General features: G+C 62.9%; 49 protein-coding genes (1 of these 49 running past the window's edge). 20 read left to right on the forward strand and 29 right to left on the reverse strand.

The genetic code is table 11. From position 1 onward, the window contains the following. The first annotated feature begins 376 nt into the window (after positions 1-376). Positions 377-679 (forward strand): DUF4193 domain-containing protein, encoded by a 303-nt coding sequence (locus ACFRJ9_RS12245; RefSeq protein ID WP_377668070.1) that lies wholly within the window; start codon positions 377-379, stop codon positions 677-679. Between the two features lie 103 nt (positions 680-782). Continuing rightward, positions 783-1,310, forward strand: coding sequence for a DUF427 domain-containing protein (locus ACFRJ9_RS12250; protein ID WP_377668073.1), 528 nt, complete (start codon positions 783-785; stop codon positions 1,308-1,310). Positions 1,311-1,333: 23 nt separating this feature from the next. Here the strand turns inward: ACFRJ9_RS12250 and ACFRJ9_RS12255 are convergent, their stop codons facing one another. After that, positions 1,334-2,320 (reverse strand): ornithine cyclodeaminase family protein, encoded by a 987-nt coding sequence (locus ACFRJ9_RS12255; RefSeq protein ID WP_377668076.1) that lies wholly within the window; start codon positions 2,318-2,320, stop codon positions 1,334-1,336. Between the two features lie 421 nt (positions 2,321-2,741). On the opposite strand from ACFRJ9_RS12255, the gene ACFRJ9_RS12260 reads away from it, so the two are divergent. The 5 genes from ACFRJ9_RS12260 to ACFRJ9_RS12280 all read left to right on the forward strand — a co-directional run bounded on the left by ACFRJ9_RS12260 (position 2,742) and on the right by ACFRJ9_RS12280 (position 7,928). Continuing rightward, positions 2,742-3,944 carry an amidohydrolase gene (locus tag ACFRJ9_RS12260; protein ID WP_377668079.1) on the forward strand — a complete coding sequence of 401 codons (1,203 nt, stop codon included), beginning with the start codon at positions 2,742-2,744 and terminating at the stop codon, positions 3,942-3,944. Positions 3,945-4,030: 86 nt separating this feature from the next. Then, positions 4,031-4,966, forward strand: a complete 936-nt coding sequence (locus ACFRJ9_RS12265) for an ABC transporter substrate-binding protein (RefSeq protein ID WP_377668082.1) — start codon at positions 4,031-4,033, stop codon at positions 4,964-4,966. Between the two features lie 2 nt (positions 4,967-4,968). Continuing rightward, a complete protein-coding gene (locus ACFRJ9_RS12270; RefSeq protein ID WP_377668085.1) occupies positions 4,969-5,928 on the forward strand; it encodes an amino acid ABC transporter permease in 960 nt (319 codons plus the stop codon). A gap of 26 nt (positions 5,929-5,954) precedes the next feature. Next, positions 5,955-6,707: an amino acid ABC transporter ATP-binding protein gene (locus ACFRJ9_RS12275; protein ID WP_377668088.1), complete on the forward strand. Its 753-nt coding sequence runs from the start codon at positions 5,955-5,957 to the stop codon at positions 6,705-6,707. Positions 6,708-6,731: 24 nt separating this feature from the next. Continuing rightward, positions 6,732-7,928 (forward strand): amidohydrolase family protein, encoded by a 1,197-nt coding sequence (locus tag ACFRJ9_RS12280; protein WP_377668090.1) that lies wholly within the window; start codon positions 6,732-6,734, stop codon positions 7,926-7,928. Between the two features lie 108 nt (positions 7,929-8,036). Here the strand turns inward: ACFRJ9_RS12280 and ACFRJ9_RS12285 are convergent, their stop codons facing one another. Beyond that, positions 8,037-9,776 (reverse strand): L-aspartate oxidase, encoded by a 1,740-nt coding sequence (locus tag ACFRJ9_RS12285; RefSeq protein WP_377668093.1) that lies wholly within the window; start codon positions 9,774-9,776, stop codon positions 8,037-8,039. 71 nt (positions 9,777-9,847) lie between these two features. Here ACFRJ9_RS12285 and ACFRJ9_RS12290 point away from each other — a divergent pair, with 71 nt between their 5' ends. Continuing rightward, entirely contained in the window at positions 9,848-10,801 is a 954-nt protein-coding gene (locus ACFRJ9_RS12290; RefSeq protein ID WP_377668095.1) for a LysR family transcriptional regulator, read from the forward strand. 24 nt (positions 10,802-10,825) lie between these two features. Here the strand turns inward: ACFRJ9_RS12290 and ACFRJ9_RS12295 are convergent, their stop codons facing one another. From ACFRJ9_RS12295 to ACFRJ9_RS12345, 11 genes are all read right to left on the reverse strand, one after another. Then, positions 10,826-11,260 (reverse strand): SRPBCC family protein, encoded by a 435-nt coding sequence (locus ACFRJ9_RS12295; RefSeq protein ID WP_377668098.1) that lies wholly within the window; start codon positions 11,258-11,260, stop codon positions 10,826-10,828. Positions 11,261-11,381: 121 nt separating this feature from the next. Further along, on the reverse strand, positions 11,382-12,218 hold the full coding sequence (locus ACFRJ9_RS12300; RefSeq protein WP_377668101.1) for a helix-turn-helix domain-containing protein: 837 nt from the start codon (positions 12,216-12,218) through the stop codon (positions 11,382-11,384). A 64-nt stretch (positions 12,219-12,282) separates the two neighbouring features. Next, entirely contained in the window at positions 12,283-12,957 is a 675-nt protein-coding gene (locus tag ACFRJ9_RS12305) for a carboxyltransferase domain-containing protein (protein ID WP_377668104.1), read from the reverse strand. Between the two features lie 108 nt (positions 12,958-13,065). Further along, on the reverse strand, positions 13,066-14,523 hold the full coding sequence (locus ACFRJ9_RS12310) for an NAD-dependent succinate-semialdehyde dehydrogenase (RefSeq protein ID WP_377668107.1): 1,458 nt from the start codon (positions 14,521-14,523) through the stop codon (positions 13,066-13,068). 2 nt (positions 14,524-14,525) lie between these two features. Continuing rightward, a complete protein-coding gene (locus tag ACFRJ9_RS12315; protein WP_377668110.1) occupies positions 14,526-17,438 on the reverse strand; it encodes an FAD-binding and (Fe-S)-binding domain-containing protein in 2,913 nt (970 codons plus the stop codon). Positions 17,439-17,446: 8 nt separating this feature from the next. Further along, complete coding sequence (locus ACFRJ9_RS12320; protein WP_377668113.1) at positions 17,447-18,724, reverse strand: aspartate aminotransferase family protein; 1,278 nt, start codon at positions 18,722-18,724, stop codon at positions 17,447-17,449. Positions 18,725-18,821: 97 nt separating this feature from the next. Further along, a complete protein-coding gene (locus ACFRJ9_RS12325; RefSeq protein ID WP_377668116.1) occupies positions 18,822-19,538 on the reverse strand; it encodes a haloacid dehalogenase type II in 717 nt (238 codons plus the stop codon). 160 nt (positions 19,539-19,698) lie between these two features. After that, entirely contained in the window at positions 19,699-20,952 is a 1,254-nt protein-coding gene (locus tag ACFRJ9_RS12330; protein ID WP_377668119.1) for an MFS transporter, read from the reverse strand. 31 nt (positions 20,953-20,983) lie between these two features. Continuing rightward, on the reverse strand, positions 20,984-22,213 hold the full coding sequence (locus ACFRJ9_RS12335) for an amidohydrolase family protein (protein ID WP_377668122.1): 1,230 nt from the start codon (positions 22,211-22,213) through the stop codon (positions 20,984-20,986). 151 nt (positions 22,214-22,364) lie between these two features. After that, positions 22,365-23,525, reverse strand: coding sequence for a PucR family transcriptional regulator (locus tag ACFRJ9_RS12340; protein ID WP_377668124.1), 1,161 nt, complete (start codon positions 23,523-23,525; stop codon positions 22,365-22,367). 20 nt (positions 23,526-23,545) lie between these two features. Further along, positions 23,546-24,235 (reverse strand): GntR family transcriptional regulator, encoded by a 690-nt coding sequence (locus ACFRJ9_RS12345; RefSeq protein ID WP_377668127.1) that lies wholly within the window; start codon positions 24,233-24,235, stop codon positions 23,546-23,548. Between the two features lie 193 nt (positions 24,236-24,428). Between ACFRJ9_RS12345 and ACFRJ9_RS12350 the strand changes: the two genes are divergently transcribed. After that, on the forward strand, positions 24,429-25,895 hold the full coding sequence (locus tag ACFRJ9_RS12350) for an amino acid permease (RefSeq protein ID WP_377668130.1): 1,467 nt from the start codon (positions 24,429-24,431) through the stop codon (positions 25,893-25,895). After that, a complete protein-coding gene (locus ACFRJ9_RS12355) occupies positions 25,888-26,910 on the forward strand; it encodes a DMT family transporter (protein WP_377668133.1) in 1,023 nt (340 codons plus the stop codon). The genes ACFRJ9_RS12350 and ACFRJ9_RS12355 overlap by 8 nt, the downstream gene beginning before the upstream one ends. 47 nt (positions 26,911-26,957) lie before the next feature. On the opposite strand, the gene ACFRJ9_RS12360 is transcribed toward ACFRJ9_RS12355, so the two are convergent. Next, entirely contained in the window at positions 26,958-27,536 is a 579-nt protein-coding gene (locus ACFRJ9_RS12360) for a dihydrofolate reductase family protein (RefSeq protein WP_377668136.1), read from the reverse strand. Between the two features lie 238 nt (positions 27,537-27,774). Here ACFRJ9_RS12360 and ACFRJ9_RS12365 point away from each other — a divergent pair, with 238 nt between their 5' ends. Genes ACFRJ9_RS12365 through ACFRJ9_RS12375 form a run of 3 tightly spaced genes read left to right on the forward strand, consistent with a single transcriptional unit; the run spans position 27,775 to position 31,370 of the window. Next, a complete protein-coding gene (locus ACFRJ9_RS12365; RefSeq protein WP_377668139.1) occupies positions 27,775-29,082 on the forward strand; it encodes an MFS transporter in 1,308 nt (435 codons plus the stop codon). Further along, positions 29,079-30,596, forward strand: a complete 1,518-nt coding sequence (locus tag ACFRJ9_RS12370) for a sulfatase (protein ID WP_377668142.1) — start codon at positions 29,079-29,081, stop codon at positions 30,594-30,596. Before ACFRJ9_RS12365 ends, ACFRJ9_RS12370 begins: the two co-directional genes overlap by 4 nt. A 27-nt stretch (positions 30,597-30,623) precedes the next feature. Beyond that, positions 30,624-31,370: a GntR family transcriptional regulator gene (locus ACFRJ9_RS12375; RefSeq protein WP_377668145.1), complete on the forward strand. Its 747-nt coding sequence runs from the start codon at positions 30,624-30,626 to the stop codon at positions 31,368-31,370. 69 nt (positions 31,371-31,439) lie between these two features. Here the strand turns inward: ACFRJ9_RS12375 and ACFRJ9_RS12380 are convergent, their stop codons facing one another. Next, the gene (locus ACFRJ9_RS12380) at positions 31,440-32,171 is read right to left on the reverse strand and encodes an alpha/beta fold hydrolase (protein WP_377668148.1); all 732 of its coding nucleotides are present in this window, start codon (positions 32,169-32,171) and stop codon (positions 31,440-31,442) included. A 73-nt stretch (positions 32,172-32,244) separates the two neighbouring features. Between ACFRJ9_RS12380 and ACFRJ9_RS12385 the strand changes: the two genes are divergently transcribed. Next, a complete protein-coding gene (locus tag ACFRJ9_RS12385) occupies positions 32,245-32,943 on the forward strand; it encodes a helix-turn-helix transcriptional regulator (RefSeq protein WP_377668151.1) in 699 nt (232 codons plus the stop codon). A gap of 89 nt (positions 32,944-33,032) precedes the next feature. On the opposite strand, the gene ACFRJ9_RS12390 is transcribed toward ACFRJ9_RS12385, so the two are convergent. The 10 genes from ACFRJ9_RS12390 to purU form a co-directional block, all read right to left on the reverse strand. Next, positions 33,033-33,221, reverse strand: a complete 189-nt coding sequence (locus tag ACFRJ9_RS12390) for a hypothetical protein (protein ID WP_377668154.1) — start codon at positions 33,219-33,221, stop codon at positions 33,033-33,035. Positions 33,222-33,307: 86 nt separating this feature from the next. After that, positions 33,308-35,329 (reverse strand): BCCT family transporter, encoded by a 2,022-nt coding sequence (locus ACFRJ9_RS12395; protein ID WP_377668157.1) that lies wholly within the window; start codon positions 35,327-35,329, stop codon positions 33,308-33,310. A 517-nt stretch (positions 35,330-35,846) separates the two neighbouring features. After that, positions 35,847-36,653 (reverse strand): IclR family transcriptional regulator, encoded by an 807-nt coding sequence (locus tag ACFRJ9_RS12400; RefSeq protein WP_377668160.1) that lies wholly within the window; start codon positions 36,651-36,653, stop codon positions 35,847-35,849. 128 nt (positions 36,654-36,781) lie between these two features. Next, positions 36,782-38,062 carry a molybdopterin molybdotransferase MoeA gene (locus ACFRJ9_RS12405; protein WP_377668163.1) on the reverse strand — a complete coding sequence of 427 codons (1,281 nt, stop codon included), beginning with the start codon at positions 38,060-38,062 and terminating at the stop codon, positions 36,782-36,784. Positions 38,063-38,167: 105 nt separating this feature from the next. After that, positions 38,168-39,385 carry a formaldehyde dehydrogenase, glutathione-independent gene (gene fdhA / locus ACFRJ9_RS12410; RefSeq protein WP_377668166.1) on the reverse strand — a complete coding sequence of 406 codons (1,218 nt, stop codon included), beginning with the start codon at positions 39,383-39,385 and terminating at the stop codon, positions 38,168-38,170. A 163-nt stretch (positions 39,386-39,548) separates the two neighbouring features. Then, a complete protein-coding gene (locus ACFRJ9_RS12415; RefSeq protein WP_377668169.1) occupies positions 39,549-41,867 on the reverse strand; it encodes an FdhF/YdeP family oxidoreductase in 2,319 nt (772 codons plus the stop codon). Positions 41,868-41,877: 10 nt separating this feature from the next. Then, positions 41,878-42,759 carry a bifunctional 5,10-methylenetetrahydrofolate dehydrogenase/5,10-methenyltetrahydrofolate cyclohydrolase gene (locus tag ACFRJ9_RS12420; RefSeq protein WP_377668172.1) on the reverse strand — a complete coding sequence of 294 codons (882 nt, stop codon included), beginning with the start codon at positions 42,757-42,759 and terminating at the stop codon, positions 41,878-41,880. Continuing rightward, positions 42,756-43,382: a cyclodeaminase/cyclohydrolase family protein gene (locus ACFRJ9_RS12425; RefSeq protein WP_377668175.1), complete on the reverse strand. Its 627-nt coding sequence runs from the start codon at positions 43,380-43,382 to the stop codon at positions 42,756-42,758. Before ACFRJ9_RS12425 ends, ACFRJ9_RS12420 begins: the two co-directional genes overlap by 4 nt. Positions 43,383-43,481: 99 nt before the next feature. Next, positions 43,482-45,974: an FAD-dependent oxidoreductase gene (locus tag ACFRJ9_RS12430; RefSeq protein WP_377668178.1), complete on the reverse strand. Its 2,493-nt coding sequence runs from the start codon at positions 45,972-45,974 to the stop codon at positions 43,482-43,484. Between the two features lie 52 nt (positions 45,975-46,026). Further along, on the reverse strand, positions 46,027-46,941 hold the full coding sequence (gene purU / locus ACFRJ9_RS12435; RefSeq protein ID WP_377668181.1) for a formyltetrahydrofolate deformylase: 915 nt from the start codon (positions 46,939-46,941) through the stop codon (positions 46,027-46,029). Positions 46,942-47,061: 120 nt separating this feature from the next. On the opposite strand from purU, the gene ACFRJ9_RS12440 reads away from it, so the two are divergent. Both ACFRJ9_RS12440 and pdxS read left to right on the forward strand, forming a co-directional pair. Continuing rightward, positions 47,062-47,742: a GntR family transcriptional regulator gene (locus tag ACFRJ9_RS12440; protein ID WP_377668184.1), complete on the forward strand. Its 681-nt coding sequence runs from the start codon at positions 47,062-47,064 to the stop codon at positions 47,740-47,742. A gap of 163 nt (positions 47,743-47,905) precedes the next feature. Next, on the forward strand, positions 47,906-48,820 hold the full coding sequence (gene pdxS, locus ACFRJ9_RS12445; protein ID WP_377668187.1) for a pyridoxal 5'-phosphate synthase lyase subunit PdxS: 915 nt from the start codon (positions 47,906-47,908) through the stop codon (positions 48,818-48,820). A 76-nt stretch (positions 48,821-48,896) separates the two neighbouring features. On the opposite strand, the gene ACFRJ9_RS12450 is transcribed toward pdxS, so the two are convergent. Further along, a complete protein-coding gene (locus ACFRJ9_RS12450) occupies positions 48,897-49,829 on the reverse strand; it encodes a LysR family transcriptional regulator (RefSeq protein WP_377668189.1) in 933 nt (310 codons plus the stop codon). A gap of 158 nt (positions 49,830-49,987) precedes the next feature. Between ACFRJ9_RS12450 and ACFRJ9_RS12455 the strand changes: the two genes are divergently transcribed. Then, positions 49,988-51,292 (forward strand): SRPBCC family protein, encoded by a 1,305-nt coding sequence (locus ACFRJ9_RS12455; RefSeq protein ID WP_377668192.1) that lies wholly within the window; start codon positions 49,988-49,990, stop codon positions 51,290-51,292. Beyond that, positions 51,289-52,698 (forward strand): ferredoxin reductase, encoded by a 1,410-nt coding sequence (locus ACFRJ9_RS12460; RefSeq protein ID WP_377668195.1) that lies wholly within the window; start codon positions 51,289-51,291, stop codon positions 52,696-52,698. Before ACFRJ9_RS12455 ends, ACFRJ9_RS12460 begins: the two co-directional genes overlap by 4 nt. A 77-nt stretch (positions 52,699-52,775) precedes the next feature. Here ACFRJ9_RS12460 and ACFRJ9_RS12465 read toward each other — a convergent pair whose 3' ends face one another. The 3 genes from ACFRJ9_RS12465 to ACFRJ9_RS12475 are packed head-to-tail and all read right to left on the reverse strand — an operon-like array spanning position 52,776 to position 55,906. After that, positions 52,776-53,498: an alpha/beta hydrolase gene (locus tag ACFRJ9_RS12465; protein ID WP_377668198.1), complete on the reverse strand. Its 723-nt coding sequence runs from the start codon at positions 53,496-53,498 to the stop codon at positions 52,776-52,778. 12 nt (positions 53,499-53,510) lie between these two features. Further along, on the reverse strand, positions 53,511-54,563 hold the full coding sequence (locus ACFRJ9_RS12470; RefSeq protein ID WP_377668201.1) for an LLM class flavin-dependent oxidoreductase: 1,053 nt from the start codon (positions 54,561-54,563) through the stop codon (positions 53,511-53,513). Next, positions 54,560-55,906, reverse strand: a complete 1,347-nt coding sequence (locus tag ACFRJ9_RS12475; RefSeq protein ID WP_377668204.1) for an O-acetylhomoserine aminocarboxypropyltransferase/cysteine synthase family protein — start codon at positions 55,904-55,906, stop codon at positions 54,560-54,562. Before ACFRJ9_RS12475 ends, ACFRJ9_RS12470 begins: the two co-directional genes overlap by 4 nt. A gap of 276 nt (positions 55,907-56,182) precedes the next feature. On the opposite strand from ACFRJ9_RS12475, the gene ACFRJ9_RS12480 reads away from it, so the two are divergent. Continuing rightward, complete coding sequence (locus tag ACFRJ9_RS12480) at positions 56,183-57,535, forward strand: LLM class flavin-dependent oxidoreductase (protein ID WP_377668207.1); 1,353 nt, start codon at positions 56,183-56,185, stop codon at positions 57,533-57,535. A gap of 61 nt (positions 57,536-57,596) precedes the next feature. Further along, positions 57,597-57,671 carry the 5' end (the start) of an ABC transporter substrate-binding protein gene (locus ACFRJ9_RS12485; protein ID WP_377668210.1) on the forward strand. It continues 1,467 nt past the right edge of the window, so the window shows 75 of its 1,542 coding nt (coding positions 1-75); its start codon is at positions 57,597-57,599; its stop codon lies off the right edge, out of view.

The raw sequence follows: 57,671 nt of genomic DNA on the forward strand, positions 1-57,671 counted from the left end.
AGCCTGTCTGGCTGATGAGGACTACTCTGCCGGGCCAGAATCAAGAACAAATCATGCAAACCCGCAACAGTTCCTCAGGAAAACCTCAAGACTCCTGCGCAGTCAGAATTCGGTGTGTAGAAGTTGTCCTTCTTGGTCTCCCAGCTGGCGTCAAGCTTTGGGTGGGCATAATGCGATCGAAGCTTCGGTCAACCGCTATTTGACCGGGGCTTCGCCAATTCACGGGATTTCACTCGGGCGCCGGTAAGAAGCCTGAGATATCCGCTGGCCCCGATAGATGGCCAGACTGCACACAAGGAACAAGAGTATGGTTCTGTGCGTTGCAGTGACGTTAGCAGCGACCAGCAGACCAGAACATCAGAAATGAGAATCTCCAGTGGCAACCGATTACGATGAAGTCCGCTCCGACGTCAAGGAATCCCAGGACCGCTCTCTGGAGGCCTTGAAATCCGAGAACGCCCCAAATGCGCGCAGTGTTGTCACCGAACTTGACGAGGCCGACGCCCTGGACGAAGGGCTCACACCGGGCGGTGAGATCGTTTCTGAAGAGCTCATCGTCCAAGTCATCCCCCAGGCTGCGGACGAGTTCACCTGCTACTCCTGTTTTCTGGTCCGGCACAGGTCCCAGTTGGCCCGGGAAAGTGACGGTCATGCGTACTGCACCGAGTGCGAAGGCTAATTCCGGCAGGTCCCGGCGGCCGGATTTCAGCTGATAGAGTCGCCCGTCGTCGTGCCTGCTCGGGCGAGCCTGCCATCGCAGCCAAAGGTGGCACCATGGACTCATGCCACTCACTCACGGCTTTCTCGGCGGCGGTAAGCGCCCGCGTCCCGTCAAGCCCCGTCCCGGTCAGGAATCCGTGTGGGACTACCCACGGCCTCCGCGGGTCGAGTCCCGGAATGATCGGATTGTCGTACAGCTTGGCGGTCAAGTCATAGTCGACACCACCAATGCCGTGCGAGTGCTGGAAACCAGCCATCCGCCTGTGTACTACGTGCCATTGGATGCGTTCCCGGCCGGTGTACTTGTCGTGGCCGAGGGTTCCACTTTTTGCGAATTCAAGGGAAGGGCTGACTATTTCGACGTCGTGGCCGGTGGAGTCAGCGCCCCACGCGCGGGCTGGACTTATCCGGAACCCCGTCCGGGTTTTGAGGCCCTCAGCGACCGAGTGGCACTGTACCCGGATCGTATGGAGTCCTGCCAGGTCAACGGCGAGCAAGTGGCTTTCCAGGAAGGGAACTTCTACGGCGGCTGGATCACCCGGCAGATCGTCGGTCCGTTCAAGGGTGGTCCAGGAACTGCTGGCTGGTGATCCGGACTTGCTGATCCTCTGCATCAGCGGGACATATCGATGTCCGTTCCGAGGCCATTCCTGAGGGCGGCGTCATACAACAGACGGCCTATGGCCAGATCCTGCATGCCGATGCCCACTGAATTGAAGAGGGTAATGTCGTTGTCGTTATCACGCCCCGCCAACTGCCCGTAAATAACCGCGCCGAGTTCACCCCGAACGTCGTCGAGCGACATAGCGCCTTCGGACACGGCCAGCATGAGGTCACCGGATTTCTGAACTGCGGTCTCCGTGCTGTCGACGAACACCTTGGAGCGGCCCATCCCGAAAGAATCTATTTCGCGGTGGGTTGGCCGGGGGCGAGCCCCGACCGCATTGATGTGGAGCCCCGGACGGAACCATTCGCCATGGACCACGGGCTCCACGGATGGTGTCAACGTGCAGAGGACATCAGCTGCTTCCACCGTTTCCTGGACACTGGACGCTGCCACGACCTCTACGGCGTGATGCTGGATGCTGGTTTCAAAGGCTTTGACGGTGGCGTTGGTGCGGGACCAGACAACAACCTTCGTGATGGGTAAAACGTGCAGCAGCGCCTCGACATGGGCGACCGCCAAGGCGCCGGCGCCTATGAGGCCAAGCGTTGAACTGTCGGACCGGGCCAGGTACTTGCTCGCCACAGCGCTTGCCGCAGCCGTCCGAACGCGCGTAGGAACCCGGCCGTCGAGAAGGGCGAGCGTCTCCCCGGTGCGCTGGTCCGCCAGGAGGATGCTTGAACGCTGAGTGGGAAGTCCGGCTTCGCGGTTTGCGGGAATATCCGACAATAGCTTCACTGCTGCGAGCTGCTGTGTGTCGGCCAGCCCGGACATGAGCAAGTACCGTGCGTCCGAAGACGGCAGGTGAAGGGACATCGGTGCTGGCTGTTGCGCGGTGCCCCTTGCGACATCGGCGAATCCGCTTTCTACCGCTGAGATGGTTTGGGCCATGCTGGCCAGCTCTTCTAAGGCTGATGCGGTCAGAATGAGTGTCACGGGTACCTCCGGGTCTTGTTCCTTGGAAATCGTCGCTGATCGGCCTGACGGTATACCAAACTGGAAGTGACCGTCAATCAATGGCGACACATACCCACTCGTGGAGTGGGAAACCCGAGTCCGCATCGCATGCAGGAGACTCGCTGGTATACCACCAGTGCTTGGCGAAACCCTTGTCGAGGCCTGGAAGCACGGCGGCGACCGGCCGCATTAGGCGTCAAGCGACACGTCCACCCTTCAATCACGAGTCTTATTTGGTATGCCAAGTAGCTCCATCGAGGAAAAATTCCCTGGGTTTGACGCGCATTGGTGGGGAAATGTTAGACCTATTTCGATTCAGGTATTGATCTGGGATACCAAGAGTGCCTACAGTGTGACTATTGAGCAACCGTGACGATCGTCACAAGAGTGGGAGGTAAGGATGCAGGACACGCTTATCGAGCGGGTGAGGCTGGCAGATCACTCGCTGCCGGTTGACCTGCTGGTCCAGGACGGCCGCATCGAACAAATCAAGCCAACCGGCGTCATTGACGCTGCGGCGGCGGTGCGGGAGGACGGTGCCGGTGCGCTCGCCCTGCCGGGAATGGTCGACGCCCATTGCCACATCGACAAGACGCTCTGGGGCCGCGGCTGGGTCCCTCATTCGGCAGGGCCTGCGCTTGAGGACCGCATCGCCACCGGCGAGCGAGGTCGCGCGGAGCACGGCCTGCCGAGCCGCGACGGTATGTATTCGCTACTCGAGGAGATGGCTGCCACCGGGACCACCCTCGCCCGCACGCACACCGACGTCGATCCTGAGATCGGGCTTCGCGGTCTCAAGCTCGTCGCAAGCGTCGCCGAAGAGCTGGCTGAGGTGATCGACGTCGAACAGGTTGCCTTTCCCCAGGGCGGGCTGCTGACGCGCCCCGGCACGGCCGAGCTGCTCGAGTCGGCCCTTCAGCAAGGGCTGGTTGGATGCCTCGGAGGCATCGACCCCGCCGCCCTGGAACGCGACTCTGTGCGTCATCTCGATCTGATCTTCGGGCTCGCCAGTACTTACGGCGCCAGGCTCGACATACACCTGCACGAACGCGGAACTCTCGGCGCGCACACCATGGAGCTGATCATCGAGCGAGTGCTCCGGCATGGCCTTGAGGGCCGCGTCGCAATTTCGCACGGCGTGGCCATCGTGGAGGTTGACCACGTCCAGTCCGAGCGGATCTCCCAGGGCCTCGCGGAGGCGCGGATCTCCCTGCTGACAGCAACGGTCTACAACACACCTGTGCTGCCGATTGCCGAGCTGCGAGGGCGCGGTGTCAACATCGGCGCTGGCAATGACGGCGTGCGAGACCACTGGGGACCGTACGGAAACGGCGACATGCTCGACCGCACCTTCCACCTCGCATATCGGAGCGGTTTTCGCACAGACGAACAAATCGCCGCCGCATTCGACGTGGCGGTGAGTGGCGGGGCGGTCGCCCTCGGGCGCGAGCCGGCCCGGATCGAACCCGGTGCACCCGCCGATCTCTTCCTCATCGATGCCGCGAGCATCGGCGAGGCAGTCGCAGCCCGGATGCCGCGGCGGCTTGTGCTGAAACGAGGCAAGGTCATCGCGCGCCACGGGAACCCCCTGCGAACGGGGTGACCCTGCCCTGGCGAGCGGGACCCCGCTCGCTTCTTCCCCCCAACCAGTTCCGCATCCTGCGGAACCCAGCCCGAAAGGCAAGAACAATGTCGTTCTACCGCACCACCTTCGCACGCCGCGCTGCGGCCATCATCGTGGCAGGCGCCATCGCCGTGGTCGCCATTACAGGCTGCGGCGTCTCCGGCTCCACGGCCACCGCCGCCGGGGAATCGGTGAAGCCCGCCGCCCTCGACGAAAAGGCGCCGCTCTTCGACCTGCTGCCGCAGAAGATCAGGGACAAGGGGGTACTAACCGTCGCTACGCAGCCCGACTTCGAGCCGGCCAACTTCACCCCGGCCGGCGAGACCGGCATCCAGGGCTACAACGTCGATCTTATGGAATCGATGGCGAAGCAGCTCGGCATCCCGGTCAAGTGGGAGAAAGTGCCATTCGATCAGATCCTGATCGGCATGCAGAGCGGAAAGTTCGACGCCGCGATCGCCGGCATGACCGACCGCAAGAAGCGGCAGGAGCAGGTCGACTTCATCGACTACCAGTGGGCCGGCACAGTCTTCATGGTGCAGAAGGGAAACCCCAAGGGCATCACGAGCGCCGTCGACGGCGGCTGCGGCGTCAAGATCGGCGACGTCAAGGGCTCCGACGCCCAACGCCTCGTGGACATGATGGCCGCGGCGTGCACTGCGAAGGGCAAGCCCGCCACCGAGCTCATCTCTTTCCCGAATTCAAGTGACAAGAACCTGGCGCTCACCTCTGGCCGCATCGACGCCATCTTCTGGCCCGACATGGCGGTCTCGGTCATCCAGCGTGAGACCGGTGACAAGCTCGAGTCGCTCCCCGTCGACTTCGAGGAGAAGGTCTACCTTGGCATGACGTTCAACAAAGCGCAGACCGAGCTCCGCGACGCTTTCCTCACCGCCCTCCAGGCGATCCACGACGACGGCACCTACAACGAGGTCCTGAAGAAGTGGCATGTCGAGGTCATCGATCTCGACGCCCCGGGCGTCAACTTGGCGAAGAAGTGATCATGTCCGACATCACCCGCGCACCACTCCCGACCACCAACAAACCGGCGCATTATGTGCGCACGCCTGGCGACGAGCCGCCCGTGCAGGAGGCGCCGATCCGGGCGAAGCGGCGACCCCAGTACGGCCAGATCGTCACCGGATGCGCCGCGATCGCCCTGCTCGTCCTCTTCATTCAGTCCCAGGCCCAGAACCCCAACATGGAGTGGAACGTTACCTGGGAGTACATGTTCAACCCGGTGGTGCTCCAAGGCGTAGGCGTAACGATCCAGCTGGCGATCTTCGCCATGCTCATCTCAATCGTGCTCGCCTTCGTCATCGCGCTCATGATCCAGAGCAACAACAGGGTGGTGAGCGTTATCGGACGCGCCTACGTCTGGTTCTTCCGCGGCGTCCCGATGCTCGTTCAGGTCCTCCTCTGGTTCAACCTGGCGGTGCTCTTCCCCGTGATCCTCGGGCAGGATACGAACGCCCTCATCTCGGGCTTCACCGCAGGCCTCATCGCCCTCTCGCTCGCCGAGTCAGGCTATATGGCCGAGATCATCCGGGGCGGCATCATCTCGGTGCCGACAGGCCAAACCGACGCGGGCGTGAGCATCGGCCTCACCCGGAACCAGGCCCTTGCCCGCATCGTGTTGCCCCAATCGATACGGGTCATCATCCCGCCCACCGGCAACCAGTTCATCGGCATGCTGAAGGCAACCTCGCTCGTGTCCGTGATCGGCGGCAGCGACCTGCTGACCCGGGTGCAGCTCATTTACGGGCAGAACTTCAAGATCCTTCCCCTGCTGATCGTCGGCGTGCTCTGGTACCTGATCCTGGTGACGATTGCCGGCACCGGCCAGCATTTCCTGGAACGTCGCTTCAACGCCTCGCAGCCCGGGTCACGGCGTGCGTCCAAGAACACGGCGATGACCACCACCATTCGGACCATCATTGGAGGTGCGCTGTGGCGCAAGTAGCTCCCGCAGGAATTGCGACCGACACCATGCTGCGCATCGACGGCGTGCACAAGTGGCTTGGGCACAACCATGTGCTCCGCGGCGTGGACATCGAGGTGAGAACCGGTGAGATCGTCTGCATCCTTGGGCCTTCGGGCTCTGGCAAGAGCACGTTGCTGCGGTGCATCAACCACCTCGACCCCGTTGACGGCGGCGTGATCGAGGTGAACGGGGAGCGTGTCGGCTACCATCTGCACGGCGGGCAGCTCTTCGAACAAAGCGAACGCCGTGTGGCCAAGGCCCGCCAGCACATCGGCATGGTGTTCCAGCACTTCAACCTGTTCGGTCACATGACAGCCCTCGATAACGTCACCTACGGCCCGGCCCGGATCCTGGGCCGCCCGCGCAAGGAGGCTGTCGCCCACGCACGGCAGCTCCTGGCGAAGGTCGGCCTGGCCGACAAGGACGACTCGTACCCGAGCCAGCTCTCGGGCGGGCAGCAGCAGCGGGTGGCCATCGCCAGGGCGCTCGCCATGGAGCCTCGGCTCATGATGTTCGACGAACCGACCAGTGCGCTGGACCCCGAGCTGGTCGGCGAGGTTCTGCAGACCATGCGGCAGGTGGCCGAGGAGGGCATGACGATGATCGTCGTGACGCACGAGATCGGCTTCGCCCGCGAGGTCGCTGACCGGGTGGTCTTCATGGACCAGGGCCGCGTGCTGGAGGACGGTCCGGCACGCGAAGTGCTCGATAACCCGCGGCACGAGCGAACCGCCGCCTTCCTCCGCCGCGTGCACTGACTCTCAGAAGAAAGAAGGAACACCATGACTGACAAGACATTCATCCTGAGGAACGTGCGCCCGTGGGGCGGCGATGCCGCGGACATCACCATCAGCGGCGGGGTCATCACTGGGGTGGCACCTGCATTGGGTGTGTCCGAGCCCGGTGACCTCGACGGTGGCGGATTGATAGCCGTACCCGGGTTCATCAACACACATGCCCACGTCGACAAAAGCTGGTGGGGCAAGCCTTGGGTTTCCTACACGTATTCCGAGCAGCCGACCGTGGAGGGCTGGATCGCCAACGAGCGCGCCGAGCGCGGGAACTACGACATCCCGAACGTGAATTCGGCCGCAGCAGTGCTGCGCGAGTTCATCCGTCACGGCACCACGGCGACCCGCACGCACATCGACGTCGATGTCGGAATCGGGCTGAAGGGCCTCGAATCGGTTCAAATCGCGGTCGCCGAGCTGGACGGGGCGATCCAGGTTGAGACGGTGGCCTTCCCGCAAGACGGCGTCTTGCGCAGGCCCGGCGTATTGCGGCTGCTCGACGAGGCCGCCCAGGCCGGGGCCAACAGCATTGGCGGGCTCGACCCGGGCACGATCGACGGCGACGTCGAAGGGCAGCTGGACGGGCTCTTCCAGATCGCCGTGGAACGAAACGTCGGCCTTGATCTGCACCTGCATGACTTCGGCTCGCTCGGCGCGTACGAGTACCGTCAGGTGATCCGCCGAACAATCGACGCCGGTCTTCACGGCAGGGTGAACATTTCGCATGGTTTCGCCTTGGGCTCGCTGCCGCAGGGCGTGCAGGAGGAGATCATCGAGGGCCTTGCCGAAGCGGGCATCTCGTGGAGCACCGTCGCGATGAGCGGCACGGCGCCGCTGCCCTGGCAACGGCTGCGTGAGCGTGGTGTCCCGCTGGGCCTCGGCACTGACGGCGTCCGCGACCTGTGGTCGCCCTTCGGCGACGGGGACCTGCTGCGCGTGGCATTCGCCTTTGCGCGGCTGCACGGGTTCCGCCACGATGACAAGCTCACCACAGCGGTCGAGTACGCGACGAAGTACGGTGCACCGTTCGTTGGGCGGGAGGAACACGACGTCGTGGCCGGTGCGCGCGCCGACGTTGTGCTTGTCGACGCCGAGAACGTCCCCGACGCGCTCGTGCGTTGTCCCCGGCGGAGCCTGGTGATCTCCGCAGGCCGAGTCGTCGCCCGCGACGGCGAAGTGCTGGTCTGACACCTCCACTGACGGAAGTCTCGTGGCCGGAGGCCTTCTCGGATGTCCTGGGAAGGCCTCCGGCCGCGGCCTGGCAGCCCTACCCGGCCGCCCTGGTCCCGGTCCGGCTTACTCTACGAGTTTGCCGACGGATGACACTTCCGTGATCAGCGCGGCGATTTCCCCGGGGATAGCGGGTATCTGTTCGTGAACGACGCCGGTGGTCGGCGACCATACGAGGTTGACCTGAAGTGAGGGGTCGATTTCGGGGTAGTCGCTTCGGTTGTGGCAACCGCGGGTTTCGCGGCGCTCGATGGCCGATTCGAGGGTCGCGCGGGCGGCCAACGCTGAGGCTTTGAGGTCGAACGCATGGGCAAGGTCCTGGTAGCCGGCAAGGTCCGGGTGGACGCCGATGTTGTTCATGCGCTCTTCGATGGTTTTGAGCTTCTCCAGGCCGGCGTTGAGGCCGTCTTCGTCCCTGACAACTCCGGCGTGTTCGGTCATCATGTCGCGGATGGAGCGCTGCAGCGTCCGAACGTTCTCGCTTCCGTCCGCGGCGAGCAGATCGGTGACCTCCGCCCGCGCATTCGCCACCGCTTCGAACGAACGAGGCTGGGCGGTGAGCGACGCCGAGTATTGGGCGGCCGCCTTGGCAACGATCCGGCCGAACACCAGCAGTTCGATCAGGGAATTGCCTCCCAGCCGGTTCGCGCCGTGCAGCCCGCTGGATGCCTCACCGATCGCGTACAGTCCTTCCACGTCGGTACTGTGATCTTCCGGGCGCACCCAGATCCCGCCCATCGAGTAATGGGCAGTGGGGGCAATTTCGATAGGGCTCGTTGTGATGTCGAGCATCTGCACCTCCATCATGGTCTGGTAGACGCGCGGCAGGCGCTCCATGATGGTGTGGCGCGGGAGGTGGGATACGTCGAGCCAAACCCCGCCGTTTGGCGTACCGCGGCCTTCCTTGATCTCTGTGTAGGCGGCCAGGGCAACACGGTCGCGCGTTGATAGCTCTTTTCGTACCGGATCGTAACGCTCCATGAAACGTTCGCCCAGGCCATTGCGCAGGAAGCCGCCCTCACCGCGAGCGGCTTCTGAAATGAGCGTGCCTGCAGCGTTCTCGGGCTCGATGATGCCGGACGGATGGAACTGTACGAGTTCGGCGTCGCGCAGCCTTGCGCCAGCATTGACCGCCAGGCGGAACGAGTCTCCCGTGTTCTCGTCACGGCGCGAGGATGTACGGCGCCAGATGCGGTTGTGGCCTCCCGCTGCCAGTACCACCGCATCGGCATGGATGAGGTAGCGGGTGCCGTTGTTGAGGTCGAAACCATATGCTCCGAAAACTTGGTTGTCCTTCACCAGGAGACGGGTGATGTACACCTCGTCGAGGATAGGGATGTCCAGCTGCCGGGCGCGTGCAACCAGGCTCCGTTGAATCTCCAGACCGGTGTAGTCGCCGGCAAATGCCGTGCGACGGAAGGTGTGCGCACCGAAGAATCGCTGGGAAATGCGTCCATCGTTTTCGCGGGCGAAGTCCATGCCGTAGCGTTCCAGGTCTTGGATGCCCTGGGCGGCTCCGCGCGCAACGATCTCCACCGTGTGCGGGTTGGCCAGGTAGTAGCTTTCCTTGATCGTATCCGCCGCGTGTTGCTGCCAGCTGTCTTCCTCATCCATGGTCCCCAATGCCGCGTTGATGCCACCGGCGGCCAACGAGGTGTGCGCATCTGTGCGCTGGCGCTTTCCGACGGCGAGCACGTCGACACCCATCTCGGCCAGCTCGATGGACGCCCGAAGGCCCGATCCGCCGGTTCCAATAACCAATACGGTGGTGGAGATCTGCTTTTCAAGGGGTTTCGTTGAGTTCATAAATCCATGCTAGGAACCGCGAAGTCGATCAGTCCAATGCATTATTTGGCTAATCTTGATGCGATTATGCTATGAACATGAACCTTGAACAGCTACGAAGCTTCGTGACAGTCCACCAGATGGGCCACTTCACGCGGGCTGCTGCGCATTTGCACCTGGCCCAGCCTTCACTGAGCCGGCAAATTTCAACCCTCGAGTCCGATCTCGGAACGGCACTTTTTCATCGGGTCAGGGGCAACGTCACACTGACCGCTGCGGGGGAGGCACTGCTGCCGTTGGCCACCCGGATGCTGGCAGATGCCGATACTGTCCGTTTTGAAATGCAGGAGTTGGCGGGGCTGAGGCGAGGGCGTGTACGCCTTGGTGCCACGCCAACCCTGTGTATCAGCCTGGTTGCCGAAGTTCTGACCTCATTTCATGACACCTACCCGGCCATAGAGCTGCATCTGTCCGAGCGTGGCTCACTCGGCCTGCTGGATGAACTGGTCAACGGCACCCTTGACCTGGCACTGGTCACTACCTCTGAAGATGCCCCAACACCCACCGCGAGTCTGAGGATGCTTCCCATCCTGAGCGAGGAACTAGTGGTTATCGCATCGATCGGGAATGACGTTCTGAAGGGCGTCGAAGTCCTCACGCTCACGGAACTGGCCAAGCTGCCGCAGATCACGTTCCAGGAAAACTATGAACTGCGGGCAACCACCACGCAGGCTTTTCGGGCGGCAGGTCTGGTCCCCAACATTGTCCTTGAGGGCGCTGAGATGGACGCTGTACTGCGCTGTGTTGAACGCGGTCTCGGCGTGGCCGTTGTTCCTGCCATGGTGATGGTGGACAGGCCCGGCCTGCGTTCAGTGAGGCTCAACACCCCCCGGTTTACCCGTTCGATCAGCCTGGCACACCGAAATGACGTGCCGCTGACTCGTGCCGCCCAGGCGATGCAGGATTTGATCATTGAGACCGCCAACGTTCTGTCCTCAGCCAATTCCGGGACCGCCGGTCTGATCCACGTTCCGTCGCGTAACTGAAAGCCCCGGGACTGTTGGCCACGGTCATTCCTTCTCGAGATAGGCCTTCAACTTCTGCAAGTGGTCTCCGTCTTCTTTTTTCATGATGGCGGCCACCATGGGCAGCATCATCTTGCGCAGGCCATTGGATTCCAGTTCGCAGACCCACTTGAGCCGGGTGCCGCCATCTTCTGGTGACAATCGGTAGTCGTAGGCCACCTTGATGCCTTCAGCCTCCGTGCTGATGCTGACGTGTGTGTCCGGTTCGTAGGCGTTGACGAGCAGGTCTGCGCTGGCTTCTTTTCCGCTGACAATGCGGGTCTCCCTGAAGGTGCTGCCTGCTGCGATGGGCCCTTCGGTGAGTTTCTTGCTCTCCTTGATGTTGTCCAGGAATTTCGTTGCTTCCGTTGGGTTTGAGATCACCTTGAAGACCTCTTGGGGCGACGTTGCGATGTGTTCACTGAATTCGAAGCCTTTCATCTTTTTCCCTCCTGGTTTCGTTTCATGGATTCGAGTGGCACATAAGCGTCCGTGGAGTCCTGCAGGAGCCGGCCATCGGCGGCCCGCTTGCAGTGATAGATCTCAAAAGGGGCAGCTGCGCTCAAGCCGTAGTCGTCAGTGAGCAGCCAATCGACGCCGATGTAGGCGAAGGTTTTGGCGATCTCTTCGAGCCCGCCAGAATGACGGCGGGCGACGCACAGCCAGGCGGTTGGTATCGGTAGCCGATGGGGTGACTCACCTTCGTCGGCCCGCTGACGGGAAGGCACGCGTCGAACCGGATATGGTGCTCGTCGGTCACGTAGGGATCGTCGTGGGTGATGCCGACGAGCAGTTCCGGAGAGTATTCAAGCCGGTGCGTGTCGGCGTATGCCAGAACCTCATCCCAGAGCTCCAGAAAGGAGTCCCTGCCCGTCAGCAGATTCTCATACCCCAGGTGGCGAACGAAGATCAGGTGCCGGGGCGGCGTCCTCTCCACCGTCACAGGCGCCTTGTCCAGATCGAAGCGCAAGGTCAGCGGTGTCTCACCTGTGAAGCCCGCCATCGTGCGGCTGCCCATGGTCTCGTCCACGCAGTCGCGGTATTCCTGCAGCACAGCCCGGAACTCGGACGGCCTCATCCCGAAAGTGCGTGTGAATGCACGCGTGAATGTTTCGTGTGTTGTGTAGCCTGCCTCCACAGCGATGTGGATCAGATTGTCCGGACTGACTTTCAGGCGGTGAACGGCGCGCTCAAGACGCAGACGGCGCAGATACTCTTTGGGCGCTTCGCCGGTGACGTGCTGGAACACACGATGGAAGTGATACGGAGAAAATCCAGCTATGGCGGCAAGATCTGCGAGGTTCAGCGGTTCATCGAGATGTTCCTCGCAGTGGATCAGCACCGGGAGCACGCTTTGCCTGTGCATATTGGTTGTCACTGCCTGGACGGGACGGAACACTCCTTCAATATATAGTTCGCCCGGCCCGCGTTCTCGACTTTTCTTGCGATTAATGCCGGGGGAGTCAGGGGGACCCCACAGGGCGGGTATTTTGCTGAAATCTGACGAAGTCTCCGACGTGGAGCCGCCCCGGTGACGGGCTTTGGGGTGGCGTCAGGCGCCCGATCTGCAATTCGTTGCTGAAGCAGCTCTGCGAAGCTACGGTGACTCCGGCGTCGGACAGCAGCAGTGTTCCAGGCGTTACCGCTCGTCGGGGCCGGCACATCTGGACGCCCGGGGGGATTTCGCCGCTGAGGGTCATCTGGATGAGCGGCGCCGCGGACGCGCCTGGTGCGAGTCCAGCCACGAGGTGAGTAGTTCGGCAGAGCCGACGAACCAGGCCGGACTCCGTTGTGCCGAGCATCAGGCTGGCCACGGACAGATCGATACTGGCGGGACCCCGAAATGCCACTGAAAGGCGATGCGTGCGGGGAGAGTGATTGCCATGGGCGAAGCGCACAGCAACATCTACGGCGGCCAGTACGTCGCGAAGATCGCCCGCCTCGATGATCCGGACGTCGTAGCTGACGTGGAATCCGTTCTTCAGTGAATGGACACTCATGAGACCGGGCAGGCAAAGGGAGTCGACCATGTCGCGGAAAGCGCCAATGTATCTGTCAGATTTTTCACGGTCAACAACCCTCATGAGCAGTTTCCCTGGTGGCGCGGAAAGGAAAGTGATTCCGGTGGTGGCTGTCACGGTTTCCTTTCTCAGAGGTGCGGACCGTACCGGTTGAACACAGTGCCTTGTGCAACCAATACGGTCCGCAACCAATACGGTCCGCGGTGTTCGATGCGGGAGGGGATGTTACTGGTGGGGGATGAAGGTGTACTTGTACTCGAGGAATTCGTCGATGCCCAGAACGCCGCCCTCACGACCGATTCCGGACGCCTTTACGCCGCCCAGCGGCGCTGCGACGTCGGAGATGATGCCGGAGTTGATGCCGACCATTCCCACCTCCAGCCGTCGTGCCACGCGGTGGGCCCGAGCGAGGTCGTTGGTCATGAGGTAGCCGGCGAGTCCATAGATGGTGTCATTCGCCAGGGCAACGGCGTCGTCCTCGTCGGTGAACGGGATGATCGGTGCGACCGGCCCGAAGATCTCTTCCTGCATGAGCCGGGCGTCGCGCGGTACGTTCGCGAGCACGGTGGGCGGGTAGAACGACCCCACCCCGGATGGAACAGCCCCGCCGGTGCGGGTGTCGGCACCTCGGGATACGGCGTCGTCCACGAGGGACTGAATACGTTCGACGCTGGCGTCATCAATCATGGGCCCGATCTCGGTGCCTTCAACCAGGCCGTTGCCGACGCGCAACGAGGCAAACTTGTCCGTCAGCCTGGCGGTGAGTTCGTCGGCGATGCTTTGGTGGACGAGCACGCGGTTGGCCGCGGTGCAGGCCTCGCCCATGTTGCGCATCTTGGCCGCTGTGATCTCAGTGACGGCCTTGTCCAGGTCGACGTCCTCGAAGACGATGAACGGTGCATTGCCGCCGAGTTCGAGCGAGGTGCGGATCATGTGGTCAGAACATTGACTGTGCAGCTTGCTTCCGACAAACGTGGAACCGGTGAACGAAAGGTGGCGTATCAGCCCCTCACCGAGCAGGGGAGCCACCAACGCGCTGGACCTGGAGGTGGTGACAACATTGATCGTCCCCGACGGTGCCCCGGCCTGCTCGAAAAGCCTGGCGAGGTACAACATGGTCAAGGGCGTCTTCTCTGCGGGCTTTACGACGACGGCGCAGCCGGTAGCGATTGCGGGGGCGATCTTGCGGGCGCCCATGGCCAGGGGGAAGTTCCATGGCGTGATCAGCAACGACACGCCGACCGGCTCGCGGGAAAGGACGATCTGTCCCCGCCCGCTGGGGGACTCGGCGTGTGATCCCTGGACCCGAACGCCTTCCTGTGCGTACCACTGGAGGTAACCGGCCGAGTATTCGATCTCGCCCCGGGCCTCAGCGAGCGGCTTGCCCATTTCGGCTGTCATGATTGCCGCGAGCTCTTCCTTGGAGTCCAGCAGCAGCTTGTGTGCTCCCAGCAGGATGTCGGCCCGGGCTCGGGAGGACATCGCGGCGAAAGAGGCTTGGGCGGCGTTGGCGGCGGCAACTGCTCGACGTCCGTCTTCCGGGCTCGCATCGGGGATCGAGGCGATGACCTCGCCGGTTGCGGGGTTGTGCACTTGGATGCGGGGCTGGTCGGGGAGGTCCTCCCAGCGTCCGTCGATGAACAGTTCGGTCTTCAGCCCCACAGGGGCCTCGATGGTGGGCATGGCTATCCTTCGGTGTGGTGGGTTGTCTTGGGGTCGAGGAGCTCGGCGAGGTGCAGGCTCTTGCGGTCCGGTTCGAGTTGTTTAACCTGCATCGCGCAGCTGAAACCATCGGCCAGGACAGGAACATCCGGGCCTGTTTGTGCCAGGGCTGGCGCCAGGGCTTGTTCGGCGACCTTCATGGAGATGTCGTAGTGGTCCGCTTCGAAACCGAAGTTGCCGGCGACTCCGCAGCAGCCGCTAGCTTCGGTGACGTTGGCGACGCCCACGGCGGCCAAGGCTTTGCGTTGGACCGTCGCTCCGAAGGTGGAGTATTCGTGGCAGTGGGTTTGCACCGTCACCCCAGTTGGTACCACCGGCGGCATCCAACCGCCGTCGACCCATTCCTTTACAGCCTCGGCGAAGCTGCGGATCCGGTGGGATACGCGTTCTGCGGCCTCGGTGCCGAGCAGTTCGGGTGCGTCCTTTTTCAAGGCCGCGGCGCAGCTTGGCTCGATGACGACGATGGGTGCGTCGGTTCCGTCGTCGAGCTTCGCGACAGCTTTGCCCATGAGCTTCTTGGCGGCGTCCAGTTGCCCGGTGGAGATCCAGGTCAGGCCGCAGCAGGCGTCTGATTCGCAGCCGACTGTACGTCCGGTACTTTCCATGACCCGGGCCGCTGCCCCGGCCACTTCGGGCCTGAAACCCTTGGTGAAGGAATCAACGAACAGTACGGCGTCAGCCGGCGTGGACGGGTTGCTGTAAGGGGCCAAGGCATCGCGGAGCATCTTCCGGGAGGCGAACTTCGGCATCTTACGGTGTGTGGTCAACCCACCTGCAGCAGCGACGACTTTTCCGAGGGGACTGGCCAGGACCAGGTTGACCAGCGGGCTGATGAGCGTCGTCAGCTTGAGCCAACGTGGCAGCCAGCCGAGGGAGAAGTGGGACAAGGGCCGCAGCCTGCCCTCGTAGTAGTGCGAGAAGAACTCGGACTTGTAGGTGGCCATGTCCACGCCGGCCGGGCAATCGTTTGAGCAGGCTTTGCAGGCAAGGCAGAGGTCCAGTGCTTCGCGGACGTCGTCGGACTTCCAGCCTTCGTCGATGGTGCGGGCTCCGCGGACCATGTCCTGGAGGACTCGGGACCGTCCGCGGGTGGAGTCCTTCTCGTCTCCGGTGGCACGGTAGCTGGGGCACATGACCCCGCCGGCGTCGGAACGGCAACGGCCGACGCCGATGCAGGACTGGACGGCATGGACCCAGGGGTCTGCACCGGCAGCGGCGGCCTCGACGGGCCGGAGCTCGAAGTGGGTTCGCCACTGCCGGTCCGGGATCCCTTCGAGGGCGAGGTTGTCTTCGATGGGGTCGGGGTCGGTGATGGATCCGGGGTTCAGGATTCCTGCACGGTCCCACAGCTTCCGGTAGGAGGCGAAGGCGTTGAGCATCTGGGGGGAGTACATGACAGGAAGCAGGGCTGAGCGGGCGCGGCCGTCGCCGTGTTCGCCGGAGAGCGAGCCGCCGTGGCGGACCACGAGCCGGGCCGCTGCCTGGCTGAACTTGCTGAAGACGGTCCGGCCATCGTCGCTGCGAAGGTCGTAAGTGATGCGGATGTGCATGCACCCGGCGCCGAAGTGTCCGTACATGATGCCGGTCAGCCCAAATTCATCGAGCAGGCGCCGGAAGTCAGTGAGGTAGGCGGCCAGGTTTGGCGGTGCCACTGCGGAGTCTTCCCAGCCGGCCAGGGATTCCCCGCCACTGGCCGGCCGGGAGGACAGGCCGGCGCCGTCTTCACGGACACGCCAGAGAGTGGCCCGTTCCATGGTGTCCGGCACAGCTCGGCCGTCAACAAGGCGGCCATTGCCGGCAAGCCGCTCAAGTAGGCGCGTGGCCTCTTGGGCGACATCTTCGGGGTTCTCCCCATCGAGGTCCACGTAGAGGAAGGCCTTGCCATGCGGGAGTCCGAGCACGGAGTCGGCTCCGCGCCTGGCCCGCATGGTGTCCACGATCGCTTCGTCGATGCCTTCGACGGCGGCGGGTGAGAATTCGAGGATCGTTTCGATGTCTTTGGCGGCGTCCACGACGTCGGCGTAACCGAGGCAGACAAGAAGCGCGCTGGGTGCTTTGGGTACCAGCTTCATCCGGGCCCGGACGACCACGGCGCACGTACCTTCGGTTCCCACCAATGCCCGTGCCACGTTCAGGCCGTTTTCGGGTAGCAGATTGGCCAGATGGTAGCCGGAGACCTGGCGCTGGATGCGGCTCAGCTCTACCCGGAAGGCCGCAAGATTGTCCTGGGCGAGGGATTTGAGTTCCTCGCCGAGTTCGTAGGCGCGTGCCACCGAGAAGGCATCGGATGGGTCGGTGGCGCGCAGGCCGCCGGGCGCGGCGGTAAGCCGTGCGCCGTCGGAAGTGACGACGTCGATCTCCTCGACGTGGTCCGAGGTACGCCCGTACCGTACGGAGTGGTTTCCGCACGCGTCATTGCCGATGGAGCCGCCGATGGTGGCGCGGTTCTTGGACGAGGGGTCCGGGGCGAACGTCAACGCGCCGGCGGTGGCTTTCTCGGCTGCACGGGTCAAGTGGGAGAGGATGACGCCGGCTTCGACGTCGGCCGTTCCAGTGGCAGGGTCGATGCTGAGGATGCGGTTCATGTGCCGGGAAAAGTCCAGGACGATGCCCGGGCCGATGGCGTTGCCGGCCATCGAGGTTCCTCCGCCCCGGCTGATCAGGGGCGTTTCCGTTTCTCGGCAGGCGGAGACGACCGCGACTACGTCGTCTATGGTGCGGGGGAAGACGACAGCGATCGGGGGTACCCGGTAATTGGACGCGTCGAAGGAGTACGCGGCCAGGCGGTGACCTGAGGAATCCACGGGTACACCGGCGGCAGCGAGCCTGGCGAGGATCGGAGCGCGCTCCGGAGCGGAGAGAACATCGTGCGTCATGGGCGTGCCTAGAGTCCAGCGGTTGCCGGTACTGCGCCCACAACAGCGCCGACGGCGGTTTCGAAGCGCTGCAGACCGGCTTCGATTTCGCTTTCGGTCACCACGAGGGCAGGAATGAGGCGGACGACGTTTCCTTCTGGTCCGCAGGTCAGGGTCAGCAGGTCCTGCTCGGTGGTGGCCTGCTGAACGGCAGCTGCTGTCGTGGCGTCAGGGGATCCATCGGCTGCGGTGAACTCGATGCCTTGCATCAGGCCCAGGCCGCGTACATTTCCAATCACGGGGAAACGGCCCTGGATCGCCTTAAGGCCGGCCTGGAGCTGCAGGCCGCGGACGCGGGAGTTCTCCACCAGGCCTCCTTCTTCGACGACGCCCAGGGTCGCCACGCCTGCGGCCGCCGATACAGCGTTGCCGCCGTAGGTGCCACCCTGGGAGCCGGGCCATGCCTTGGACATGGTCTCGGTGGAGGCAGCAATCGCGGAAATGGGGAACCCCGAGGCGATGCCCTTGGCGGTGATAATGATGTCCGGCGTCGCGGTGGAGTGCTGGTGGCCCCAGAACTTGCCGGTGCGGCCAACGCCTGCCTGAACTTCGTCGAAAATGAGCTTGATGCCGTGCAGGTCCGCGCGTTCACGCAGTCCCTCCATGAACGCCGGCGGGGTTGGAATGTAGCCGCCGTCGCCCAGGGCAGGTTCGATCAGGAACGCCGCGGTGTCGTTGGGGGCGGTGCGGGTCTTGAGCAGGTAGTCCAGCTCCTTCAAAGCGAACTCGACGGCGGTGGCTTCGTCCCAGCCATAACGGTAGCCGTAGGGGAAGGCAGTCATATGGACCCCTGCCATCAGTGGTGCGTACCCGGCGGAGAACTTGGTGCCGGCGGTGGTCAGTGACGCGGCGGCCACCGTGCGGCCGTGGAAGCCGCCTTGGAAGACGACGATGTTCGGCCGTCCTGTGGCCATGCGGGCGAGGCGGATCGCGGCCTCGACGGCTTCCGAGCCGGAGTTGGCGTAGAAAACCGAGTCCAGGCCGGTCGGCAGGACCTCGCCGAGCTTCTCGGTCAATTCCAGCAGCGGCTTGTGCATCACAGTGGTGTATTGGGCGTGGATGATCTTGCCGACCTGCTCGCGGGCTGCGGCCACCACCTTCGGGTGGCAGTGTCCGGTGCTGGTCACACCGATTCCGGTGGTGAAGTCCAGGTACTCGCGGCCGTCGGTGGCATAGATCCAGGACCCGAGGGCGTGGTCAACCACCACGGGAGTGGCTTGTTTGAGGATGGGGCTGAGGGAAGTCATCGGATGTACCAATCGTGGGATAGGGGTGCGGCCAGCACGCTGGATACCGCCGCTAGGGGTTCTCAGCGTGCTGGCCGCGGATCGGGTTGGGCGGAGCCTAGTTTGAGGTGACTGTCTGGGGGACGGCCGCGTTGGCGAATTCTGCCATGGACGTGAAGGTCCAGTCCGGGGTGATCTCGGAGCCGGGATCGGGGGTTGCACCCCAGCCCGGACGGTTGTGGCGGCGGTTGATCCAGACGCCCTTCAGTCCGGCCCTGCGGCCGGGCACATGGTCATGGAACAGGCTCTGTGCGACGTGGAGGACGTTGAGGCCTTCGTTGTCGACGTAGCCCTTCAGGGCGTTGAAGTTCTTGTCGGCGGGCTTGTAGCTGCCGACTTCTTCCGCGGTGATGATGCGGTCGAATTCGACGCCGAGCCTGGCGTTGCTGCCTTCGAAGCTCTTCTTGTCGATATTGGACAGGATGATCAGTTTGAAGCGGGACTTTAGTTTGCGGAGTGCCTCGACGGAGTCGTCAAATGCGGGCCATTCCGGAACGGAGGATCCCAGCTTCTCAGCGTCAGCATCGGAGACCGGGATGCCGAGCTTCTTGCCGGATGCCCGGAACGCTTCGGCCAGGACCTGCGGGTACAGGGCCGTCGGGGTTTCCTTCTCAATGCGGGCCTCTTCGTCCGCGTAGGCGAGCAGGAGGTCTTCGTCTGTGAGCTCCGGGCGTGCAGCCCGTCCCCACGGTCCGAGAACCGCGGCGATGCCGGCCTCCCAGTCGATCAGTGTGCCGTAGCAGTCGAAGCTAAGGGCGTCGAATTCTTCGAACATGTGCTTCCCCTTTGGTTTGTGGTTGTTGGCCCCGGGTGGGGCGGGGGCTTTTCCACCCGTGGACGGATGGTTCTGCCGGGTCAGCGTGTTGGCGCTGACCGCCTGAGTTAATACTGATCCCCGGATTGAAGATTGTCAACAATCAAACGAAAAGTCTCTCCTAGTTTTCGGCGAGGATGTTCTTGTTCCGGGTTTCGGGCAGGGCCCAGACTGCGATGAGCGCCAGTGTGGCGCCAGTGGCTCCGACGGCCATGATGGAGTTGCCCAGGCCGATGGACGCCGAGAACAAACCGATGGAGAGAGGTCCGAAGGCGGCCACGCCGCGGCCAACGTTGTAGGCAAAGCCTTGGCCGGTGGCGCGCATCTCCGTGGGGAAGAGTTCGGCCAGGTAAGCGCCCAAACCGCCGGCCTGACCGGAGGCAAAGAAGCCGAGCAGGAAGCAGATCGGCAGGGCGATCATGGGCTGGGCGGCCGGTGTCAGGACGAACAGGACGATTGAGGCGATGGAGGCCAGGAAGAAGAAGGCGAAGGTTGGACGCCGTCCGAACCGGTCGTGGATATGGCCGGAAATCAGGTAGCCGAGGAAGGACCCGGCGATGACCACCCACGTGTACGTGGCAGTGCCCACCACGCTCATTCCGCGTTCTGCCTTAAGGAACGAGGGGAGGAAAACGAAGACGGAGTAGTAGATGCCCTGAACGCCCATGCCCAGAATGGTGGCCAGAATGGTGGTGCGGATCTGGGAACGGCTGAACAGCAAGGTCAGAGGCAGCTTGGTTCCCTTCGGCTTTTTGGTGACTTGGACTTTGTCCTTGACGGTGCGGCGGATCCAGAAAGCCACGATGGCCGGGATGACGCCGATGAAGAACAGGTAGCGCCAGCCGACAGCTGGGTCGGCGACGGAGAAGACCCAGAGGTAGATCGCCGTGGAGAGCGCCCAGCCGACGGCGTAGCAGCTGTGGATGGCGGAGAGAATACGACCCCGCTTGTGTGCGGGTGCGTATTCGGAGACGAGTGCGGCGCCCACGGCCCATTCAGCGCCGAAGGCCAGGCCTTCGAGGACGCGCCAGACAGCGAACTGCGTGACGTCCTGGGATGTTGCGGTGAGGCCAGTGAAGAGGCAGTAGCCCAGGATGACCCAGGTCAGTGTCCGGACCCTGCCGAACCTGTCTGCCAAGACCCCGCCGAACGCACCGCCAACGGCGGACGCGACGATGCTGATGGCCGTGATCCAGCCGGCGGTGGCGGAGGTGAATCCCAGGACCGGCCCGACGGCGGTGAGCGCGAAGCCGTAAATGGTCCAGGTCAGGCCGTCCAGTCCCCAGCCGATACCGGCGGCGACGTACGCCTTTTTGGCCTGCGATTGTTCCCGTGCGTCCGGGGGCGAGATCGAGGTGCTGCTTTGGGTTTGCATTGGAGTATTCCTTGTCGTTGGGGGAGTGACGTCAGGCGTTGCGGCGGTCGCGGAGGATGCGGCCCTCGCTCATTACCAGTTGGAAAGTGTCCTTGTCCTGCAAGGTGGTGATGTCGGAGAGGGGGTCGCTGGAGAGAACCACAAGATCGGCAATTTTTCCTTCCGTGATGGTGCCGAGATCCTGGTCCATGCCGATGAGTTCGGCGTTGGTCCGGGTTGCCGCTTCCAGGGCGCCGAGCGGCCCCAATACCCTGGCCTTGAGTTCCAGTTCGTAAGTTTTGTAGCCCTGATGGGGCCCTAGGACATCTGAACCGGAGGCGATCTTGACGCCGCGGTCTCGAAGGATTTCAAGTGCCTCGTAGGCGGTGCCGAGCACTTTCTTCACCATGGTGACTTGGTCTTCCGGCATGCCGCCCGCCAGTCCGTCGCGAAGGAGCAGTTCGTAGGTGGCGATCGTTGGTACGGCGAAGACGCCGGACTCCCGCATGGCGTCGGCAGCTTCTTCGTCAACACCGTTGCCGTGTTCAATGCTGCGGATGCCGGCGGCGACGCAGGCGAGGATAGACGGGGGAGTGTAGGCATGGGCCATGACGTATTTGTCCTGGGCACGTGCTTCGTAGACGATGGCACCCATTTCCTCGGCCGTGAACTGGGTGTGGTCCACGCTGTCCGTGGGGGAAGTACAGCCGCCGCTGGCCATGATCTTGATCTGGTCGGCGCCCCGGCGGAGGATTTCGCGGGCGGCTCGGCGGCAGGCGTCGGGGCCGTCGGCCACCATGCCGGGATGGTAGATGCCATCGGCACGGCGGTAGTCGTCTTCTTCGCGGGTACGGAAGTCGCTGTGGCCGCCGGTCTGGCTGAGCGGCGCGATGGCCAGGTGCATTCTGGGTCCTTCAGCGCTTCCTTCCTGAACGGCTTGTTTGAAGCCGTAGTCCGTGAATCCGGCATCACGGATGGTGGTGATGCCGTAGTCGAGGCATTCACTCAATGCCCGGAATCCGCGGGCCGCGTTCACGGCTGTGGGCAGGAGGTGGACCTTGTTCAGGTAGTCGCCGGCGGAGATGTGCGTGTGGCAGTCGATGAGGCCCGGGATAACCGTCATCCCGGTGCAGTCGATGACGTTGGCGCCGGTACTCGGGATGGCCGCCCGGGAAACGCGGGAGATCCTTGGGCCATCCACGCGGATGAAGGCGTTGTGGACCGGCTCGGTTCCGTCGGCGGCAATGACAGTGGTGTTGGCCAGGATGAGTGAAGATGACATGTCGGTATCTTTCAAGGCTTTTGTCGGATTGTTGACTTAAGCCTATGACCGGGGTCACGTGGGAACTATGGACGGAAGGTCAGTGTTCTCGACCGCACATTCAACGGCCGTTCAGGGGGTAACAACGGTGAGTGTGACGGAGCGGGCAGGCCTACTGGGCGTGATGCCATTTTGGAGCCCGGAGGAGCTTCAGCGCTTCGAGGGATAGCTGAATGGTCAGGCGGTCCTTTCCCGATTCGAGGTTCAGCCCGGTGGCGTCCTCGAACTTGCGGAGCCGGTAGTACAGCGTTCCCCGATGAATGTGCAGGAAATCGGCCACGAGGTCGGGTTTGCGGCCGTGGTCGAGGTAGTGGTCGACGGTTTCCAGGAGTTCGGTTTCGGAGCGCAACGCGGCGATGCTCTCAAGGACGGAGTCGGCTAGTATATCCGGCTGCTGGAGGGCCATGACCTTGATGGGACCCAGCTGTGACCAGCGGACAATGCCGCCGGGGGTAGGGGAGTCTGCCACGGCTGTGCGGAGGGAGCCCAATGCCTGCTGGTAGGAGCGGGGGAGTTGATGTGGATCCTGAACCGGCGCCCCGGCACCGATCACCAGCACCGGGCAGCAGGGGGTGTGGTCGGCGAGAACATTGGGGTCCATGTCGGAATCCGCGGCCAGCAAGAAGGCGTGGTGGTCTTCGAACTTGTACTCGACGGTGAGCAAATCCGTGGCCCTGCTGCCCCTCGGCGTGGCAGCCGAGATTCGCTTGGCGGGTTCTTCGGGGAACGGGGCGACAGTGGTGCCGACGGCGATCACCCACTCGTGGACCCGAGTGCCGAGCTGCTCCCATAGCTCGTTCACAGCGTCAGCCTGCTCGCGTCCATGACTGGTCAGGGCCCGGCGCAGGCGGTCCTTGGCCAGCCGGGCGGATTCCTCCGAATCCAGCATGATGCGACCGATGTCCATCGCCTGGACGGTCAAGGCTTCGAGCATTTCGGCGTCGCATTTCGCGTCGGGGTCCAGAATGCAGAGGTAGCCGAGGATAAGCCCGCCGGAGTGGACCGGGAGCACCCACCGGGACATTGCAGCCTTCTCCGGTATGCCCGGTACAAAGGTCGGCGAAAGGGAGCTGCCGACTCCTGCTTGCCGAAACCACCGGACCACCCATTCTTCCGTGCCCCGGCTCAGGAGCGACTCGGAGCGCACGGCGTCGATGATGAGCCCGGAATGGGGCGAAAAGACGATGGAATCCAGATCGGCGGTGGTCAGGGAAACCGGTAGTCCCACGTGGCGGGCGAATTCGTTGACCCTTCGTTGGAGATCATCGAACACGGTTGGTCAAGTCCTTGGCCCTAGGCACTCAGAGTGTCTGCAACGGCGGGCTTCTCGGTCAGCAACCGTGCCAGGGCGTCATCCTTGTGGGCGTCCAGTCTCTGCATGAGCAACTCGCGGTCACCGTCGCGGAGGGATTCGGCGATCTGGCGGTGCTCGGCAACGCGGACGGATTCGTCCTGATAGCGTCCCTCCAAGCGGTTCAGGCACATCCGGGTCTCAGTCAGCAGCGTGCCGTGCATTCGTGACAGCCGGGGACTTGAGGCCATGGCTACCAGCTTTTCGTGGAAGGCAATATCGGCCTCTGACATGGCTTCGGAATCGTTGCGGGCCCGGGCCGCCTCCATGTCCTGGACCTTGGACAGCAGCGCCTGGCCAGCTGCCAGAGGGCCGGCGTCGACAAGAAGTCCGGCGGCGGCTTTCTCGACGGCGGTGCGGGCCTCGTAGATGTCGCGGATATCCGCATCGCTGATTTCGGCCACGAAGACGCCCCTGTTTCGGATGCTGACCAGCAGTCCTTCCTGGGTCAACCGTTGGATGGCCTCCCGCACGGGTCCGCGGCTTACGCCCAGTGCGCCTGCGATGTCCATCTCCACGAGCTGGGAGCCCGAGGCCAGGGAACCATCGCTGATATGTGCTCTGAGCTGGGCTGCTATCAGAGTCGGGGTTGACTCTTGGGTGATGGGCTGCAGCCCTTCACGATTTTTCATGGATTCCTCTGTCATCGGATCGGACGTTGATTGTCAACAATCGTACTTCGTTGCTTCCTCTGCGGCTAGAGTCGATACTCATATTGTTGACAATCATACGAGACGTGGACCACAATCCATGTTACCCACGCACCGCCATCCCTAGTGCCCGCAGAAGTGCCTAGGTACGGCCAACCACTACTTCAGGAGCTTTATGTCCAGTCCCGCGCGCCATTCCGTGCTCAGCCGCAAACCCATAGACGATGTCGGCGAGGAAGGCGGCAACGGTTCAGGCCTGATGAAGTCCCTCGGCCTGTGGCAACTGACCGCTATCGGCGTCGGGGGCATCATCGGCGTCGGCATCTTCACCCTCGCCGGCGTCGTCGCCCGAGGTGACGCCGTCAACCCCGCTGTAGGTCCCGCCGTCGTTGTTTCGTTCCTGATCGCAGGCCTAGCCAGCGCCGCTGCCGCACTGTCCTATGCGGAGTTCGCCGGGATGATTCCCCGCGCCGGTTCTGCGTATACATATGGTTATGTTGCCCTCGGCGAAATCGTCGGCTGGTTCATCGGATGGGACCTCCTGCTCGAATACACGGCCATCGTTTCCGTGGTGGCAATCGGGATCTCGGGCTACTTCTCCGCGTTCCTTGGCGGCATAGGCATCGAGCTGCCGGCCGCCCTCGCGTATGCCCATACGCCGGAGACCCCGGACGGCATCATCAACCTTCCTGCCATCCTGACCTGTTTGCTGGTCACCTGGATCCTGAGCCGAGGCTCCAAGAGCTTCGGACGCTTCGAACTGGTGGCTGTCGGACTAAAGATCCTGGTGGTCCTGGCAATCATCGGCATAGGCATCTTCCATATTCATACCGAAAACTTCGTCCCCTTCATGCCCAACGGTTTCGAGCCCGCCATGGCAGGCGCAGCCACGGTCTTTTTTGCCGTATTCGGCTACGACGCCATGAGCACCGCCGCCGAAGAAGCAGTCGATGGCAAGAAGCACATGCCCAAGGCAATCCTGCTGTCGCTGGCCATCGCCATGGCCCTCTATGTCCTGGCGACACTCGTGCTCACCGGCATGCAGAAGTACACCGAAATCAACCCGCAAAGTGCCTTCGCCTCGGCGTTCGATTCCGTGGGCATGCCGACGATCGCAACGATCATTTCGGCCTTCGCCGTCGTCTCCATCCTCACCGTCATGCTGACCTTCATGCTCGGCGTCACTCGCGTCTGGTTCTCCATGAGCCGCGACGGCCTCCTTCCGGCCTGGTTCGCCAAGACAGATCGCAAGCGCGGTGTGCCGCTGCGGGTGACCTGGATTGCCGGCGTCGCCTCTGCACTGCTGGCTGGGGTATTCCCGATCCGCCTGGTCGCCGACCTCACCAACATCGGCATCCTCGCTGCCTTCGTCGTGGTCTGCGCCGCCGTCATCGTCCTGCGCAAGACCCGCCCGGACACGCCCCGGACCTTCCGCATTCCCTTCATGCCCATCGTCCCGATCTTCGGGTTGCTCGCCTCCGGTTTCCTGATGCTCCAGCTCCACTGGGACACCTGGGTCCGCTTCGGCGGCTGGCTTGTCATCGGTCTCATCCTCTACTGGTTCTACGGACGCAAGAACTCACTCCTCAATCCCGCCAGCCCGCGACGGCTCGCCCTGGCCGAACGGCAGAAGGTTGGCTGAGAACCAGCCGGGCCACTGGAGCTGCGGCGGTCTGCGCCGCGGTCCAGTGGCGGTTCCTTCCCCTCCCCACCAGGAACGGACTGGCCGGTGGGGTGCTCCCGCCGTCATCATCACCGCGATACTCTGGGGCACCACGGGCGTGGCCTCCGCCCTCATCCCGCAGGAGAATCCTGTCGCCGTGGGGGCCGCAAGCGTCGGCGTCGGGGGTTTGATTCTCGGACTGATTTCCTTCTCATCGGTCGTGAAATCCTTCAAAACCCCCGGCGCGACCAAGTACTTGCTCTTGGGCTCCCTAGGCCTGATGTTTTACATGCCCTTGTTCTATGTCTCCGTTTCCCTCACCGGCGCCGCTCTGGGGACCATCATTGCCATCGGCTCCGGACCCCTGTTCGCCGGCATCTTCGAGTGGTTGGTGGACGGCAGGCCGGTCACGCGCAGGTGGGCCGCATCAATGCTCACAACGGTTTCCGGGGCGGGGCTGCTACTGGCGGCCCGCGAAGACCACGATTCGGGCGCTGGTGCAGACCTGCTTCCCGGCCTGACCGCCGGCCTCGTGGCTGGACTGACGTACGCCCTCTACGCCTTCGCCATCGGTCGGTTGATCCAACCTTGCCCATCCCGTCCCCACGGAATGGAACACCGGACGGTGGTCGCTGCCATTCAAGGCCTCGCGGCACTTCCCATGCTCACCCTCCTGGGTTTCACCGGAGAGAGCACCTTCGCGGCACCGGTATGGCCCATCCTGCTCTACTTGGCGGTGATTCCTACCGCCTTGGGCCATACGCTGTTCGCCTTCGGACTGGGACGTATGAAAGCCTCGACGGCGACCCTCTACACCGTGCTCGAACCGGTGGTGGCCACCGTCCTGGCAGTCCTGGTTCTCGGGGAAACGTTCCGGCCGGAGGGGTGGACCGGATTCCCGCTGGTGGTCGCGGGGCTCATTCTGGTGAACGTCCGTCCAAAGAGCCGCCGGAAGGCCGAGTCCGGGCGCGAAGTGACTCGGGCGCGCGGCTGAGGCATTGCACTTGGCCGCGCAGCCGGGCCGGACTCATCGCTGGCGGCTTAGTGGTGCAGGGCGGGCCTATAGGTCAGCTCTTGTATTTGATTGTCGAGCGTCAGGTTCTCGACCAGTTCGAGGTCGAAGTCCTGTGCGCCCTGAAAGATCGGGCTCATTCCGGTTTGACCTGTGATCACGGGGAAGATCGTTACCTGGACGCGGTCAACCAGCCCGGCGGCCATCAGCGCCCGGTTCATTGCCAGGCTGCCGTGTGAGCGCAAAGGCACGTCAGACTCCTCTTTGAGGAGTGCGATGACCTCGACGGCGTCGCCGCTCACCAGCGTCGCGTCCGGCCAGTCGAGTGGTCCGCGCAGCGTGGTGGAGACCACCGTTGCCGGTAGGTTGATCATCCGGGTGACCCAAGGGTCACGGACTTCGGACTCCTCGGTGCCGGACGAAAGCATCTCCACGAAGGCCCGGTACGTGTTGGCCCCAAAAACCATTCGCTGCTTCTGGCCGTACTGGGCGTGTCGGTGTTCAAGTAGTTCGGGACCCTGCTTGCCCCAGTAGCCGGTCCAGTTGCCGCTCGCGGCGCCGAAGCCATCGAGACTGGAGAAAATGTCGAAGGTGTAGATCGCTGTCATGGTGCTCTCCCGGACGCCGTTGCTGGTCAGCCTAGTCAGTGCAGAGGCGCGGGTACAGGGGATTCGGACCGGCCCGCTTGGATGTGGTGAGCCATTCCACAAAAAAGTTGTTGACAGGCGTATCAGGTCATCGCACACTTATAGACGTCTAGACCTCTAGACTTCTAAAAGCGGTACCCTTGTCAAAGGAGATCTTGTGTTACCTGCAGCCACTGCCCTTCAGGCCCCGCCACGACCGATGCGTAAGGTCACTGCGGCCACGATCGTGGGAAATACGATCGAGTTTTACGATTTCAACGCCTACGGAACCCTGACGGCCCTCGTGTTCGGCCGCTTGTTCTTTTCGGCCCAGGATCCAGTGCTGGGCACCATCATGGCCTTCGCGACCTTCGGAGTCGGCTTCCTGGCTCGCCCTCTTGGAGGTGTTGTCTTCGGTCACTTCGGAGACAAGTACGGGCGCAAGCCCGTGCTGGTAGCGAGCCTCCTGACGATGGGTTTGGCCACGGCCCTCATGGGATTCCTGCCCACCCTTGCCACCGCCGGAATTCTCGCACCGATCCTCCTTATAGCCCTGCGCTTCGTGCAGGGATTCGGCCTAGGAGGCGAGTGGGGCGGAGCCATCACCCTGATGATGGAAACGGCACCCGAGAAGAAGCGCGGCATCTTTGGCGCGGCGGTCCAAACCGGGAGCGGACTGGGCATCATTCTCGCCACTGCCATGGTGACGGGGTTGGCAGCCATGCTCACACCTGAACAGATGTTCGAGTGGGGTTGGCGCATTCCACTTCTGTTTAGCTTCGTTCTGGTCATTGTTGGCCTGATAATCCGTTCCAAGATCGATGAATCACCAGAATTCATGAATCTCGAAAGGAGCGCGAAGGTCGTCAAAGCTCCACTTTGGGAAACTCTGCGCTACCACTACAAGATGGTCCTGGTAGCCGTAGGCATGTACATCGCCGTCGCAGCGTTTGGCTTTACACAGGGTGTGTTCTTCGTTTCCTACCTGGTGAACACGGTTCACGTCTCGCAGGCAACGGCAACCACAGCCAACCTCATTGCTGCCGTTACTTACCTTCTGTCGACCCTTCTGGGTGGCTGGCTCTCCGACAAACTCTCCAGGACACGCGCCTATGTCATAGGTGCCTGTCTGCTGATCCCCGCCCCGTTCATCATGTTTGCCGCAGGATCGACAGGATCGGTACCTGTCATCTTCGCGGCAATGGCAATCGTGGGTTCACTCGGCGGTGTTGCCTATGGCGCCCAGGCCGCACTATTCTTTGAGCTCTTCCCTGCGCGCGTCAGGTACACCGGCATTTCGCTGGGTTTCCAGTTCGCCGCGGTTCTGGGTGGAGGCCTGACCCCGCTTCTTGCGGCATCCTTGGCCCAAAGCACTGGAAGCACCGTCCCCGTCTCTCTGTACATTGCCGGGCTCGCTGTCTTGATGATCATTTGCACGCTCATAGCGCCCCGGATTCTTCGTCGGCAGCAGCAAGCTGAGGCTGACGCGCACACGCCGGCCGTCCCGACGAGGAACAGTCACCGATGAAACCACGCACCATAGTTCTGTTCATGGTGGACCAACTCGGCGCCAAATGGCTCGAGACCGCAGGAAGCGGGGTGGTGGACCTGCCCAACTTCAACGCCTTGCTCAACGAGTCCACTGAATTCAGAAATGCGTTCAGCACCAACCCGGTCTGCAGTCCCTCGCGTGCCAATATCGCTACCGGATTGTCGGCATCGGCACATGGGGTGCCTGAATGCGGATATGACCTGGACCCGGCGGTTCCTACGTTCATGCAAGCACTGCAACGTTCGGACTGGGTGACTGGGGGTTTCGGCAAACTCCATTTCAAAACCCAGATTCAGCAGATCCGCCCGGATTACCGACCCTATGGATTCGACGTCGTGCACAACACGGAAGATACACGGGCGGGGGAATGGCTCGACTGGGTTCGTAACAAGCACCTTCAACACTACGAAGCCGCCAAGTCGACGGTATGGATGACTATGGTCCCTGAGATGCAGGCGTATGGGCCGGACGCCGTCGATCTTCATGCCGAAATCCTCGAAGCGCAGCGTAAGTATCCGGAATCCACCCAGGAAGCTTATGAGCTTCCTTTCCCCGCAGAGGTTTCCCAGACTGCCTGGATCACGGACCGGGCCTGTGAATTCTTGAAAGCGACGGAAGGCAATCTGTTTGCGCAAATAAGCTATGTTCAGCCGCATAACCCCTTTGCACCGCCGGCCGAGTTTGTTGACCGGGTGAATGTGGCTGCCATCCCGTCCCCGATCGGTGCGGAATGGCAGCAGGACCCGATCCCTTACTACCGCCAGGAACGCTATGCGAAAGCGAGCTACGATACCGCTGACTGGAAGCGCCAGCGACAGTTGTACTTCGCGGATCTCGCTCACCTGGACCATGAACTTGGAAGGGTCCGCGAGGTCCTTAAAGAGGCCGGACGCGACAAGGACACCCTGTTCATCTTTACCTCAGACCATGGCGAGATGCTCCACGATCATGGGCTCCTGGGAAAGTGGGAGCGTCACTACGATGCCTGCATCCGCGTGCCGCTCATCATCTCGGCGCCGGATGCCAGGTCACGCGAGGTCGATGAATTGGTTGAACATTCGGACATAGCCGCAACAATCTATGACTGGGCCGGTATTCCGGCGCCATCTCTTCCATGCCGTCGGCAAGGAAATGACGAGACCATGCCAATGCTGCACGGAAGGTCTCTCTTGCCGATCATGAAAGGGAATACCCCAGCGGACTGGCGACTCGAAGTCTTCATTCAATCGAACAATAACCACGTGGAGGCCAGCCCGAAAAGCTGGGCAAGGACCGTCCGCACCAACCGGTACCGGTTCACTCGGCATCTCGACGGTGGCGGCGAGCAACTCTTCGACCTTCAAATGGACCCTCATGAGCAAAGGAATCTTGCCTACGAGAAGGAATGGCCGGACGTGCGAGCCGGGTTGCTGGAGCGGCTTTCAGAATTGTCCGCGACCGATTCTTACCCCAACTCGCCCCGGCAGCTCTTTCAGATTGGCGCGTGGTGACCAATGGGCAGCGCAATAATGTACCGTATGCCTTCAACGCTCAGCCGCGCCCAAATAGCCCTCGATCACTTACGCAAGCTGATCGCCACAGGTGAACCGGGAGACCGGCTGCCAAGCGAAGCGGAACTGGCAACGCGGATCGGAGTCAGTCGGGTCACGGTGCGAGAGGCTCTGAACAGACTCTGGCATGAAGGAGCCGTTGTTCGGCGCTGGGGTGCGGGAACATACATAGCGGAGCCGCCTGCGGCTGAGGACGAACCAGTTTTCCGTTCGATTTACGTCGACATCAATACCGTTGGATCCCTACCCGACGAAATCGCCAGGACCGGACGGAAGCCTGGTCTGGCAGCATTCTCTGTGTCCCAGGCGCCGGCCCCTGCCTGGATCAAGCGGGAATCAGGATTCTCGGGAGACTTGTGGCGCGTGGGCAGGTGCATTGCCATCGACGGCATCCCTGCCGTGCTGATTGAGGATTTCCTTCCGCTCCAGATTGCAGGAAACACCGTTGATCCCCACAGGCTCTCCGACCTGAGCATGGACATCACTACGTTCATCCGCCAGGCCGGCGTCCGGGTAGTCAAGCATGAAGCAATTCTCGACGCAGTGCTAGCCGACAAGGACACGGGGACGGCCCTGGACGTACCCGAAGGAAGTCCGCTGCTTAGGGCCAAGCAGCGGGCAATCTCCGAATCCGGCGAGACGATTACCTGCACTGAGGTCCGATACCGGGCCGAGATCATTGGTCAGGTACTCATCAGGACTGTGGCCGAATAGTCCCTCGCTTCTTGCTCAGGCCCCTCGCGGAGACGCAAACGAAGAGTGATTCAACGCGGTGCGGGCAGTTCAGTCGGTTCGAGAAGCCTCTGACTGAATGGCCTTGGCGAGGTCGCCGGGACTGCTCCACATAGGCCAATGGCCCGTCGGGAGGTCAATGACGCTGAGGTGTTCAAGGTTCGCCACTTCGGTGAACATGGGATGACCGGTTTGGGCCAGCTCCAGCACCTGCGCACTAGGGATTGAGCAACAGACCAGGGTAGTCCGGACCTTGCGGCGGTCCTCGTTGGTGAGCTCAACGGACTGACGAAGCACGGGGCCGGGCTCAGGGACGGCTTGGGTCCGAAACTGCTCAAGGACCTCCGCGCTCAGGCCTTCGAGGCTCGCCTGCTGTGCGAGGACGTCGAAGGGCGGCAGCGGGAGCTCCTCCAACTCCTCGGGGAGGTCCGGGGCGAAGACACTTCCTGTCGCTACCGGGCCGGAGTCGACCCACACTACCCGGTGGACGAGCTCAGGGTATCGGTCCATGACCAGGCTGACGGGAGCGTTGGCCCCGCTGTGGGCGACAAGAATTGCGGGCTGATTACCGTGTTGAGCAATGACGCCAAGGATTGCTTCCGCCTGGGCATCGAGGGTTCTGGTCGCACGCTCAGGGTCGCGCGCGTCGAGACCGGGCAGCGTCATTGCGACGGCACGAGGGTGGTAAGTAGTCAGATGTTCAAGAACTTCATCCCAGGCCCAAGCCCCCAGCCAATGGCCGGGGATGAGAATGATGGTCGGACTGCTCATAGCGGTTGTCATGTCACAACTCTCGCAGGCCCTTTGGACATTGGTATGTCACTATTTATGTCATGAATTTGCCAGGGTCTGAGCAGTGAAGCGAGCAGAACGGCTCCATGCTCTATCAGAGATGTTGCGGCGCAGCGGTGCGCGGGGAGTCTCCGCCGAACGGTTGGCGAGAGAGTTCGAGGTGTCCGTGCGCACCATCAAGAGAGACCTCGATGCTCTGGAGAACAGCGGTGCGCCTCTATGGTCGCGCCCAGGTCCGGGCGGTGGCTACGGACTTGCTGTCGGCGCGTCCCTGCCACCTGTCAGCCTCTCCCCGGCGCAGGCCGTGGCGCTCATGGCAGCAGTGTCCGCCGCACCTGATGCCCCCTACGCCGATCTGGCAGCAGCAGGTGTCCGGAAGATCATGGACGTCCTCGACCCCAAAACCCGCGCCCGAGCCGACAAGCTGGCCCACCGCGTCTGGGTCAACGCGCTTCCCTCGTCCTCGCGCGCAATCAAGTCGGCGCTGGAGGAGGCGATGGCCGAGCAGCGGGTAGTCCGTATTCGCTACACGTCGAGGGACGAGACCACGACTACCCGCGACGTCGAGCCCGTGCTGTTCGCTTCCACCAACGGCCAGTGGTATCTCATTGGATGGTGCCGAATGCGCGACGCAATGCGATGGTTCACCGTGTCTCGCATCGCGCAGGCCACAGTAACCAAAGCGGCCTGCAGCGGCCACACCATTGATGAGGTCGGAGAACCCCCAGCGAACGCCAGGCCGGTACACAACGGTGGCGAGTGAGCCACTCACGGCTGCAAGGACACGATTGAGGGGCAAAAGCAGAGGAGACGTCGTGAGCCGACGTCTCCTCTGCTTATCGCGATGAACCGCTAGCGGGCACCCAGATCGCTGGTGACGTAGGAGCCGGAACGGTCGTGTGTTCCGCCGCAGGGGCAACCGCCGCTAAGTTCGAGCCGGACCGTAACGGGGTTGCCGGCATCAAGGGTCAGCGAAACGGACTCAGCAGACCCGCTCGTTCCGATGCGGAGGCTGGTTTCCTGGTGCTGTGTTTTTGTCATGGGAGAGGACCTTAGGAGTTTGGCAGGGGTGGTTGCAGCAACGGCATGTCCAGGACAAGGATCACCAGACATGCCGCCGCCGGGTACTACTTTGTGTCTGAGCCAGGGCTATCTGTCTTTGTTAAAGGGATGCTTCCGGTAGGCGTGCCTCCGGGACAGTCGGAGTCTGGACACTGTTCGGCGCAGTCGTGCCTTGTCACGAGGTCGAACTGAACCCCGCGATGTTGTTCAACTCCTGTGCGAATGGCTCGGTCCACAACTGAGGTGGCCAAGCGCTTGTGCAATTGCAGGGGATCCCGGCGGAGGTCCTTGACCAATGCGAAACAGAGCAACAACATGACCAGGATGAACGGTAGCGCCGCCACAATAGTGACTCGTTGCAGCCCGGACAACGCTTCGGATGGTTCGTCGCCGCCTGCAAGGAGCATGACGGCTGCAACTGCGCCGGTGAGGGTTCCCCAGAAGATCACTACTCCCCGGCGCGGGTGCTCGGCGCCGTTGGAGCTCAGCGATCCCATGACGATGGACGCCGCGTCGGCGCCGGTGACGAAGAAGATCGCCACAAGGACCATGGCCAGCACTATGACGGCGGCCGTAAGCCAGCCGGGCATGCCCAGGTTCTTGATCAAATCGAAGAGTGCACCATCGAAGTTAATCGAGGGGGCGCCGTTGACCATGGTCACAAGACCGGGTGTGCCGGCTTTGTCCGCTTCTTGCTGGACGTGGAACGCAGCACCGCCGAAGATACCGAACCAGATGACGCTGACGATGCTTGGCACCAGCAGAACACCGGTGACGAATTGGCGAATGGTTCGGCCCCGGCTGATGCGCGCAATGAACATGCCGACGAAGGGCGTCCAGGAAATCCACCAGGCCCAATAGAAGATGGTCCAACTGGTCATCCAGCTGCGGAGGGCGTCGTCTCCCACTGCTTCGGTGCGGGACGACATTTCAGCAAGGTCCCTGGCGTAGTCGCCCACGGCGGCAGGGATCAGGTTAAGGATGAACAGGGTAGGCCCGGCCACGAACACGATGAGGGCCAGTACTACGGCCAGGACCATATTGATGTTGGACAGCCACTGGATGCCTCGGCTGATGCCGGAGACCGCTGAAGCGACGAAGCAGAAGGTAAGGACGGCCACGATGACCACCAGCACCGGCGTGCCGATTTCACCGAACCAGCCGTTGGACGTCATGCCGCTGCCGATCTGGAGGGCGCCCAGGCCCAGGGAAGCGGCTGTCCCGAAGAGAGTGGCGAAGATGGCCAGGATGTTGATGAACTTCCCCAGCGGACCTTCCACCATTCTGATGCCGAACAGCGACGTGAAAGCGGCGGAGACCAGTTGCTTGCGGCCCAGGCGGTAGGTGCCGTAGGCCATGGCAATGCCGACCACTGCGTACATGGCCCAAGGGTGCAAGGTCCAGTGGAAGATCGAAGTGGCCATGGCTGTCTGGATGGCAGCAGGGGTGCGACCGTCCACGGTCCCTGGCGGGGGAGAGATGTAGTGGTACAACGGTTCGGCCACACCGTAGAACATCAGCCCGATGCCCATGCCGGCGGCGAACATCATAGCTACCCAGGAGATGGTCCGGAATTCCGGCTTCTCGCCATCCTTGCCCAGCGGGATGTTGCCGAACTTGCCGAGGGCAAGCCAGAGGACGAAGACGACGAACAGTGAGGCCAGGACCATGAACAGCCAGCCGGTGTACTCCATGACCCAGTTCAGGGCGCCCTTGGAGGTTTCGGAAAGGCTGTCCCGTCCGACGAAGCCCCAGATCACGAAGGCGACGGCGATGGCGCCCGTGATCCCGAAGGTGACTTTGTCGAGGGTAAGTTTGCGGTTTCGGCGGGCCGAAACGGCCTGCTCGGTCTTGGCGTGGCGCAACTCTTCCATGATCTCTGCGTATTCTTCAGAATCGGGAAGGGGCTCTGCGCCTCCGTCCTCAACGTTGAGGGCTGCCAGGTTGGTTTCATCGGGGGAGACACTGATGCTTTCTTCAGTGATCTCCGCGTGGACGGGGTGGGCTGATGCCGGAGTATCCGCCAGACGGTCTTCGGCAGGTAACTCCTCGGGTGTCAGAGGTTTCGTGTCGCTGTTTATAGCCATGAGCGGGTCCTTTGCTCGGCGAGTCATGGGTTTGTGTTTGTACATGGCCCTGGAGTGTGAGTCCGGGTGGAAGGTCGGGGGGCTTCCGTCGGCTCGAAATCCGTGGCGGTGCGGTGTCGCGGCTCCCCGGGGGAGAGTTCATTGAGGGGGCAGGCCTTATGCATGGTGCACCTCTTGTGGCTCTGAGATGGGCTGGTTGGGCGCTGTGCTCATAGATCCTGGAGAGCGTTCCGCATGAATCAACAACATTCGCGCTAAGCAACAGCGTGGCCCCCGTCACACCCAAAGTCAAGGACTTTTTGCATGTTTGCTGACACCTTGACACTGCGGTGGAGTGGGCCACTCATGTTGCACATAGTGACGACTGTTGCGCAGGAGGCGTTATCTAGACCGTGCCAAGGGGGTGCGCCGTCGACCGTGGAGGCACGCCAATGGGCGGCGCGCCAAGTCCAGCCGCCCGGAATATTACGTCGGGCGGCGTCAATATTGCAGCGGTGCCCGTTCTTCGGGGCCCGGTCTACCGGTGCCTGTAGCCCATTCGCGCGCTGATGGTGAGTCCGGCCTCGCGGAGGCCGTCGATCAGCCCAGCCTGGTCCTCGGGGGAGAAGCGGAACGCGGGGCCGGAGATACTCACGGCAGCAATGACGCTTCCCGTGTGGTTGAAGATGGGCACGGCGACGGCCGTGAGTCCGATTTCGAACTCTTCGTGGACTGTGGCGTACCCGTTGCGGGCTACATCCAGCAGCTGTTTTTCGAGCTCGCCGCGGTTTGTCACGGTGCGTGGCGTTCTCGCGGGCAAGCCCACCGCCTTCAGGACCTGGCTTCTTTCATCGGCGGTCAGTGCAGCAAGGAGTACCTTGCCGCTGGACGTGGCATGGAGCGGAGTCAGGCTGCCCACCCAGTCGTAGGTGGCCAGCGTTGAAGGTCCCATCGCCTGGTCCACGTTGACTGCATAGTTTGACCGCAGCACGGCCAGATTCACGGTTTCCTTGTATTCGGCCGCCAGCGCCTCAAGGACTTCCCGGGCCTCATGCACAACACTGAGCCTGCCGGGAATGGAGGAGGCGAGGCGGAGGATCCCAAAGCCAAGCTGGTACTTTCCGCGTTCACTGTTCTGCCGGACCAGTTCACGGTTCACCAACGAGCCAACCAGCCGGGACACGGTGGATTTGTGGACGCCCATCTCCTCGGCGATTTCGCTCACGCCGGCATCGCCTTCGCGGGCCAGGATTTCCAGGATTTGGAGTGCACGGTCCACTGACTGGACGCCTCCGCCTTGGGCGTCGGCATCCTTGTCGATGTCCGGATTGTTGTGTGCGGCCATGGTGCCTCGTGTCCGTTGTCCAGGCAGGCGGCCCGGGGCTGATAGCCCTGCCCGGCCTGCACCTTCGTCTTGCCTCATCCTAGACGGAGTTTTGCACGGACTCTTTCACACAGGGGGACTCGCGCGATTTACGCGCCGATGGCAGCACGTCCAGCTGGAAGCGGTGAATATGCGGTCCAAGGCAGCGGCAGGACGGGAACTGGCGCGCCGGCTGCTGCACCCTCAGGGGGAACGGCCATGTAGCCGTGTGCCCCGGCGAGCCCGCGCATCATCCCTGGACCCGTGTGGGCGGCGGGAAATGCGAGTTCATGGACGAACGTGCAGGGTATGAGGCGTGTCCGCCCTGGGGCCGGATCGATGTCGGCCCCGGACGTCATGAGGCTGGATCTTCGGAGGGGCCGGGCTCCCAAGGCGGCCAACAGAGGTTCGCCAAGGGTGGTCAGTGCCATCATGGCGGCCAGCGGATTTCCCGGGAGCCCGATGATGAAACGGCCATCGGGAAGTTCCGCCAACACGGCAGGATGACCGGGCCGCATGGCAATCCCGTCCACGAGGAGCCGGCCACCAAGGGCCGCGACCGCGTCGCGGAAGTGGTCCGTCCCCGATTTCCCCGTCCCGCCGGTGGTAATCGTCACGTCGGGGCGATGGCCGTGGTTGGCACGCATCAAGGCCCCCAGCCACTCGTCGTATGAATCGCCGATCCTGCGCTGGCCACCGGACTCCCCGCCCAAGTACGAGATCACGGCATCCAGCTGCGGGCCGAACGCGTCGCGGACCTGTCCCGGCTCCGGCTCGCCAGAGGTCACCACCTCCGACCCGGTAAGTACGACGGCGACAACAGGCTTGCGTTGTACCTGCAGTTCGTCGTGGCCCGCGACGGCAGCGAGGGCGATGTGGGCAGGATTGAGGACCGTTCCGGCCGGTATGAGCACGTCGCCGGCGGATGCTTCCTCTCCGGCGGGGCGGATGTGCCGCCCAGGGAGTGTTTCGCCGGGCTTCGCGTCAGGCGTGAGCGTCAGCTGGGGAAGGTCGCCAGTTCCTCTGGAGACCAGCCCGCTTTCCTTGCGGAGGACGGCGACCGCTCCCGCCGGAATCAATCCTCCCGTGGCAATAACGTTTGCTTCGCCGGGCGACAGCGGCAGCCCCGCCGTCGTCATCTTCCACGGACCGCTGCCGTTGATGGCCCAGCCGTCCATCGCTGACGACGCATAGTGCGGAAGAGGCCAGGACGCCAGGACGTCAGCAGTCAGCGTGCCCCCGATCGCATCCGCGAGGGGAACGTTCAGCGGCGGAAGCGGACGGGCGCAGTCGTAGGCCAACTGCCGGGCCTCGGCCCAAGTGGTGGCGTGCCTTGGCTCGTCCGGGACCGGGGGAGCAGGTGCGTTGGCGACGCGTTCTGGTGCAAGCATGGATGTCCGCTTCCTGACGTGCTGCTGGTGTGGCGCAGATGCCGGGGACTGCACGGCCTTCCCGTAATTCTTGCCGCGCAGTCCCCGGCATCTGCTTGTTGCGTGCTAAGCCTTCACGTAGCCGTTGGGGTTCAGCACGAACTTTGTTGCCGCTCCCGCATCGAACTCGGCGTAGCCGCGCGGAGCGTCCTCGAGCGGGATGGCTTTGGCGTTGACTGCCTTGGCGATCTGTACCTTGTTGTGGAGGATGGCCATCATTAGCTGGCGGTTGTACTTCATGACCGGGCATTGACCGGTGGTGAAGGACAAGGACTTGGCCCAGCCGGTGCCCAGGGAGAGGCTGAGGGAACCGTGTTTGGCTGCCTCATCGATTCCGCCCGGGTCGCCGGTGACGTACAGGCCGGGGATGCCAAGGGAACCGCCTGCGGCCGTGATGTCCATGAGGGAGTTCAGGACCGTGGCCGGAGCCTCGTGCGAAGCGTCCTTCCCATGGCCGCGGGCTTCGAAGCCCACGGCATCCACGCCGCAGTCCACTTCAGGCACTCCGAGGAGCTGTTCAATCTGCAGCTTGGGGTCGCCGTTGGACACATTGACGGTTTCGCAGCCGAACGAGCGCGCCTGTGCCAGCCGGTCTTCGTTCATGTCGCCAACGATGACGACGGCGGCGCCAAGCAACTGTGCGCCCACGGCGGCAGCAAGGCCCACCGGTCCGGCGCCCGCAACGTACACGGTGGAGCCCACGCCAACGCCGGCGGTAACGGCGCCATGGAAGCCAGTGGGGAAAATGTCCGAGAGCATGGTCAGGTCCAGGATCTTTTCCAGGGCTTGGTCGCGGTCCGGGAACCGGAGCAGGTTCCAGTCGGCGTAGGGGACCAGCACGTACTCTGCTTGTCCGCCGACCCAGCCTCCCATGTCCACATACCCGTAGGCGCTGCCGGGGCGGTCAGGGTTGACGTTGAGGCAGATGCCGGTCTTCTGCTCCTTGCAGTTCCGGCAGCGGCCACAGGAGATGTTGAAAGGCACCGACACGATGTCGCCCACCTTGATGAACTCGACGTCGGGCCCCACCTCCACCACTTCGCCGGTGATTTCGTGGCCGAGCACCAGGTCCTGGGGAGCTGTGGTGCGGCCGCGGACCATGTGCTGGTCCGAACCGCAAATGTTGGTGGTCACAGTCCGGAGGATCGCGCCGTGCGGAACCTTCCTGCCGACGTTCGCCGGGTTGACGCCTGGTCCGTCCTTGAGCTCAAACGTTGGGTAGTCAGTGTCGATGATTTCGACGACACCGGGTTCCTTGTAGGCGACTGCTCTGTTTCCTGACATGGTTCTCTCCCTTATCTGTGGCTGTTGCTGAAATGTGCTGCGCAATGTTCCGAAAGCGGTGCTTCGATGAGGAATACCTCCCCAGGTTTCAGGCCACCGAAGCACCATTCACGGACCACTGAACAAATGAACAAAACGGACAAACGGACAACTCTGTGTGGATCTAGGCCCTTTCCAGCCGGACGATGACTGATTTGGACGTCGGGGTGCCGCTGGTGTCCGCTACCGAGTCCAAGGGCACCAAGACGTTGGTTTCGGGGTAGTACGCAGCCGCGCAACCCCTCGGCGTCGAATACGACACGATGCGGAAGTTCTCGGCCCGCCTGTCTGTTCCTTGGAACTCGGAGATCAGGTGGACCATGTCACCGTCGGCAAAGCCGAGGTCGCTGATGTCCTGGGCGTTGACGAGCACTACGCGTCGGCCGCCGTGGATGCCGCGGTATCGATCGTCCTTGCCGTAGATAGTGGTGTTGTACTGGTCATGGGAGCGCAGGGTTTGGAGGACCAGACGGCCAGGTGGGATCTTGATGAACTCCAGCTCATTGCCCGTAAAGTGTGCTTTCCCGGAGGCGGTGTCGAACTTCCTGGCATCGCGTGGCGGGTGGGGCAGCACGAAGCCGCCCGGATGTTGGATCCGCGCCTCGAAGTCCTCAAAGCCATCAAAGACTGCTTCGATGTGCTTCCGGATCAAGGAGTAGTCATCCCGCAGGGAGAGCCAGGACGCCCGGGGCGTGTTGGGAAGGCGGGCGTTGCCATCCGCAAACAGCCTGTGCGCGAGATTGCACACGATGGCCACTTCCGAGTGGAGGTGCTCGCTTGCTGGTTTGAGTCGTCCCCGTGATGCGTGGACGGCGCTCATGGAGTCCTCCACAGTGACCCTTTGGTCGCCCGTAAGTTGCGTGTCCTTCTCAGTGCGTCCGAGGGTTGGCAGGATCAGCGCCCGCCGCCCCGTGGACAGATGCGAGTGATTGAGCTTCGTGGAAATCTGCACGCTCAGGCCCGTGTTGGCCAATGCTTGCTCGGTGACTTCGGAGTCCGGTGCGGCCCGGACAAAGTTGCCGCCCATCCCCATGAAGAAACGGACTTGCCCGTCCCGCATGGCGCGAATGGCGGCCACGGTGTCATAGCCGTGTTCCCGGGGAGAGCGGAACTCGAATTCCTGGTCCAGCCGGTCATGGAACATTGAAGGCATCTTCTCGAAAATGCCCATGGTGCGGTCGCCCTGGACGTTCGAGTGGCCGCGGACCGGACAAACACCGGCACCGGGCTTGCCGATGTTTCCTTGGAGCAGCAGGACGTTGACGACGTCGCGCAGGGTAGGGACGGAATGCTTGTGCTGGGTCAGTCCCATGGCCCAGCACACGATGGTGGCGCTGGAGGCGAGCAGTCGTTCCCCTGTCGAATGAATCTGCTCCAGGGTCAGGCCCGTTGCCTCCACAATGTCATCCCATTCCACTTTCTCCAGGTAGCGGAGATAGTCATCAATGCCCACGGTGTGGCTGCTGATGAAGTGGTGGTCCAGGACCGTGTCCATGCCCGGGGTCTTGCGGCCATCAGCTTCGGCCTCAAGGAGGTACTTGCCCAGGCCTTGGAACAGGGCCTGATCGCCGCCGGCCCGGATCTGCAGGAAGTCGTCCGTGAGTTGGGTTCCTTGAATCATCCCGGCTACATGCTGTGGGTTTTCAAAGTGCAGGAGCCCGGCTTCGGGAAGGGGGTTGACGGACACGATGATCGCGCCGTTCTTCTTCGCCTTCTCCAAGGCACTGAGCATGCGGGGGTGGTTGGTACCGGGGTTCTGTCCTGCGACGAAAATCAGCGAAGCCGTTTCCAAGTCGGTCAGGCTGACGGAACCCTTGCCGATGCCGATGGTTTCCACCAGCGCGGAGCCGGAGGACTCATGGCACATGTTGGAGCAGTCCGGGAGATTGTTGGTGCCAATTCCCCGCACCAGAAGCTGGTACACGAACGCCGCTTCGTTTGAGGTCCGGCCGGAGGTGTAGAAGACCGCTTCATCAGGGTGTTCCATGCCCCGCAGTTCCTCGGCCATGAGGTCATAGGCGTCGTCCCAGTCGATGGGTTTGTAGTGCGTTGCGCCTTCCTCCAGGACCATCGGGTGAGTGAGCCTGCCCTGCTGGCCCAGCCAGAAGTCATCCCGGGTCTTGAGCTCTGCAATGGAGTGCCGGGCAAAGAATTCGGGCGTGACGCGGCGACGGGTGGCTTCCTCGGCCACTGCTTTGGCGCCGTTCTCGCAGAACTCCGCCGCGTTGCGCTTTTCGTGCTCGGGCCAGGCGCAACCCATGCAGTCGAAGCCATCGAGCTGGTTCACTGCCAGCAGGGTCTGGACACTGCGCAGCGGTCCCATCTGTTCCAGCGAAATTTTCAAGGCGTTGGCAACAGCGGGGATGCCCACGGCCTTGGTCTTGGGTTTGGTGACGGTGAGCTTTGACTCGTCAATGTTCTCGCGGGGGGCTTTGGATGCCATGGGAAACCCTTCAGATCCGTGAAGTGGAAGCAGCCAGCAAGCCGCTGCGGGACTGCTGCCGGGCGGCTTCGACGGTGTGCAGCAGCAAAAGCGCGGTGGTCACTGACCCGACGCCGCCTGGAACCGGACTCAGGCCGGCCGCGACGCCGGTGACACTGGCTTCGTCAACGTCACCCACCAGGGAACCGTCGGGCAGGACGTTCGTGCCGACGTCGATCACTACCGTCTCCGGCGAGAGGTGGCTGCCCTTCAGCAGTCCGGTCCGACCAGCGGCAACAATCACGACGTCGGCGGGCCGTGTATAGCGCTCCAGCTCGCCCGACTTGGAATGGCAGACAGTGACGGTCGCGTCCTTTCCGAGGAGCAGTAAGGACAGCGGCTTGCCCACCACTGCGGAACGCCCGACGACGGCCACGCTCCGTCCAGCGACCGGGACCTGGAAGTGGTCCAGCAGGTCAACGACGGCCCGCGCAGTAGCGGGTGCGAAAGCGGGCTGGCCGACAGCCAAGCGGCCAAGGCTGAGGGGGTTGGCGCCGTCGACGTCCTTTTCCGGAGCGATGAGGCCCACCAACCGGTCAGCCGCAACTGCGGCCGGCAGGGGAGTCTGGAGGATGATGCCGTGGACGGAGGGCTCCGCGCTGAGGTCCTCCAGGACGGTGGCCAGTACGTGTTCAGTGGCGTCGTGGCCGAGATCGACGATCCTGCATCCGATCCCCGCGCGTTCGGCTGCGCGCTCGATGGAACGGACATACCAGTGCGTGGACTCGTCGTCGGTTGCGACAACAACGGCCAGCACAGGACGGAGGCCTTCATCGTCGAGGAGTCGCTTTCCCTCGGCGGCCTGCTGCTGGATCAGGGCGGCGAGGCCCTTGCCGGAAAGTACAGAGGTCATGCGAGGATCCTTTCGCGGACGCGCTTCACCAGGGAATCGGCTGCCAGGACTACTTTGTCCTCGAGCCCGTCCGTCTGTTCCGCCAAACGCGAGCGGGCGTCGGTGTCGTTGATGGCCACCACGTTGATGTCGATGTTGACCCTGGCCGTGGTCGCCGCTGCGCGGGCTGCATCTGCTGCCGCAGCGACGTCGCTGATGACGTTGGGATTGGCCACGTCAATGATTTCAGCGGCGAGATCCACCACCTCACCGGCAACCTTGATGAGCTGGGCAGGGGTATGGGCGGCCTGGATCAGGGCCTCCTGGATGGCTGCTGTGCGTGCGGCTTTGAGGTCATCTGTGTCTGAGGGGAGTTTGTAGGAGTCAATGACAGATTGGAAGGCGTGTTCATCGGCATCGGCAAGGCGCAATGCCTCGACGATCAGGTGGTCGGCCGCGCTGGTGATCCTGTTGACGAGTGCGGCGTGCTCCTCATATTTCGCGCCGGTGGTGTACCTGGCCACCATGGCAACCAAGGCAGCACCCTGTGCTGCATGCAGTGCCGCAGCTGCACCGCCACCGGGAGTCGGCTGACGTGACGCAAGCCGGGAGAGGTAGTCATTGATGGTTTCTGAGCTGATCATGTGCAGTCCTGGCTGAAGAGGGGAAAGCAGCGGCCCGGGCCCGCTCGGTTGCGAGGGGAAAGGGTCCGGGCCGCATGCCCTTGATGGTTGCGGTGCGTCCTAGCCGCGGAGCCGGCTCATGGTGGGGTCGTACAGCGGGTCCTCAGTGACGGTCGCTTGGATGCGTCGGCCGAAGTACTCGATTTCCACTGAGTCGCCGAGCGACACTGCGGCGGGCAGGTAGGCGTAGGCGATCGGCTTCCGGACCGAGTAGCCGTAGGCGGCGCTGGTGACGTAACCCACCGCCTGGTCCTTGTAGAACACCGGTTCCTTGCCCAGCACCAGGCTCCTGCCGTCGTCGACTGTCAAGCAGCGCAGGCGGCGGGCGGAGCTGTCCTCGCTGCGGCCTTCCAGGGCCGCCTTGCCGACGAAGTTCTCCTTGGTCATCTTCACGGCGAATCCGAGGCCTGCCTCGTAAGGATCGTGCTCCGTTGTCATGTCGGTGCCCCAGGAGCGGTAGCCCTTCTCCAGTCGCAGTGAGCTGAAGGCGGCACGGCCGGCGGCGATGACGCCGAACGGCTGGCCGGCCTTCCACAGGGCATCCCAGAGGCGCTGCCCGTTGTCGGCGCTGGTGTAGAGCTCCCAGCCGAGTTCGCCCACGTAGGAAAGCCGCATGGCGGTGACGGTGACCCCACCGATGGTGACCTTCTTGGCGCGGAAGTACTTCAGGCCGTCATTGGTGAAATCGTCGTTGCTGACCGTGCTGATGAGGTCACGGGCCAGGGGACCCCACAAGCCGATGCAGCACGTGCCGCCGGTGGTGTCGCGGACCTGGACCCAGTCGCTGGTGGTTCCGTTCTCTGTCTGGTGGCGTGCTGCCCGCTCGAAGTAGGCGGTGTCGATGTTGCCGTTGGCACCCAGTTGGAACGTGTCTTCGCTGAGGCGGGCCACGGTGATGTCGCTTTGGACACCGCCGGCTTCGTCCAGGACCAGGGTGTAGGTCACGGCGCCGGGCTTCTTGGCCAGGTCTCCGGTGGTCAGTTCCTGCAGCAGCTTCAGCGCGCCGGGGCCTGAAACCTCGAGGCGCTTGAGCGGCGTCATGTCGTACATGGCAACCGCGGTGCGGGTCTTCCAGGCCTCGGCTGCGGCGATGGGCGAGCTGAACATTCCGGACCAAGCGTCACGGGCCGGCGGCTGCCAGTCGTCCGGCATCTCCTTGAGGAGTTCAGCATTGGCTTCGAACCAGTACGGGCGCTCCCATCCGGCGCCCTCCAGGAAGTAACCGCCCAACTGCTTCTGGCGGGCATGGAAGGGGCTCACGCGAAGGTTGCGGGGAGAAAGCTTGGGCTGGAGCGGGTGCATCACATCGTAGATTTCCACGAAGTTCTGCTGGGACGTCTCGCTGACGTACTCGGGGGTCAGCTGGACCTCTTCGAAGCGGTGGATGTCGCAGTCACCAAGATCGATCTGGGACTTGCCCGTGGTCAGCAGCTCGGCAACGGCGCGGGCAATGCCGGCGGAGTGGGTGACCCACACGGCCTCGGCTACGAAGAAGCCGTCCACTTCCTTGGACTCGCCCACCAGTGAGCCACCGTCCGGGGTGAAGGAGAAGATGCCGTTGAAGCCATCCTCGATTTCACTTTCCCGCAGGGCCGGCAGGATCTGCTTTGTGGCCTCCCACGCAGGGAGGAAGTCTTCCAGGGTGAAGTCCAGGCGGGAAGGCATGTTGTGTTCGCTGATGCTGCTGGGCTCGTAGCTGCCCAGCTCATCAAGATCCACGGGCATGGGGCGGTGCGCGTAGGAACCAATGCCGTAGCGCTCGCCGTGTTCGCGGTAGTAGAGGTCCTGGTCCTGGTGGCGCAGGATGGGCAGTTGCGCGCCGTTGGGCAGTTCATTTTTGCCCTTCTGCGCGGGGACTGGAGTGGTCTTGACGTACTGGTGGGCCAGCGGCAGGAGCGGGACGGACATTCCGATCAGTTCGCCCACTTTGGCACCCCAGAAGCCGGCGCAGGAAACCACGATGTCCGCTGGGATCACGCCGTCAGCGGTCTCGACGCCGGTGACCCGGCGGTTGGACTGTTCAATTCCGGTGACCTCGGTGTTGCCGATGTACTTGACCCCGGCGGCTTCGGTGCGCTTGATGAGCAGCTGTACCGCGCGGGCAGCCAGAGCCAGGCCGTCGGTGGGGACGTGGAGGCCACCGAGGATGTCCTCCTCATTGATGAGGGGGTAGAGCTCCTTGCACTCTTCGCGGGAGAGGATCTTGCCGTCGATGCCCCACGACTGGGCGTAGCCGAGCTTGCGTTTCAGGTCAGCCAGCCGGGTTTCCGTGGTGGCGACTTCCAGACCGCCCACCTGGTTGAAGCAGCTTTGACCGTCCTCCGTGAGAGACAGCAGCTTCTCCACGGTGTACTTGGCGAACAGTGCCATGGACTTTGAGGGGTTCGTCTGAAAAACCAGTCCCGGCGCGTGGGACGTGGAGCCGCCGGGCATGTTCAGGGGTCCTTGGTCCAGGACCGTGATGTTGTTCCAACCACGGGTGACCAGTTCGTCGGCGAGGTTGGTGCCGACAATTCCGGCGCCGATGATGACAATGCGGGGCGTCGATGCCATGAAATTCTCCTGCTGAAGCTTGTGATTTAGGCTGAGGGCTTTTGTGGTGGGTCTAGCGGAAAACGACTGTGCTGGTCTGGTCCAGGAGTACGCGGTGTTCGCAGTGCCACCTGACAGCCCGGGACAACGCCAGGGCTTCGGCATCCTGGCCAATTGTCGAGAGAGTGGTGGGCCCATAGCTGTGGTCGACGCGAATGACTTCCTGCTCGATGATCGGTCCCTCGTCCAGGTCCGCGGTCACGTAGTGGGCGGTGGCGCCGACGAGCTTTACTCCGCGGTCGTAAGCCTGGTGATAGGGGCGTGCGCCCTTGAAGCCGGGAAGGAATGAGTGGTGGATGTTGATGGCGCGTCCTTCGAGGGCGCGGCACAGGTCATTGGAGAGGACCTGCATGTACCGGGCCAGCACTACGAGGTCCACGTTGTATTCCTCCACCAGGTCCAGCAGCCGCTGCTCGGCGTCTGACTTGGTATCCGGGGTGACGGGAATGTAGACGAAGGGCAGTCCCGCTGCCTCGGCCATGGCGCGGTGGGTTTCGTGGTTGGAGGCAACCGCTACGAGGTCCCCGCCAAGGCTGCCGCCCCGCCAGCGGAAGATGAGATCGTTCAGGCAGTGCCCGAACTTGGAGACCATCACCAGGACCCGCTTCTTGGTTTGGTCGTGGAAGCTGAACTTCATCTCGAAGCGGTCAGCAATCGCGCTGAACTCCTCTTCGAGCCGCTCAGGGGAGTAGGACAGCGGGCCGGAGAAAGCGGTCCGCAGGTGCAGCGTCTGGCGGAGGCCGTCGTCGAACTGTTGGTGCTCTTCGATATTGAACCCGCGCTCGAAGAGGAAGGTGGTGACTGCTTGAACGATCCCGGCGCGTTCGACGCACGACAATGTGAGTACGAATTTCTGTGCCTGCTCTTCGTTGAGCATTTCCTGCTTCGGCTGGGTGCTTACGGGTGAATCTGTCGCCATGAGGGTCATGTCGCCTCCTTAAGATATATTCCTGAGTCCTGAACTGATATATTAGGATTGAGAATCAGCGTATACTGGTGACTCGGGCAGGTCAATAGATTTTTCGGTTTTGAAGAAAGGGCTGACGCTGTGGCTTTTGGAACTCTGGCAATCCCTGGCGATGCCATAAAGAAGTCCCTGGCAGACGTTGCCTATGAGCGCCTTCGCGACCGACTGCTGATGCTTGAGATCAAGCCCGGTGACTTGCTGAATGATGACCAGCTGGCCAAGGATCTCGAGATCGGACGCACACCAGTGCGGGAAGCTCTGAAGAGGCTTGAGCTGGACCGGCTGGTGATCACTTATCCGAGGCGGGGTACGTTTGCCACCCGCGTTGAAGTCACGGACCTGGCCTTCATTTCCGAGATTCGGGCCCAGCTGGAACCCCTGGCAGCCGCCCGTGCAGCGCGGGTTGCTTCTGCGGCAACCAGGGAACATCTGCGCGAAGTGATGCGCGCAGTGGAGGAATTTGATGTCAGCGCCGCATCAGTGGTCGAAACTTTGCGGCTGGACGCCAGCGTTCACCAGGGAATCTACGCGGCGGCCGCCAACCCGCACCTTGAGGATGTGCTGATTCGCTACGACAATCTGGCAACGCGCATCTGGTGCATGGTCCTGGATCGGCTGCCCGATCTTGAGCACCACGTCCGTGAGCACTTGGACCTTCTGAGGGCCGTCATTGACGGAGATGAAGAAAAGGCTGCCGACCTTGCTCGCGTCCACGTCAGTGGCTTCGAGCACGCAGTGCGCCAGGCGCTCTTTGCGGCCTAGGTTTTTGATGCCGTTTGGCGTTGTTGACTCCACGCGCCGGTGATTGCATACTGAACCTTCCAGCTAATATATCACTCGGATATCACAAATGGCCGTTAACTGCCCGGCCGGTGGATCCGGGCGCCAGAGAAGCAATCACAGCCTTCAGCCCTTGGAGTATCACGTGCCTACAAGACCCCTCCTTTTCGAACACATCCCGCTAACGGGCAGCAGCCGCGTTAAGCGGGGCATGGCTGAGATGCTCAAGGGCGGCGTCATCATGGACGTCGTTAACGTCGAGCAGGCCCGCATCGCCGAGGACGCCGGTGCCGTAGCCGTCATGGCGCTCGAGCGTGTCCCGGCCGATATCCGCGCCCAGGGCGGCGTGTCCCGCATGTCAGATCCGGACATGATCGATGCGATCATCTCCGCCGTGTCCATCCCGGTGATGGCCAAGGCCCGCATCGGGCATTTCGTCGAAGCCCAGGTCCTGCAGTCCCTCGGTGTTGACTACATCGACGAGTCCGAGGTCCTGACCCCGGCCGACTACATCAACCACATCGATAAGTGGAACTTCACCGTCCCGTTCGTCTGTGGTGCCACCAACCTGGGTGAGGCTTTGCGCCGCATCAACGAGGGCGCGGCGATGATCCGGTCCAAGGGTGAAGCCGGTACCGGGGATGTTTCCAACGCCACCGGGCACATGCGCCAGATCCGTGCCGAGATCGCCAAGCTCGCCGCCCTCCCGGAGGACGAGCTCTATGTTGCGGCCAAGGAACTGCAGGCCCCGTATGAGCTGGTCAAGGAAATCGCTGCCACGGGCAAGCTCCCGGTGGTGTTGTTCACCGCCGGTGGCATCGCGACCCCGGCTGATGCTGCGATGATGATGCAGCTCGGCGCCGACGGCGTGTTCGTCGGTTCGGGTATCTTCAAGTCCGGCAACCCGGCAGAGCGTGCCGCCGCCGTCGTCAAGGCCACCGCCTATTACGACGATCCCGATGTCATAGCCAAGGTCTCCCGCGGCCTCGGCGAAGCAATGGTCGGCATCAACGTCGACGACATCCCCCAGCCCCACCGCCTCGCAGAACGCGGCTGGTAAGGATGTGCCCGCCCGGCGGGCGCTGACCGTCATCGGTGCTGGGACCACCGGCCGCGCCGCGTCGAGGATGCGGACTTCACAGGTCGTCTTCGGGACGGGCGGTGAGGATTCGATGGGCGCTGCTTTGCAGGATGCCGAGGGACTCCTGGATAAGGGGCGACGCAATGCTGCCCCTGCGCACCGCAGCGACAATTCGGCGCGCGGGCTTCCCTTTGCCGGTAATACGGAGTCGGACCACGTTTTCGGCGCTATGCAGGGGCGCCAGCCGCGGCAGCAAGCCCACGCCCAGCCCGGCACCCACAAAAGCGATTTGGGTTTCCCACTCGACGGCCTCGTGGGCAATCCGCGGTGTCACCCCGACTGCTGTGAACGCCGCGGTGAACAGCGAGTGGTAGGTGGATCCTGCGGCCTCCGTGATCCACGGTTCCGACGCCAGCTCTTCGAGTGTCACCGTTTCCCGCGATGCCAAAGCATGGTTGGCGGGAATGATCACATCCAGCGGATCGTCGAGAAGAACGGTCTGCTCGAAGCGCGGATCGTCCTCACCGTAGGTGTCTGACTGCATGGCGACGATGACCGCGAGGTCGATTCGCTCGGCAACCAACAAGTCGAAGCAGCGGGCCGGGTTGGCCTCAAGTACCTGGACTTCCAGCAGGGGGTGTGTTGAGCGCAGCGTTGCGGCCAGCGGCGCGAGCAGCTGGGCGGCCGCCGTCGAGAATCCGCCGAGGCCAAGGCGGGACTGAACCTGGTCGCCGGCCTCCATGGCTGCGGCTCGGAGGCTTTCCCATTCCGCAATAAGGGTGTCCGAGCCTTCCACGAGAAAGCGGCCTGTGGCCGTCAGCCGCACCCCCCGGCCGTCCTTGGTCAGCAGCTGCATTCCCAGCACGCGCTGGAGCTCGCGCAATTGCGCGGAGACGGCTGACGGGGAATACCCTGTGAGCTCCGCGGTCGCGCCAATGGTCCCGCACCGGGCAAACACTCGAAGTGTGATGAGTCTCGCATCGATCATGCACCTATTGTGCACGGATATCTTCCAAATCTTGCGCTTTTGTTGCGGATCAATGATCCCTAATCTCGTACTACGAAGACTTCGACAACGCAGGTCGCGATGATGCACCTGCGGTCCCCACAAAATGCACACTCACCCAGCCTCCCGGGAGGAAACCCATGACTGCTCCAGTGAACTTGCCCCTCAAATCACGCGGAAAACTCGCTTCATCATTGCCTGCTGAGCAGCTGGCGGAAATCGCGGGGTTGTTCGAATTCCGGCGCACGGGCTATTCCCTCGATGCCCCCTTCTACACGGACGCGACGATTTTCAAGATCGACATGGAAGCCATTTTTGGCGAGCACTGGATTTTTGCCGGAAGCGTCGCCGAGCTCCCGGAGCCGGGAGACTACATCACCGTCGACTACGGGCCCTACTCCCTGATCGTGCTGCGCAACGACGACGGCGGCGTGAACGTCCTGCACAACGTGTGCCGCCACCGCGGCGCCCGCGTCCTGACCGAACCCACCGGGTCCACAGGAAACCTGGTCTGCGGCTACCACTCGTGGACGTACTCTCCGGAGGGGAACCTGATCCATGCTTCGGCTCCGGGGGAGACGAAGTTCGACAAGGGCTGCTTCGGCCTCAAGCGGGCCCACAGCCGCGTGGTCGCCGGACTCATCTTCGTCTGCATTGCGAACGAGCCGCCAAGCGACTTCGACGAAACCTCCAAGATCTTCGAGCCATACCTCGCGCCCCATGATCTGTCGAAGACGAAAGTCGCCTACCAGCAGAACATCATCGAGGAAGGCAACTGGAAGCTCGTCATGGAGAACAACCGTGAGTGCTACCACTGCGACGGACACCCCGAGCTGGCCTGTTCCCTCTTTCCCACCTGGGGACTGACGGAGGGCCTGATCCCGGCCCACCTCGAAGAAGTATGGGACCGCAACAAGGAGGCCCAGTCATCGCTCGAGGAGCGTTGCCGCCGCTATGGACTTCCCTACGAGGTGGTCGAGGAGCTCGACACTCGCATCGCCGGAATTCGAATCTCACGTGAATCGCTGGACGGAGAGGGCGAATCCTTCTCGGCCGACGGGCGCAGGCTCTCCAAGAAGCTGCTGGGCGACTTGCCGGACTTCCGCCTTGGCCGCTGCTCAATGCACCTGCAGCCCAACAGCTGGTTCCACTTCCAGAGCGACCACGTCATCACGTTCGGCGTCTTCCCCGTCAACGAACACCAGACCTTGGTACGCACCACCTGGCTGGTAGCTGACGACGCAGTGGAAGGCGTTGACTACGATCTGGACAAACTCACCTACACCTGGAAGCAGACAAACCTGCAGGACAAGGCGTTCGTGGAGCTGTGCCAGACGGGCGCCGGCAGCCCCGCCTACGAGCCCGGACCGTACATGAAGAGCGAGTACCAGGTAGAGGCGTTCATCAACTGGTACGTACAGCGCGTGCAGGAGCACTTGGCATGATCGAAGTACTCACTGAGACGGCAATCCAGGAGCCGCAGCGTATTCGCGGCCTCGAGATGCCGTGGAACAGGGTCATGGGCAGTACCGAGGCACCCGCCCGTGCTGCCCGTGCACTGGGTCCCTGGCATCCGCAGGAGTTCATGGCCGAATGTGTGGAGACGGTTCCCGAGGCGGGCGGCCTCATGACCTTCGTGTTCCGCCGCTGCGACGGTGCGCCCCTGGCGTTCCGTGCGGGCCAGTACGTGAACATCGCTTTTCCAGTGAACGGCGAGGACCAGGACCCGGTGGACCGCAGTTATTCGCTGTCCAGTTCCCCGACTGAGCCTTGGACGTTCAACATCAGCGTCAAACGCGATGCCACCGGACTGGTGTCGCCTTGGGTGCACGAGAATGTCAAACCAGGCACTGTGCTGGAGATGCTCGGACCGGTCGGCGCATTCCACTTGCCGGATGCCGACCGGCGGGCGCGGTATCTCCTGCTTGCCGCCGGCGCAGGCATCACCCCCATCATGTCCATGGTGCGGACCATCCACTCCCTGCCCGGACAGGCCGATGTTGTGGTGCTCTACCACGGCGCAGAGGCCGGAGGCTTTGCCTTCCATCAGGAGCTGGCTTACATCGAATCCGTGGACTCGCGAGTCAAAGTCTTCTACTCGCTGGGCGACCGCAACAAACCCGAGGGGTGGGAAGGGCTCAGCGGAAGACTGACGGCAGCCATGCTGGACGAGGTGGCCCCCGATGCCAACGGCCGCCAGGTTTATGCCTGCGGCCCCGAGGGTTACTTGAATACCGCTACCGAGCTCCTGGGGAAGGTCGGCGTCGACGACACCTCCATTTACATGGAGTTCTTCTCCGGAGATCGTCAGACCCTTCTTGAATACCAGGCAGAACTCGCGCTGGCTGTGGATATTGCCGAAGAAATCGCCGAGGAGATCGCCGATTCCGCCGAGGACTACTACGAGAGCCAGCCCGCCGCATTCGGGCTCTACGAACCCGGCTACGACGCCGAGGGAACGCTGAAGGCCACGGGGTTGCCGCTGGAAACCGTCGACCCGGACGCGTCCGAAGCCTCCGACGGCGGTTCGGCTGCGGGAGCGGAAGCCGCGCCGCCCGATGCGTCGAGCTTCGACACGGTGGGAACGGGAAGCCTCACTCTGTCCTTCATGCGCACCGGCATCAATGTGCGCATCGAGCCCGACGAGCACATCCTGGGTCCGGCCCAGCGTGCGGGCGTCAGGATCGGCGCGAACTGCAAGGAGGGCATGTGCGGCTCCTGCAAGGTGGTCAAGCTGTCCGGGGAGGTGGAGATGAACCACCAAGGCGGGATCCGTGCACGGGAAATCGATGCGGGCAAGTTCCTGCCTTGCTGCTCCACCGCGCGGACTGACATGGTGATCGATGCCTAGCCGGGAGTGGTGCCTGCCGGGTGTTGGACGTGCCGGGACGCCGTCCGCGCCGCGGTAAAGCGAAGATTGCTCGCGTGCTACTTGAGGTTGGGTCCTCCGGTGCGAAGGTCTTCAAGGAACAGGACCACGGTGGCGGCGACGCTTCGGTGGGAGACGTCATTGAAGGCGTCCCTCAGCCCGCCGGTTGTCTCCACAAATCGCCCCCGAGGCAGCCTGGCTGCCCAGCGGGCGGCGTCGGCGGCTGGCACGACGGGGTCGGCTTCTCCATGAAAGACCAATACCGGTGGGGCGACTGTTTCGGGTACCGGGAGGTCAAGGTGGCCAAGAGGCGCGGCCAGGGCTCCGGGGTTCAGGTTTGCTGTGTCTGAGAACAGCCCGCGATGCACCGGGCAGGCGCTCCGTGCCTCGGCGTCCGGCAGCGCTGTTACCGCGGTTCCGAGGGGGAGCGCGGCGACGATGATCGCGTCGGGGCGGGCCTTGCCTTTCGGGCCCGGTGCGCCCGCTGCCAAAGCGGCGGCCGCACCGGTATCCGATCCGACGATGACGCGAGGCGTGCGCGGGTCCGATGAGGCCAACAGCTCTGCGGTCCGTTCGCGTCCTTGGCCTGAACTGCCGGTCTCGACGACGTGTACACGGTATCCGTCGCTGGAGAGACGTCGGCCGAGCCGCGCATAGATGCCCGAGTGTTCCCCGCGGCCGGTCAGCACTATCAGTGTGCCGCGAGGGTTCACTCCGGCAGGGGTTTCCCAGAATGCCGAGCCGATTGCCGGCTCTGTGTCATGGGTGGTGACGGCTGTCATGAGTGGACCTTCCTAGGAGACTGCAGCTGCGGTGCGGGCCGGGTTTCCAACCAGCGGGAACAGCTGCTCGGCGATTCGTTCCAGCTCGGAGTGCAGCGGCGAGGATTGGATAAGCAGGAGGCTCACTCCGGCGTCTTGGAAAGCGTTGATCTTCTCGGCCACCTGCTCCGCTGTGCCGACGAGATTGGGGCGCAGGCCCCGGGTGCCTACGGAGTATTCGCGTTTGGACAACTCGATGTCCAGATTGGAGTGCGCCACAAATTCTTCGAAGGAGGCGTAGCCGGGGGAGGAAGGGTCCACTGTGGTGATCCGATCCAGTTCGGCCTGGGCCTCGGCTTCTGTGTCCCGGATGATGACGTAGGCGCTCATTCCTATTTGTTCGAAGTCAGCGCCTTGAAGGCGACGGCGGCGGGCGTTCAGGTCGGAAGTCTTGGTACGCAGCTCCTCCACGGTTCCTCCGTGCGTGACATAGGAGTCGGCGAACGCGGCGATGGCTTCACGACCGCCTTCCGATTCTCCGCCGGCGTAGATGTGCGGCCTGTGGCTAGGTTTGGGGGAGAGTACGACGTCGGCGAGGTCGTAGTATTCGCCGGACTGGCTGAAAGGGGTGGTGCTCCACAGGCCCCGCAAGGCATCGACGAACTCTGTGGACTGCACGTACCTTGCGTCGTGTTCGGCGAATTGGCCGCCATACTGGCGTGCTTCTTCGGCCCACCAGGCAGACACGACATTGAGTGAGAGCCGGCCGTTGCTGATGTCCTGAAGAGTCGAGACGGTCTTGGCGGTCACCGCGGGGTTGTGGAAGCCGGGACGGATGGCCGTCATGACCTCCAGATTTTCGGTGACGGCGGCGATGGAGGCCGCCAACGACCACGCCTCCAGGCTGGGCGCGTCAGTGCCTTTGCGGTCGTTGAGGTACAGCTCGGGTACCAGTGTCAGCTCGTAGCCAAGCCGGTCGGCGCGGAGGCTGACGTCTTTGACGTACTTCCAGGTGGCGGACATGTCTTCTTGCTCCACATTGCGCAGGAAACCGCCGTAGACGGGCGTCCAGTATCCGAACTTCATGCTTTCTCCTTGGGATTGCGGGCGGTGCCTGATGTCTCGAAGGCGGCGACGGCGTCGAGGGCGCCTCGGAGATCGGCGATCAGGTCTCCGACGGCCTCGAGGCCTATCGAAAGGCGGATGGTGGTGGGGCCGATTCCCGCGGCAGCGAATTGTCCTGCCGTGAAGCGGCTATGGGTAGTGGTGGCCGGGTGAATGACCAGCGAGCGGGCATCCCCGATATTGGCGACCAGCCGGAAGATCTCCAGGCTGTCGATGAACGGGCCCACGTGGGCCGGTTCGGCGGCAAGGTCAAAGGAGAACACTGAGCCGATGCCGTCGGGGAAGAGCCGTCCCGCGTCGCCGTGTTGCGGGTGTCCTGGAAGGCCGGGGTGGTGGACACGGGTGACAGCCGGGTGGGCGTCGAGGAAGCGGGCTACCTGCAATGCTGAGTCGGTGTGGCGGCTGATCCTCAGGTCCAGGGTTTCCAGGCCCTGGAGGATCTGGAAAGCGTTGAAAGGTGACAAGGATGGTCCTAGGTCGTGGACGACGCGCGCCCTGGCCAGTGTCAGGAACGGTGTCCGCGCTCCGGTGAAGGCGTCGTTGAATACGATGCCGCCAAAGCGTTCGTACGGTTGGGTATAGAGGGCCCAGCGTTCGGGGCGGGCTCCGAAGTCGAAGTTCCCGGAGTCAACGATCAGTCCTGCCAGGGACGTGCCGTGGCCGCCAAGGAACTTGGTCGCCGAATAGACCACTACGTCTGCGCCATGCTCGATGGGTCGCAGCAGTACCGGGGTGGGGACGGTGTTGTCCACAACCAACGGGATGTTGTTCGCGTGTGCCGTCTCCGCCAGAACCCGCAGGTCCGGCAATGAAGCCACCGGATTGCTGACGGATTCAACGAAGAAGGCCCGCGTGTCCTCACGTACGGCCAACTGCCAGGCATCGGGATCCAGCGGATCAACCAAAGTGACATCGATCCCGAAGTCAGGGAACGTGTCGGTGAGGAGATCCACGGTGCCGCCGTAAAGGCTGCTGGAGGCCACTATGTGCTGGCCGTTGCGGACCAACGCAAGAAGCGCGACGGCGACTGCAGACTGTCCAGAGCCCGTCGCCAAAGCGCCGGCACCGCCGTCGAGGTCTGCTATCCGCTGTTCCAGCACGGCGGCTGTCGGGTTGCCCGCCCTGCCGTACAAATTGCCGGTGCGGCGCAGCGCGAAGATCTCCTTGGCGGCCTCGAAGTTCTCGAACTCGAACGCGGCCGACTGGTAGATCGGAACCACCGCAGTGTTCTGGACAGTCCCTGGCACATACCCCGCGTGGATCTGGCGGGTGGCCAGGCTGAGGGCCTCATCTGAGGTTGTCACGGAGTTCCTTTCAAGGGGCTGGCGAAACTTTGTTTGCGGTTTCGAGTATTTGTTTGCCGAAACAAAAAGGCCAATGTTTTGTCTTCGTGCGACTTTTCAAGTCGTTCTGTTTCCCCTTGCGTCGCCGGAATATCGCCTTTGTTCACGGGAATTCATCACTGTTCACAAAGGTTGCCGAGGCTTCTTTCATGGCCGAACAATTGCCCTCAAGATCGTTTCGTTTCCGGTTGTGGGCCGCCATGTAGCGCCAAACCCAATTTTGTTTGGAGGATTGTTATGACTGAACGTCAGCTCAAACTCGGTGCCGTACTGATGGGTGTCGGCGGCCCGGGGGACCAATGGTCCTGGCGGAGTCCGGAGATCCCCGGCGATGCCAGCGTGAACATCGACTGGTACACCGCCCTGGCCCGCCAGGCCGAAGCAGCCAAGTTCGACCTTCTGTTCATTGTGGACAGCCAATACATCACCGACCGTTCCCCGAACCACTACCTCAACCGCTTCGAACCGCTGACGCTGCTCTCGGCACTGGCCCTGGTAACACGGAACATCGGCCTGGTTGCCACCATCAGCACCTCCTACAACGAGCCATTCAACGTGGCACGCCGGCTCGCCTCGCTGGACTTGATCAGCAAAGGCCGGGCCGGATGGAACGTCGTGGCCACCGGGGACGGCGGAACTGCCCGCAACTTCAGCCGGGATGAACACTACGACTACGAACACCGCTACGGCCGCGCACTGGAGCACGTGCAGGTCGCCCAGGGCTTGTGGAACTCCTACGAGGAGGGCGCCTTCCCCCGTGACAAGGAAGCCGGCGTGTTCTTCGATCCGGCCAAGCAGCACAAGCTCGACCACGCCGGCCGGTACTTCCAGGTGGAGGGTCCACTGAACCTGGACCGCTCACCGCAGGGACAGCCGGTGATTTTCCAAGCCGGCGACTCGGAAGAAGGACGGCAGCTCGGGGCCGGCATCGCGGACGCCATCTTCACCCATGCAGCCACTGCGGCAGAGGGAAACGCGTTCCGCGACGACATCCGCCGCCGCGTCGCGGACGCCGGACGGGACGCCGACCAGGTCCTCATCATGCCCGGGGTCAGCCCCATCATCAGGGACACTGTGGAGGAAGCCCGCGCCCATGAAGAGAGCCGCCGCGAGACCTCCACCCTGGAGCAAAAGATCGCCCTGCTCGGCAGGCCCTTCGGCTGGCACGACTTCAGCCAGTACGACCTTGATGCCCCCTTCCCTGAACTCGGGGACCTGGGCAACGACAGCTTCAAGACCCACGCTGACAGCATCAAACGCACCGCCAAGGAGAATTCCCTGACCTTGCGTGAAACCGTCGAGCACCTCTTCGGCTACAAGCCGGGCCCCTTCGTGGGGACAGCCCGGTCGGTAGCGGCCGAGATCGAGGAGTGGTTCCTTGCCGGTGCCTTCGATGGGCTGAACATCCACATCACCGCTCCGAGCGAATTCGCCCGTTTCAATGACGAAGTCCTCCCGATCCTGCGTGAACGCGGGATCGTGCCGGAGGACTACCGGGGCACCACGCTCAGGGAGAACCTCGGCCTGCCCATCCCCGCCAACGTCCATACCCAGGCGGCGGCACCCGTCCTCGCAGGCACCCCCAGCTAACCCATCGCACCATCACAGGCCGAAGCATCCGGCCCGGAAAACACCCAACAGGAGCACACTCGTGAAACTAGGAAATCAGCGGCTCATCCGCGCACTGGCGGCCGGAATGGCAATAGCTGTTCTCGCCACCGGCTGC

This window comes from Paenarthrobacter sp. NPDC056912, from assembly GCF_042786555.1.
GTDB lineage: Bacteria > Actinomycetota > Actinomycetes > Actinomycetales > Micrococcaceae > Arthrobacter.

Bases quoted from the DNA above. Each gene is read 5' to 3' on its own strand.
- ACFRJ9_RS12315 (WP_377668110.1), bottom strand. From the start codon at position 17,438: ATGACGCACGATGTTCTCTCCGCTCCGGAGCGCGCTCCGATCCTCGCC.
- ACFRJ9_RS12275 (WP_377668088.1), top strand. From the start codon at position 5,955: ATGCTGCGCATCGACGGCGTGCACAAGTGGCTTGGGCACAACCATGTG.
- purU (WP_377668181.1), bottom strand. From the start codon at position 46,941: ATGACCCTCATGGCGACAGATTCACCCGTAAGCACCCAGCCGAAGCAG.
- ACFRJ9_RS12375 (WP_377668145.1), top strand. From the start codon at position 30,624: ATGCCTTCAACGCTCAGCCGCGCCCAAATAGCCCTCGATCACTTACGC.
- ACFRJ9_RS12320 (WP_377668113.1), bottom strand. From the start codon at position 18,724: ATGACTTCCCTCAGCCCCATCCTCAAACAAGCCACTCCCGTGGTGGTT.
- ACFRJ9_RS12465 (WP_377668198.1), bottom strand. From the start codon at position 53,498: ATGACAGCCGTCACCACCCATGACACAGAGCCGGCAATCGGCTCGGCA.
- ACFRJ9_RS12265 (WP_377668082.1), top strand. From the start codon at position 4,031: ATGTCGTTCTACCGCACCACCTTCGCACGCCGCGCTGCGGCCATCATC.
- ACFRJ9_RS12290 (WP_377668095.1), top strand. From the start codon at position 9,848: ATGAACATGAACCTTGAACAGCTACGAAGCTTCGTGACAGTCCACCAG.
- ACFRJ9_RS12480 (WP_377668207.1), top strand. From the start codon at position 56,183: ATGACTGAACGTCAGCTCAAACTCGGTGCCGTACTGATGGGTGTCGGC.
- ACFRJ9_RS12405 (WP_377668163.1), bottom strand. From the start codon at position 38,062: ATGCTTGCACCAGAACGCGTCGCCAACGCACCTGCTCCCCCGGTCCCG.
- ACFRJ9_RS12370 (WP_377668142.1), top strand. From the start codon at position 29,079: ATGAAACCACGCACCATAGTTCTGTTCATGGTGGACCAACTCGGCGCC.
- ACFRJ9_RS12415 (WP_377668169.1), bottom strand. From the start codon at position 41,867: ATGGCATCCAAAGCCCCCCGCGAGAACATTGACGAGTCAAAGCTCACC.
- ACFRJ9_RS12470 (WP_377668201.1), bottom strand. From the start codon at position 54,563: ATGAAGTTCGGATACTGGACGCCCGTCTACGGCGGTTTCCTGCGCAAT.
- ACFRJ9_RS12280 (WP_377668090.1), top strand. From the start codon at position 6,732: ATGACTGACAAGACATTCATCCTGAGGAACGTGCGCCCGTGGGGCGGC.
- ACFRJ9_RS12310 (WP_377668107.1), bottom strand. From the start codon at position 14,523: ATGCCCACCATCGAGGCCCCTGTGGGGCTGAAGACCGAACTGTTCATC.
- ACFRJ9_RS12450 (WP_377668189.1), bottom strand. From the start codon at position 49,829: ATGATCGATGCGAGACTCATCACACTTCGAGTGTTTGCCCGGTGCGGG.
- ACFRJ9_RS12395 (WP_377668157.1), bottom strand. From the start codon at position 35,329: ATGGCTATAAACAGCGACACGAAACCTCTGACACCCGAGGAGTTACCT.
- fdhA (WP_377668166.1), bottom strand. From the start codon at position 39,385: ATGTCAGGAAACAGAGCAGTCGCCTACAAGGAACCCGGTGTCGTCGAA.
- ACFRJ9_RS12360 (WP_377668136.1), bottom strand. From the start codon at position 27,536: ATGACAGCGATCTACACCTTCGACATTTTCTCCAGTCTCGATGGCTTC.
- ACFRJ9_RS12460 (WP_377668195.1), top strand. From the start codon at position 51,289: ATGATCGAAGTACTCACTGAGACGGCAATCCAGGAGCCGCAGCGTATT.
- ACFRJ9_RS12425 (WP_377668175.1), bottom strand. From the start codon at position 43,382: ATGATCAGCTCAGAAACCATCAATGACTACCTCTCCCGGCTTGCGTCA.
- ACFRJ9_RS12325 (WP_377668116.1), bottom strand. From the start codon at position 19,538: ATGTTCGAAGAATTCGACGCCCTTAGCTTCGACTGCTACGGCACACTG.
- ACFRJ9_RS12250 (WP_377668073.1), top strand. From the start codon at position 783: ATGCCACTCACTCACGGCTTTCTCGGCGGCGGTAAGCGCCCGCGTCCC.
- ACFRJ9_RS12420 (WP_377668172.1), bottom strand. From the start codon at position 42,759: ATGACCTCTGTACTTTCCGGCAAGGGCCTCGCCGCCCTGATCCAGCAG.
- ACFRJ9_RS12390 (WP_377668154.1), bottom strand. From the start codon at position 33,221: ATGACAAAAACACAGCACCAGGAAACCAGCCTCCGCATCGGAACGAGC.
- ACFRJ9_RS12260 (WP_377668079.1), top strand. From the start codon at position 2,742: ATGCAGGACACGCTTATCGAGCGGGTGAGGCTGGCAGATCACTCGCTG.
- ACFRJ9_RS12270 (WP_377668085.1), top strand. From the start codon at position 4,969: ATGTCCGACATCACCCGCGCACCACTCCCGACCACCAACAAACCGGCG.
- ACFRJ9_RS12380 (WP_377668148.1), bottom strand. From the start codon at position 32,171: ATGACAACCGCTATGAGCAGTCCGACCATCATTCTCATCCCCGGCCAT.
- ACFRJ9_RS12430 (WP_377668178.1), bottom strand. From the start codon at position 45,974: ATGGCATCGACGCCCCGCATTGTCATCATCGGCGCCGGAATTGTCGGC.
- ACFRJ9_RS12330 (WP_377668119.1), bottom strand. From the start codon at position 20,952: ATGCAAACCCAAAGCAGCACCTCGATCTCGCCCCCGGACGCACGGGAA.
- ACFRJ9_RS12350 (WP_377668130.1), top strand. From the start codon at position 24,429: ATGTCCAGTCCCGCGCGCCATTCCGTGCTCAGCCGCAAACCCATAGAC.
- ACFRJ9_RS12345 (WP_377668127.1), bottom strand. From the start codon at position 24,235: ATGAAAAATCGTGAAGGGCTGCAGCCCATCACCCAAGAGTCAACCCCG.
- ACFRJ9_RS12400 (WP_377668160.1), bottom strand. From the start codon at position 36,653: ATGGCCGCACACAACAATCCGGACATCGACAAGGATGCCGACGCCCAA.
- ACFRJ9_RS12335 (WP_377668122.1), bottom strand. From the start codon at position 22,213: ATGTCATCTTCACTCATCCTGGCCAACACCACTGTCATTGCCGCCGAC.
- ACFRJ9_RS12295 (WP_377668098.1), bottom strand. From the start codon at position 11,260: ATGAAAGGCTTCGAATTCAGTGAACACATCGCAACGTCGCCCCAAGAG.
- ACFRJ9_RS12285 (WP_377668093.1), bottom strand. From the start codon at position 9,776: ATGAACTCAACGAAACCCCTTGAAAAGCAGATCTCCACCACCGTATTG.
- ACFRJ9_RS12365 (WP_377668139.1), top strand. From the start codon at position 27,775: ATGCGTAAGGTCACTGCGGCCACGATCGTGGGAAATACGATCGAGTTT.
- ACFRJ9_RS12455 (WP_377668192.1), top strand. From the start codon at position 49,988: ATGACTGCTCCAGTGAACTTGCCCCTCAAATCACGCGGAAAACTCGCT.